51 protein-coding genes, 2 pseudogenes and 1 riboswitch (2 of these 54 running past the window's edge) are annotated in these 57,671 nt (G+C 61.5%); of the genes and pseudogenes, 31 read left to right on the top strand and 22 right to left on the bottom strand.

Features of this window, described 5'->3' with window-relative positions:
- The 3 genes from AYM40_RS33515 to AYM40_RS33505 all read left to right on the top strand — a co-directional run.
- On the top strand, positions 1-1,136 hold the 3' portion of the coding sequence (locus AYM40_RS33515; RefSeq protein WP_063500238.1) for an adenylate/guanylate cyclase domain-containing protein. Its footprint begins 2,323 nt before the window's first position; the window shows 1,136 of its 3,459 coding nt (coding positions 2,324-3,459); the start codon falls outside the window, past its left edge; its stop codon occupies positions 1,134-1,136.
- A 15-nt stretch (positions 1,137-1,151) separates the two neighbouring features.
- Positions 1,152-2,201 (top strand): patatin-like phospholipase family protein, encoded by a 1,050-nt coding sequence (locus tag AYM40_RS33510; protein WP_063500237.1) that lies wholly within the window; start codon positions 1,152-1,154, stop codon positions 2,199-2,201.
- 91 nt (positions 2,202-2,292) lie between these two features.
- Positions 2,293-2,907 (top strand): hypothetical protein, encoded by a 615-nt coding sequence (locus tag AYM40_RS33505; protein ID WP_063500236.1) that lies wholly within the window; start codon positions 2,293-2,295, stop codon positions 2,905-2,907.
- A gap of 263 nt (positions 2,908-3,170) precedes the next feature.
- Here AYM40_RS33505 and AYM40_RS33500 read toward each other — a convergent pair whose 3' ends face one another.
- From AYM40_RS33500 to mug, 5 genes are all read right to left on the bottom strand, one after another.
- A complete protein-coding gene (locus AYM40_RS33500; RefSeq protein ID WP_082855449.1) occupies positions 3,171-4,796 on the bottom strand; it encodes an efflux transporter outer membrane subunit in 1,626 nt (541 codons plus the stop codon).
- A gap of 2 nt (positions 4,797-4,798) precedes the next feature.
- A complete protein-coding gene (locus AYM40_RS33495; protein ID WP_063500235.1) occupies positions 4,799-8,110 on the bottom strand; it encodes an efflux RND transporter permease subunit in 3,312 nt (1,103 codons plus the stop codon).
- The gene (locus AYM40_RS33490) at positions 8,107-11,238 is read right to left on the bottom strand and encodes an efflux RND transporter permease subunit (RefSeq protein WP_063500234.1); all 3,132 of its coding nucleotides are present in this window, start codon (positions 11,236-11,238) and stop codon (positions 8,107-8,109) included. Before AYM40_RS33490 ends, AYM40_RS33495 begins: the two co-directional genes overlap by 4 nt.
- Before the next feature lie 15 nt (positions 11,239-11,253).
- Positions 11,254-12,501 carry an efflux RND transporter periplasmic adaptor subunit gene (locus AYM40_RS33485; protein WP_063500879.1) on the bottom strand — a complete coding sequence of 416 codons (1,248 nt, stop codon included), beginning with the start codon at positions 12,499-12,501 and terminating at the stop codon, positions 11,254-11,256.
- Between the two features lie 394 nt (positions 12,502-12,895).
- On the bottom strand, positions 12,896-13,453 hold the full coding sequence (gene mug, locus AYM40_RS33480) for a G/U mismatch-specific DNA glycosylase (RefSeq protein WP_063500233.1): 558 nt from the start codon (positions 13,451-13,453) through the stop codon (positions 12,896-12,898).
- A gap of 29 nt (positions 13,454-13,482) precedes the next feature.
- Here mug and AYM40_RS43555 point away from each other — a divergent pair, with 29 nt between their 5' ends.
- The gene (locus AYM40_RS43555; RefSeq protein WP_082855448.1) at positions 13,483-13,758 is read left to right on the top strand and encodes a helix-turn-helix domain-containing protein; all 276 of its coding nucleotides are present in this window, start codon (positions 13,483-13,485) and stop codon (positions 13,756-13,758) included.
- 16 nt (positions 13,759-13,774) lie between these two features.
- On the opposite strand, the gene AYM40_RS39500 is transcribed toward AYM40_RS43555, so the two are convergent.
- Positions 13,775-14,464, bottom strand: a complete 690-nt coding sequence (locus tag AYM40_RS39500; protein ID WP_082855447.1) for an oxidoreductase — start codon at positions 14,462-14,464, stop codon at positions 13,775-13,777.
- 405 nt (positions 14,465-14,869) lie between these two features.
- On the opposite strand from AYM40_RS39500, the pseudogene AYM40_RS33470 reads away from it, so the two are divergent.
- Positions 14,870-15,475 (top strand): annotated as a pseudogene (locus tag AYM40_RS33470) (DUF2242 domain-containing protein); the annotation flags it as partial.
- A 676-nt stretch (positions 15,476-16,151) separates the two neighbouring features.
- Here the strand turns inward: AYM40_RS33470 and AYM40_RS33465 are convergent.
- On the bottom strand, positions 16,152-16,418 hold the full coding sequence (locus AYM40_RS33465; protein WP_063500231.1) for a hypothetical protein: 267 nt from the start codon (positions 16,416-16,418) through the stop codon (positions 16,152-16,154).
- 195 nt (positions 16,419-16,613) lie between these two features.
- On the opposite strand from AYM40_RS33465, the gene AYM40_RS33460 reads away from it, so the two are divergent.
- The 7 genes from AYM40_RS33460 to AYM40_RS33430 all read left to right on the top strand — a co-directional run bounded on the left by AYM40_RS33460 (position 16,614) and on the right by AYM40_RS33430 (position 22,744).
- Positions 16,614-16,835: a hypothetical protein gene (locus AYM40_RS33460; protein WP_063500230.1), complete on the top strand. Its 222-nt coding sequence runs from the start codon at positions 16,614-16,616 to the stop codon at positions 16,833-16,835.
- Positions 16,836-16,861: 26 nt separating this feature from the next.
- Positions 16,862-17,800 carry a LysR substrate-binding domain-containing protein gene (locus tag AYM40_RS33455; protein WP_063500229.1) on the top strand — a complete coding sequence of 313 codons (939 nt, stop codon included), beginning with the start codon at positions 16,862-16,864 and terminating at the stop codon, positions 17,798-17,800.
- Positions 17,801-18,178: 378 nt separating this feature from the next.
- Positions 18,179-18,832, top strand: coding sequence for a hydrolase (locus AYM40_RS33450; RefSeq protein WP_063500878.1), 654 nt, complete (start codon positions 18,179-18,181; stop codon positions 18,830-18,832).
- Between the two features lie 314 nt (positions 18,833-19,146).
- Positions 19,147-19,434 carry a DUF1427 family protein gene (locus tag AYM40_RS39495; protein ID WP_082855445.1) on the top strand — a complete coding sequence of 96 codons (288 nt, stop codon included), beginning with the start codon at positions 19,147-19,149 and terminating at the stop codon, positions 19,432-19,434.
- Positions 19,431-21,323: an amidohydrolase gene (locus tag AYM40_RS33440; RefSeq protein WP_063500228.1), complete on the top strand. Its 1,893-nt coding sequence runs from the start codon at positions 19,431-19,433 to the stop codon at positions 21,321-21,323. Before AYM40_RS39495 ends, AYM40_RS33440 begins: the two co-directional genes overlap by 4 nt.
- 1 nt (position 21,324) lies before the next feature.
- Positions 21,325-21,768, top strand: coding sequence for a DoxX family protein (locus tag AYM40_RS33435; RefSeq protein WP_236721026.1), 444 nt, complete (start codon positions 21,325-21,327; stop codon positions 21,766-21,768).
- A 55-nt stretch (positions 21,769-21,823) separates the two neighbouring features.
- A complete protein-coding gene (locus AYM40_RS33430) occupies positions 21,824-22,744 on the top strand; it encodes a hypothetical protein (RefSeq protein WP_063500877.1) in 921 nt (306 codons plus the stop codon).
- A 99-nt stretch (positions 22,745-22,843) separates the two neighbouring features.
- On the opposite strand, the gene AYM40_RS33425 is transcribed toward AYM40_RS33430, so the two are convergent.
- A complete protein-coding gene (locus AYM40_RS33425; protein WP_063500226.1) occupies positions 22,844-23,779 on the bottom strand; it encodes a pseudouridine-5'-phosphate glycosidase in 936 nt (311 codons plus the stop codon).
- A 217-nt stretch (positions 23,780-23,996) separates the two neighbouring features.
- Positions 23,997-25,649, bottom strand: coding sequence for an FAD-dependent oxidoreductase (locus tag AYM40_RS33420; protein ID WP_063500876.1), 1,653 nt, complete (start codon positions 25,647-25,649; stop codon positions 23,997-23,999).
- Between the two features lie 505 nt (positions 25,650-26,154).
- Here AYM40_RS33420 and AYM40_RS39490 point away from each other — a divergent pair.
- Positions 26,155-26,337, top strand: a complete 183-nt coding sequence (locus AYM40_RS39490; RefSeq protein ID WP_082855444.1) for a hypothetical protein — start codon at positions 26,155-26,157, stop codon at positions 26,335-26,337.
- A 359-nt stretch (positions 26,338-26,696) separates the two neighbouring features.
- Complete coding sequence (locus AYM40_RS33415; protein WP_063500225.1) at positions 26,697-26,948, top strand: hypothetical protein; 252 nt, start codon at positions 26,697-26,699, stop codon at positions 26,946-26,948.
- A 245-nt stretch (positions 26,949-27,193) separates the two neighbouring features.
- On the opposite strand, the gene AYM40_RS33410 is transcribed toward AYM40_RS33415, so the two are convergent.
- Together AYM40_RS33410 and AYM40_RS33405 are read right to left on the bottom strand one after the other, a co-directional pair.
- A complete protein-coding gene (locus tag AYM40_RS33410; protein ID WP_063500875.1) occupies positions 27,194-27,442 on the bottom strand; it encodes a hypothetical protein in 249 nt (82 codons plus the stop codon).
- A gap of 289 nt (positions 27,443-27,731) precedes the next feature.
- Entirely contained in the window at positions 27,732-28,049 is a 318-nt protein-coding gene (locus AYM40_RS33405) for a DUF4148 domain-containing protein (RefSeq protein ID WP_063500874.1), read from the bottom strand.
- A 347-nt stretch (positions 28,050-28,396) separates the two neighbouring features.
- Between AYM40_RS33405 and AYM40_RS33400 the strand changes: the two genes are divergently transcribed.
- Positions 28,397-29,437, top strand: a complete 1,041-nt coding sequence (locus tag AYM40_RS33400; RefSeq protein WP_063500224.1) for a S66 family peptidase — start codon at positions 28,397-28,399, stop codon at positions 29,435-29,437.
- A gap of 458 nt (positions 29,438-29,895) precedes the next feature.
- Here AYM40_RS33400 and AYM40_RS33395 read toward each other — a convergent pair whose 3' ends face one another.
- Positions 29,896-30,252, bottom strand: coding sequence for an STAS/SEC14 domain-containing protein (locus AYM40_RS33395; RefSeq protein WP_063500223.1), 357 nt, complete (start codon positions 30,250-30,252; stop codon positions 29,896-29,898).
- Positions 30,253-30,437: 185 nt separating this feature from the next.
- On the opposite strand from AYM40_RS33395, the gene AYM40_RS33390 reads away from it, so the two are divergent.
- Together AYM40_RS33390 and AYM40_RS33385 are read left to right on the top strand one after the other, a co-directional pair.
- Entirely contained in the window at positions 30,438-31,271 is an 834-nt protein-coding gene (locus tag AYM40_RS33390) for a hypothetical protein (RefSeq protein ID WP_236721025.1), read from the top strand.
- 468 nt (positions 31,272-31,739) lie between these two features.
- Entirely contained in the window at positions 31,740-32,201 is a 462-nt protein-coding gene (locus AYM40_RS33385; protein WP_082855441.1) for a cache domain-containing protein, read from the top strand.
- A 440-nt stretch (positions 32,202-32,641) separates the two neighbouring features.
- Here AYM40_RS33385 and AYM40_RS33380 read toward each other — a convergent pair whose 3' ends face one another.
- Positions 32,642-32,953 carry a DUF4148 domain-containing protein gene (locus AYM40_RS33380; RefSeq protein ID WP_063500221.1) on the bottom strand — a complete coding sequence of 104 codons (312 nt, stop codon included), beginning with the start codon at positions 32,951-32,953 and terminating at the stop codon, positions 32,642-32,644.
- Between the two features lie 185 nt (positions 32,954-33,138).
- On the opposite strand from AYM40_RS33380, the pseudogene AYM40_RS40950 reads away from it, so the two are divergent.
- A pseudogene (locus AYM40_RS40950) lies at positions 33,139-33,270 on the top strand (sugar ABC transporter permease); the annotation flags it as partial.
- 85 nt (positions 33,271-33,355) lie between these two features.
- On the opposite strand, the gene AYM40_RS33375 reads toward AYM40_RS40950, so the two are convergent.
- Positions 33,356-34,777 (bottom strand): aldehyde dehydrogenase family protein, encoded by a 1,422-nt coding sequence (locus AYM40_RS33375; protein ID WP_063500220.1) that lies wholly within the window; start codon positions 34,775-34,777, stop codon positions 33,356-33,358.
- 102 nt (positions 34,778-34,879) lie between these two features.
- Here AYM40_RS33375 and AYM40_RS33370 point away from each other — a divergent pair, with 102 nt between their 5' ends.
- From AYM40_RS33370 to AYM40_RS33360, 3 genes are all read left to right on the top strand, one after another.
- Complete coding sequence (locus AYM40_RS33370) at positions 34,880-35,767, top strand: LysR family transcriptional regulator (protein ID WP_063500219.1); 888 nt, start codon at positions 34,880-34,882, stop codon at positions 35,765-35,767.
- Between the two features lie 396 nt (positions 35,768-36,163).
- Positions 36,164-38,434: a xanthine dehydrogenase family protein molybdopterin-binding subunit gene (locus tag AYM40_RS33365; protein WP_063500218.1), complete on the top strand. Its 2,271-nt coding sequence runs from the start codon at positions 36,164-36,166 to the stop codon at positions 38,432-38,434.
- A 25-nt stretch (positions 38,435-38,459) separates the two neighbouring features.
- On the top strand, positions 38,460-38,921 hold the full coding sequence (locus AYM40_RS33360) for a (2Fe-2S)-binding protein (protein WP_063500217.1): 462 nt from the start codon (positions 38,460-38,462) through the stop codon (positions 38,919-38,921).
- 92 nt (positions 38,922-39,013) lie between these two features.
- Here AYM40_RS33360 and AYM40_RS33355 read toward each other — a convergent pair whose 3' ends face one another.
- From AYM40_RS33355 to AYM40_RS33330, 6 genes are all read right to left on the bottom strand, one after another.
- On the bottom strand, positions 39,014-40,549 hold the full coding sequence (locus AYM40_RS33355; RefSeq protein ID WP_063500216.1) for an efflux transporter outer membrane subunit: 1,536 nt from the start codon (positions 40,547-40,549) through the stop codon (positions 39,014-39,016).
- The gene (locus tag AYM40_RS33350; RefSeq protein WP_063500215.1) at positions 40,546-41,595 is read right to left on the bottom strand and encodes an efflux RND transporter periplasmic adaptor subunit; all 1,050 of its coding nucleotides are present in this window, start codon (positions 41,593-41,595) and stop codon (positions 40,546-40,548) included. Before AYM40_RS33350 ends, AYM40_RS33355 begins: the two co-directional genes overlap by 4 nt.
- On the bottom strand, positions 41,592-41,801 hold the full coding sequence (locus AYM40_RS33345) for a DUF1656 domain-containing protein (protein ID WP_007176114.1): 210 nt from the start codon (positions 41,799-41,801) through the stop codon (positions 41,592-41,594). Before AYM40_RS33345 ends, AYM40_RS33350 begins: the two co-directional genes overlap by 4 nt.
- A 45-nt stretch (positions 41,802-41,846) precedes the next feature.
- A complete protein-coding gene (locus AYM40_RS33340) occupies positions 41,847-43,949 on the bottom strand; it encodes an FUSC family protein (RefSeq protein WP_063500214.1) in 2,103 nt (700 codons plus the stop codon).
- A gap of 6 nt (positions 43,950-43,955) precedes the next feature.
- Positions 43,956-44,417, bottom strand: a complete 462-nt coding sequence (locus AYM40_RS33335; protein WP_063500213.1) for a MarR family winged helix-turn-helix transcriptional regulator — start codon at positions 44,415-44,417, stop codon at positions 43,956-43,958.
- Between the two features lie 222 nt (positions 44,418-44,639).
- On the bottom strand, positions 44,640-45,314 hold the full coding sequence (locus tag AYM40_RS33330; RefSeq protein ID WP_063500212.1) for a histidine phosphatase family protein: 675 nt from the start codon (positions 45,312-45,314) through the stop codon (positions 44,640-44,642).
- A gap of 54 nt (positions 45,315-45,368) precedes the next feature.
- Positions 45,369-45,508: riboswitch (cobalamin riboswitch) on the top strand.
- A 42-nt stretch (positions 45,509-45,550) separates the two neighbouring features.
- Between AYM40_RS33330 and AYM40_RS33325 the strand changes: the two genes are divergently transcribed.
- From AYM40_RS33325 to AYM40_RS33290, 7 genes are all read left to right on the top strand, one after another.
- Complete coding sequence (locus AYM40_RS33325; RefSeq protein ID WP_063500211.1) at positions 45,551-45,772, top strand: CbtB domain-containing protein; 222 nt, start codon at positions 45,551-45,553, stop codon at positions 45,770-45,772.
- 11 nt (positions 45,773-45,783) lie between these two features.
- Positions 45,784-46,530, top strand: a complete 747-nt coding sequence (locus AYM40_RS33320; protein ID WP_063500210.1) for a CbtA family protein — start codon at positions 45,784-45,786, stop codon at positions 46,528-46,530.
- Positions 46,531-47,111: 581 nt separating this feature from the next.
- Positions 47,112-47,783: a DUF6531 domain-containing protein gene (locus AYM40_RS42995; RefSeq protein WP_236721024.1), complete on the top strand. Its 672-nt coding sequence runs from the start codon at positions 47,112-47,114 to the stop codon at positions 47,781-47,783.
- Between the two features lie 195 nt (positions 47,784-47,978).
- Positions 47,979-48,983: an RHS repeat protein gene (locus AYM40_RS42990; protein ID WP_063500208.1), complete on the top strand. Its 1,005-nt coding sequence runs from the start codon at positions 47,979-47,981 to the stop codon at positions 48,981-48,983.
- Between the two features lie 522 nt (positions 48,984-49,505).
- Complete coding sequence (locus AYM40_RS33300; RefSeq protein ID WP_063500206.1) at positions 49,506-49,781, top strand: hypothetical protein; 276 nt, start codon at positions 49,506-49,508, stop codon at positions 49,779-49,781.
- A 288-nt stretch (positions 49,782-50,069) separates the two neighbouring features.
- Positions 50,070-50,342 carry a hypothetical protein gene (locus AYM40_RS33295; RefSeq protein ID WP_063500205.1) on the top strand — a complete coding sequence of 91 codons (273 nt, stop codon included), beginning with the start codon at positions 50,070-50,072 and terminating at the stop codon, positions 50,340-50,342.
- A gap of 285 nt (positions 50,343-50,627) precedes the next feature.
- A complete protein-coding gene (locus AYM40_RS33290) occupies positions 50,628-50,888 on the top strand; it encodes a hypothetical protein (protein ID WP_063500204.1) in 261 nt (86 codons plus the stop codon).
- Positions 50,889-51,079: 191 nt separating this feature from the next.
- On the opposite strand, the gene AYM40_RS33285 is transcribed toward AYM40_RS33290, so the two are convergent.
- Positions 51,080-52,999 carry an FUSC family protein gene (locus AYM40_RS33285; RefSeq protein WP_063500203.1) on the bottom strand — a complete coding sequence of 640 codons (1,920 nt, stop codon included), beginning with the start codon at positions 52,997-52,999 and terminating at the stop codon, positions 51,080-51,082.
- A gap of 361 nt (positions 53,000-53,360) precedes the next feature.
- Positions 53,361-54,197: a 2OG-Fe(II) oxygenase gene (locus AYM40_RS33280; RefSeq protein ID WP_082855440.1), complete on the bottom strand. Its 837-nt coding sequence runs from the start codon at positions 54,195-54,197 to the stop codon at positions 53,361-53,363.
- A 277-nt stretch (positions 54,198-54,474) separates the two neighbouring features.
- Here AYM40_RS33280 and AYM40_RS33275 point away from each other — a divergent pair, with 277 nt between their 5' ends.
- The 3 genes from AYM40_RS33275 to AYM40_RS33265 all read left to right on the top strand — a co-directional run.
- Complete coding sequence (locus AYM40_RS33275) at positions 54,475-55,317, top strand: FAS1-like dehydratase domain-containing protein (protein ID WP_063500202.1); 843 nt, start codon at positions 54,475-54,477, stop codon at positions 55,315-55,317.
- Between the two features lie 376 nt (positions 55,318-55,693).
- On the top strand, positions 55,694-57,193 hold the full coding sequence (locus AYM40_RS33270; protein ID WP_063500201.1) for an aldehyde dehydrogenase family protein: 1,500 nt from the start codon (positions 55,694-55,696) through the stop codon (positions 57,191-57,193).
- A gap of 148 nt (positions 57,194-57,341) precedes the next feature.
- Positions 57,342-57,671 carry the start of an NAD(P)/FAD-dependent oxidoreductase gene (locus AYM40_RS33265; RefSeq protein ID WP_063500200.1) on the top strand. The gene runs 843 nt beyond the window's last position, so only the first 330 of its 1,173 coding nucleotides appear in the window; it begins with the start codon at positions 57,342-57,344; the stop codon falls past the right edge of the window.

The following is a 57,671-nucleotide window of genomic DNA, read 5'->3' as shown; positions in this document are numbered from 1 at the left end:
GCTATGGCGCGCCGGAGGTCGTGGCAGCGTATACGCGCGCGCTGGCGTTGTGCGAACGGATTGGCGAGACATCGAAGATCTTCCCGGTGCAACTGGGACTGAGGACGTATTACCAGCTGCGCGCGGAGTACCGCACCGCGCGCGAGCTGGGCGAACGGCTGCTGCGCATGGCACGGCAGGTCGGGAAGCCGGCCTTGCTTGTGGAGGCGCATCTTGCGCTCTCGGCGAGCCTGTTCTCCGCGGGCGATCTCGAAGCTTGCCGTGTCCACCAGGAACAAGCGCTGGTTTTTTATCTCCAGGAAATGCGCGAGGAACCGGTCTACAGCCACGTGATCGATCCGGGCGTGCGCGCCCTGAGCTTCCTCGCCTGGACCTTGTGGCATCAGGGATACCCCGATCAATCGAGTAAGCGGAACCGGGAAGGGCTTGCACTGGCCCGGAAATATACCGGCGGCTCAAGCCTCGCGCTGACGTTGGCCTATACGGCGCAACTACATCAGCTTCGGCGCGATGCGACGCTGACCCGCAAGTACGCGGAGGCCGTCATCTCGCTCGCGGCCGAGCAGGGGATGCCGTTCTGGCTCGCGTGGGGAACGATTCTGCGCGGCTGGGTGCTGAACCAGCAGGGCAGCATCCAGGAGGGGATTGCGCAAATACGCGAGGGCTTGGCCGGCTACCGCGCGACCGGGGCCGAAATGGGGTACTCGTACTTTTTGGTGCTGCTGGCCGACAGCTACCGGCAAGCGGGAGAGACCGACGCGGGCCTGGGCGCGATCGACGAGGCGATGGCCATGGAGAGTCGCTCAGGCGAGCACTGCTACGAGGCGGAGTTACATCGGATCAAGGGGCATCTGCTGCTCGGCGCGTCGAGCGATCGCATCGGCGATGCCGCCCGTGCGGAACAAGCCGAGGCCTGCTTTCATCAGGCGATCGCAGTGGCCCGCGGTCAGGGCGCCAGGTCGTTTGAATTGCGGGCTGTATCGAGCCTCGCCCGTCTGTGGCAATGCCAGGGCAAAACGGCCAACGCACGGCAGGCGTTGTCCGAGGTGTACGGCAGCCTGGCAGAAGGCTTCGACACAGCCGACATGCGAGAGGCGAAGGCGTTGCTCGATGCGTTGGCATCGCGCGAGGCGTGACCGAGGAGACGGGAAATGACGACGAAGAATACAAGACTACGCGGCGATGACGAGCACAAACCGGTCGCGCTGGCTTTGCAGGGGGGCGGGATGCACGGTGCGTTCACGTGGGGCGTGCTCGACCGCTTGCTCGAGGACGGCAGGCTGGCGATTGAAGGGGTGAGTGCGACCAGCGCCGGCTCGATGAATGCCGCGGTGCTCGCATACGGGCTGCTGAAAGGGGGCGAGGACGGCGCACGGCAGGCGCTGCACGACTTCTGGCATGCCGTGGCGCAATCCGCCGAGCGTTACAACCCGTTGCGCTGGGTGCCATGGCTGAAAGGGACGCACAGCTTCGGGTTCGATCATTCGCCGTTATATGCGTTCGCCGACATGGCGCTGCGCATCTTCTCGCCCTACCAGTTCAATCCGAACAATCTGAATCCGCTGCGCGAGGTGCTCGACAGTCAGGTCGACTTCACCGCGTTGCGAAAACAATGTCCCATCCATCTGTATCTGTGTGCGACTAACGTCGAGACGGGGAAAATACGCCTCTTCACGGGCGAGGACATCTGCGCGGATGCTGTGCTTGCGTCTGCGTGCGTGCCGACGCTGTTCCAGGCGATCACCATCGATGGCGAACACTACTGGGACGGCGGGTACATGGGAAACCCGGCCATCTACCCGTTGATTTACCACTGCAAGACGCGCGACGTCGTGATCGTCCACATCAACCCGCTGGTTCGCCGGGGCGTGCCGGTTATGGCTGCGGACATCCTTAACCGCGTCAGCGAAATCAGCTTCAACTCGTCGCTGATGCGTGAGATGCGCGCGATCGCCTTCGTCACCGATCTGATCCAGCAAGGCAAAGTCGATCGCGACGAGATGAAGGAAATGCTGATCCATTCCATTCGATCCGACGAGGCGATGTGCGCGCTCAGCGTGTCCAGCAAGTACAACGCGGATTGGGATTTCCTTTGCGGACTGCGCGATAACGGGCGGCGCGAGGCCGATGCCTGGCTCATGCATCACTACCAGAACATCGGGCAACGTTCGAGTATCGACATTCGCGAGGAGTTTCTTTGAGCATCGCGCCTGGATTGGCGCAAAGCAACGACGTCATGATGGATACGGCGCCGAACGGTCACACATCCGTGCAGGGTGGAAAGGGGCGGGGATGAGCCAGACGCAAGCGCGCTTCATCGCATTGTGGTCACGCAGCGGCGGCTTGCGCGCCGAGGCCGCCTATGCCGACCTGGCGCGGCTTTATGCCGAACCGGCGCGTCATTACCACACGCTGCGCCATATCCGCCGCTGCATGCACTATCTCGACCAGGCGCGTAGCGCGATTCCTCATGCCGATGCCGTGGAACTTGCACTGTGGTGCCACGACGTGGTCTACGTTCCCGGCGCGCGGGACAATGAGCAACGCAGCGCGGACTGGTTCCGGCAATGGGCAGATGACCGTATCGCTGCGGGCGAGCGCATCTGCGAAATGATCCTGGCGACCCGGCATACGCGTGTGCCGGCTGGATTGGACGATCGCTTCGCCTGCGATATCGATCTTGCGGTGCTGGGTGGTCGACGGGACCGTTTTCGCGAGGACGGGATGCGCCTGCGGGCGGAACGTCCCGACCTTGACGACCGCGCCTACGACATGCGCGAACGGACGTTTCTGGGCAACCTGCTGGCACGTCCGCGCATCTATCACACCGATTTTTTTCATACCCGCTGCGAAACGCGCGCGCGGGGCAATCTGACGTGGCGGCTCGGCCTGCCGGTGCCGCAATGACCATGAGAGAGCGGACGCTCCTCACAAACCGTCCTGGTCGAGGTGGTCGAGGTGGTCGTGCGCTCGGGAGGCAACGAACGTCGTTTGTCGGCAAGCGGTCAGGATATCTACGCAATCAGCGCCCATGGTGGTTGAAGCGGCCATACGTGTCGTCAGTGGGCAGGTCCACGGGGCGGGTGTCTTCAGCGCCGGCGAGGCCTTCGGCGCACGTGATTTCCTGGAGTCGCTCTGTCCGGAACGTCTAGCATTGGAGATGCCGTGAATCACTGCACCTTCGCGTCAACAGTCCCCGCAGCCGCGTTCCCCGTCTGCGCAGGCGCTGTTTGCTGCCTCTCCGGATGCCGCGGATCATGCAGCGCGTCCGCCGACCAGCCACCGCCCAGATCGCCGAATAGCGACGCCGCGTCCAGCAGGCGCGTCTCCTGAACATTCAGCGCGGTCTGCTGAGTGCTCAACTGTGTGGCCTGCGCGGTGGCCACCGTCGTGTAGTCCACCGTACCGGCTTGATACTCGTTGAAAGCGATCTCGGCGCCACGGGTTGCGTCTCGCACGGCCGTGTCCAGGACGACCGATTGCTCGGCCAGGATTCGCAACCCGCTCAAGTCGTCTTCAACGTTCTGGAACGCTGCCAGCACCGTGCCCCGGTAGTTGGCGACGGCCGCGTCGTAGGCGGCTTTCGCCGCGTCGACGTCGGCGCTGCGCAAGCCGCCGTCGAAAAGCGTTTCGGTGGCGCTGCCGCCCAGCGACCAGACGTAGTTGGCCACGTTCAGCAAACCGGACAACGGCGACTGCGTGAAGCCGGCCAGCCCGGAGAGGGAAACCGCCGGGTAATAAGCCGACACCGCCACGCCGATCGCCGCGTTTTGCGCAGCCATTTTGCGTTCTGCGGCGGCGATGTCGGGCCGGCGTTCGAGCAGCGTCGATGGCACGCCGACGGGCACGCTCGGCAGCGTCGGCATCGCGGTGCTGTGCGTAATCGACAGCTCTTCCGGATTCTTGCCCACCAACACGGCGATCGCGTGCGCGTCGTGAGCGCGCGCCACGCCGAGCGCGATCAGATTGGACTGCGCCGTCTCGAGCTGGGTGCGGGCAGTGATCACGTCGGACGGCGGGATGGTGCCCGCCTGATCCTGGTCGGACACGACGTCCAGATAGTGCTGGTAGGCCACGACCGTCCTTTGCAGGAGGTCGATATTGGCGTCGCTGGTGCGCAGTTCGATGATCGCCGTGGCCAGCGCCACCTGCTCGGAGAGCGTTGCATTGGCGAGCGTCGCTTCGCTCGATTGCGCCGTCGCGGCGTTTTCTTCGATCGTGCGCCGCACCAGGCCCCACAGGTCAGGCGCCCAGCTGATGTCGCCTTCCAGCGAGCCCGAGTTGACCACTCTGGCCGCATTGCCGCTCGCGGCACGCGCCCTGGTGGCCGAACCGGTTGCGCCGATGGTCGGAAACAGGCTGGCATGCGCCGCCCGCACTTCCGCGAGCGCTTCCTGATAGTTTGCGTAGCTCGCGCGCACGGTCTGGTTCGACACCGACACCAGCGGTTCGAGCTGGTCGATCAGCGGATCGTTGAATGCCGTCCACCAGTCGCCTTTCGGTTTCTCCGCCGCGGGCTCGGCTTGCGTCCAGCCCGGCAACTCCGAGTAGGTGGCAGGCACGTTGACTTGCGGCCGGTGGTAGTTCGGGCCGACCGTGCAGCCGCTAGCCAGCAGGGCTAGCGTCGCGACGACCAGCTGTCGAAGCGGGCCAGGGCGGCCAGGGCGGCCAACGCGGTTAAGTGGGCCACTGAGCGGGCCTCTGAGTGGGCCACTGAGCGGGCCACTGAGTGGGCCACTAAGCGGGCCGCCAGGTGGCTCACTTAGCGTCCCAAAGCGGTTACGGGAAATCTTCATCGTCATGCCCTCGTATCCGGTTGTCCGGGTCGCTGCGCGTCGCGATTCCATGGCAGGTTTGCAGACCATCTAACCAGCTTGAAACGCAAGCGGTCGAGGTAGAGGTAGATCACCGGCGTTGTGTACAAGGTAAAGACCTGACTCAGGATCAGGCCGCCCATCACCGTGATACCGAGCGGTTGGCGCAGCGACGCGCCCTGGCCAATGCCGATGGCCAGCGGCACCGCGCCGAGCACGGCGGCGAATGTGGTCATCATGATCGGCCGCAGACGGACCACGGCGGCCGAGTGAATCGCATCCTTCGCCGGCATGCCTTCGCTGCGCTGCAAGTGGATCGCGACGTCGACCATCATGATGCCGTTCTTCTTGACGATACCGATCAGCAGGATGATGCCGATCAACGCGATCACCGAGAACGGTGTGCCGAAAATCAGCAATGCCAGCGTCGCACCGATGCCCGCGGACGGCAGCGTCGACAGGATGGTCAGCGGGTGGATCGAGCTTTCGTACAACACGCCGAGCACGATATACACCACGCCGAGCGCCGCCAGGATCAGCAGCGGCACCGTACCCATGGACTGCGAGTAGGCCGCCGCGGCGCCGGCAAACGATCCGTGGATGCTGGCGGGCATGCCGATCTCGCGGATCGTGTTGTTGATCGCCACGCCCACCTTGCTCAACGAACCGCCCGCTGGCAGGTTGAACGAAATCGTCGCGGCCACGAGGCCGCTCTGGTGGTTCACCTGCGTTGACGTATGGCTGTTCGAGAACGAAGCCAGCGCCGCCAGCGGCACCATGGTTTCCGCCGACGTGCTGTCCGCACTGCCGGTCGAACTGCCGCCCTTGCTATTGGCAATGCTGTTGGTGGTCGCGTTGGCTTGGGCGTTCGAGTTGAGTGCGTTCGTGGTCGCACTTGCTTCGGTCGCCACGGTCACGCCCGACACCGTGGCACCCGGCATCTGCGTGGCCGCCGTGCCGGTAGCGTTGCCCGACGCCCTGCTCAGGTAAATCTGTTTGAGCGTTAGCGGGTATTGCCAATAATCCGGCGCCACCTCCATCACCACGAAATACTGATTGAGCGGGTTGTAGATGGTCGACACCGTGCGTTGGCCGAACGCGTCATACAGCACGTTGTCGACCTGGTTCGGCGCAAAGCCGTAGCGCGCCGCCGTCGAGCGATTGATGGTGACGTAGGTCTGGAGACCGTTTTGCTGCAAGTCCGAGTTCACGTCGAGCAACTGCGCGTGCTCCTTGCCGAGCGCGGCGACGAGTAGCGGTGTCCACTTGAACAGCGCGGCGGAATCGTCGCTGGTGAGCGTGTACTGATACTCGGCAGCGGATTGCCGTCCGCCGATTCGCAGATCCTGCTGTGCCTGGATAAAGAGCCGGGCGCCCGAGACCGCATTGAGCTTGGGCCGCAGGCGGTTCACGACGTCGGTGGCCGTGGCGTGGCGTTGCGCCAGCGGCTTGAGTTCGATAAACACGTTGGCGGTATTGAGCGCGCGGCCGCCCGTAAAGCCCGCTACCGAGGCCACTGCCGGATCCTTCTGCACGATCTCCTGCAATTGCGTGAGCTTCTTTTGCATCGCCGGAAAGGAGATGCTCTGGTCGGCGATGATCTGTCCAATCAGAATGCCCGTGTCCTGCTCGGGAAAGAAGGTGGCCGGCACCAGCTTGAACAGGAACACGTTGCCCACCAGCAGACCAATCAACAGCAGGATGACCAGTAGCGCGTGGTCCAGTACAGCCGTAAGCGAGTGCGCGTAGGCATTCTTGAAGCGATCGAACTGCTTTTCGACCCACATCGCCCATCGCGCTTTCGAATGCCCTGCGTTGTCGCGGCTCAGCACGTAGGCGCACATGGCCGGCGTGACTGTCAGCGAAATCACCAGCGAGATCAGGATGGCGATGGACAGCGTGACCGCGAACTCATGGAACAGCAGGCCGACCACACCCGGCATCAGCATGATCGGGAGAAACACCGCGATCAGCGACAGGCTCATCGAGATCACTGTGAACCCCACCTCGCCGCTGCCTTTCAAGGCGGCCTCTTTCGGACTGAGCCCCAACTCCATATGACGCACGATGTTTTCCAGCACCACCACCGCGTCGTCGACCACGAAGCCGGTACCGATGGTGAGCGCCATCAGCGAAAGGTTGTCGATGCTGTAGCCGAGCAGGTACATCGGCCCGAAGGTGCCCACGATCGAGAGCGGCAGCGCGACGGCCGGCACCAGCGTGGCGCGCGGCGACTGCAGGAAAATGAACACGACGCCCACCACCAGCAGCACGGCGATGAACAGCGTGCGCTCGGTGTCGCCCACCGACGCTCTGACCGACTCCGAGCGGTCGATCGCGATGCCCACATGCACGCTGCTCGGCAGTGTCGCCTCGATTGACGGCAGGACCTGGCGGATCTGCGCGACGGTGCTCACGATATTGCTGCCGGGCATCGGATACACGATAACTAGGATGGCGGACTTGCCGTTGAAGAGGCCGGCATTGCGGATGTTTTCGTTCGAATCCTTGACCTCGGCCACGTCGCGCAACTGGACCGGCGCGCCGTTGCGGTAGGCGACCACCAGGTCGCGATACGGCGCGGCATGCGTGATCTGGTCGTTGGACGTGACCACGTAGCGCTGGTCGCCCTCGTCGAGATGGCCCTTCGCGCTGTCGGCGTTGGCGGCGCTGATCGCCGCGCGCACGTCTTCCAGACCGATGCCGTAGCTGTTCAGCTTACCCGGCTGCAATTCCACACGTACCGAAGGCAATGCGCCGCCGCCAAGCGTGATCTGGCCCACCCCCTGGACTTGCGAGAGTTGCTGCTGGATCACCGAGTCCGCGGAGTCGTAGAGCTGTGCCTTGGTGAGCGTGTCCGACGTCAGCGAGAGCACCATGATCGGCGCATCCGCCGGGTTGTACTGGCGATAGCTCGGGTTGCTGCGCAGCGTGGTCGGCAAGTCGGCTCGCGCTGCCTGGATGGCTGCTTCGACGTCGCGCGCGGCGCCGTTGATGTCGCGCTTCAGGCCGAACTCGACCACGATCACTGACGAGCCGACGGAGCTGATCGAAGTCAGTTCTTCAACGTCGGCAATGGTGGCGAGCCGCCGCTCGAGCGGCTCGGCCACCGTGGTCCCCATGATGTCCGGGCTCGCGCCGGCCATGTTCGCCTGCACCACGATGACCGGAAAGGCGATGTTCGGCAACGGCGCAACCGGCAGCCGGAAGTAGGCGAGCGCCCCGGAGATCAGGATCGCGACGGCCAGAAGCGTGGTCGCGACAGGCCGCCGGATGAATAGCGCCGAGATGTTCACGGCGTTTCCTCCGCACCGCCAGGAGGCGAACTCTCCGGTTTATTGCGGTTGCGCCAGCGTCTCGTACGCTCGGCCATTCTGTCGAAGAACAGATAGATCACGGGCGTGGTGAAGAGCGTCAGCACCTGGCTCAGCGTCAGACCGCCGATGATCGCGAGACCCAGCGGCCGGCGCAATTCCGAACCCGTGCCGCTGCCGAGCAGCATCGGCAGCGCGCCGAGCATGGCGGCGAGGGTGGTCATCAGGATCGGGCGGAAACGCAAGAGCGACGCTTCGAAGATCGCCTCGCGCGGCGGCTTGCCGTGATTGCGCTCGGCGTCCAGCGCGAAGTCCACCATCATGATGGCGTTCTTCTTGACGATACCGATGAGCAGCACGATACCGATAATGCCGATCACATCCAGGTCGCTGCCGGCGATCATCAGCGCGAGCAGCGCACCGATACCCGCCGAGGGCAGGGTGGAGAGAATCGTTACCGGGTGGATGAAACTCTCATAGAGCACGCCGAGCACGATATACACCGCCACCAGCGCCGCGATCAGCAGATAGACTTCGCTCGACAGCGAATCTTCGAATGCCTGGGCCGCGCCCTGCAGCGACGAGGTGATCGACGGCGGCAGATTCACCGACTGTTCGGCCTGATGGATGGCTTTGACCGCCGTGCTCAGCGACGCATCCTTCGCGAGATTGAACGAGATGGTGACCGATGGGAACTGCGCGAGATGGCTGATCACGAGCGGCGACTTCGTGATCTGGATCTTCGCGATGCCCGATAGCGGCACCTGGCCCGTGCTGCTGGTCTGACTCGGCAGATACAGATTGCCGATCGACTGCACATTCGGCAACGCTTCCGGTTTGGCGACGAGAATCACGCGGTACTGGTTCGACTGCTCGAAGATGGTCGAGACAATGCGCTGGCCGAGCGCGTCGTACAGCGCGTTGTCGATCGTCGCGGGCGTAATGCCGAAGCGCGCCGCCAGTTGCCGGTTAACCTCGACGTTCACGCTGAGGCCGTCGGTATTCATGTCGCTTTGCACGTCGGCAAGCGACGGAATCTGCTTCAGCTTCGCTACCAGTTCCGGCACGTACTTCTGGAACGCCTGCTGGCTCGGTCCGCGCAGCACGAAGCTGTACTGATTCGGCGAGACTGTCGTGTCGAGCGTCAGATCCTGCTCGGGCTGCATATAGAGCCTGACGCCCGGCACATTGGCGACTTCCTGTTGCAGACGCCGGGCAACCTCTTGCGCCGTGTCGGAACGCTTGTCGCGGTCGCGAAGATTGATCAGGAAGCGGCCATTGTTCAGCGTCGAGTTCGTGCCGTCGATACCCACGTAGGAGGTCAGCGAGGTGACATCGGGGTCTTTCAGGATCGCATCGGCGAGCGCGCCCTGGCGATTCACCATCGCGGCGTACGACACCGAGTTGTCGGCTACGCTAATCCCCTCGATCACGCCGACGTCCTGCACCGGAAAGAGGCCCTTCGGAATCACCACGTACAGGATGCCGGTCAGCACGACCGTGCCGACGGCCACCACGAGCGTCAGCACCTGGTGATCCAGCACCCAGCGCAGGCCGCGCTCATAGGCGGCGAGCGTTTTGTCGAACAGGCCCTCGCTGATCCGCTCGAAGCGACTCGGATGACGGTCGGCCTGCGCGCGCAACATGCGCGCACAGAGCATCGGCACCACGGTCAGCGACACGATTGCGGAGATCACGATGGTGACGGCAAGCGTCACCGCGAATTCGCTGAACAGACGGCCGATCACGCCGCCCATGAAGAGCAGCGGAATCAGCACGGCAATCAGCGAGATGGTCAGCGACAGAATCGTGAAGCCGATCTGGCCCGCGCCTTCCAGCGCGGCTTCGAGCGGTGTTTTGCCTTCCTCCAGATAGCGCACGATGTTCTCGATCATCACGATCGAGTCGTCGACCACGAAGCCGGTGGCGATGATGAGCGCCATCAGCGAGAGGTTGTCGATCGAGTAGTTCAACTGGTACATCACAGCCAGGGTGCCGATCAGCGACACCGGCACCGAGATGCTCGGAATGAGCGTGGCGGGTACGTTGCGCAGGAATACGAAGATCACTGCGACCACCAGCACGATGGCGAGAATCAGTTCGAACGCCGCGTCTGAGACCGACGAGCGGATCACGCCCGTGGTGTCCGACACCACCGTCACTTTCATGCCGGCCGGCAGCGTGGATTCGAGCTGCGGCAGTTGCTTCATGATCTGGTTGACGGTCGCGATCACGTTCGCGCCCGGTTGCCGCTGCACGTTGAGCACGATGGCCGGTGAGCCGTTGTACCAGGCGCCGCGCTCGACGTCCTGAGCAGCCTGACTGACCCGCGCGACGTCGCGCATGAACACCGGGGCGCCGTTCTGGTAGGCGATCACCGTGTCCAGATAGTCCTTCGGATCGGTGATCTGATCGTTGCCGTTGATCGTGTAATCGAGGTCTGGGCCGTCGAAATTGCCCTTCGGCTGACTGACGTTGACATAGCTGAGCAGCGTGCGCAGATCGTCGATGTTCAGGCCGTAGGCGGCCAGCTTGTGCGGGTCCGCTTCGACGCGAATGGCCGGCACATTGCCGCCGCTCGTCGTGACCACGCCCACGCCCGACACTTCGGAAATCTTGGTGCCGAGGCGGTTGTTGGCGATGTCCTCAAGCTGGGTCAGCGACATCGATTTCGACGTGACCGCGAGCGTCAGGATCGGCTGGTCGGCCGGATTGACCTTTGCATACGTCGGCGGCGCCGGCAGGCCGGACGGCAGGTAGCTGTTGGAGGCGTTGATGGCCTGCTGGACGTTCTGCTCGGCGATGTCGAGGTTCAGCGACAGATCGAACTGCAGCGTGATGACCGACGCGCCGTCCGAGCTATACGACGTCATCTGTTGCAAGCCGGGGATCTCGCCCAACTGCACTTCGAGCGGCGCCGTGACCGTGGTGGCCATCACGTCCGGGCTCGCGCCCGGATAGAACGTCTGCACCTGGATGGTCGGATAGTCGACGCTGGGCAGCGATGAAACCGGCAGCACGCGCATGGCGACGAGGCCAATCAGCACGAGGGCGATCATCAGCAGCACCGTGGCTACTGGTCGAAGAATAAACAGACGGGAAATATTCATCGGCGCGTGAGCCTGCTACGACGAAGCAGCATTGGCCGGCGCCGCCGCGGACGCTGCAGCGGGTTTGGAGGCGGCAGGCTCCACGGCGGCGCCGCTGGCCGCCGGATTGGCCGCTGCGGGCTTCGGCCTGGCCGCCTCGATTTTGGCGCCGTCGTTCAGGCGGTCTGTGCCATCCGTGACCACCTGGTTGCCTTGGGAGAGGCCGGACAGGATGACCGTGTTCTTGCCGTCGCTCGGGCCGAGCTTGACCTTGTGCACGGAGACCGTATTGTCCGCGTTGACCAGATAGACGAAGTCGCCCGGCGCGCCGGTTTGCACGGCGGGGGTTGGCACCAGCACGGCATTCTGCAGCGTGTCGACCAGCAACTTGACGTTGACGAACTCGTTGGGGAACAGCGCTTCGTCCTCGTTGGCGAATGTGGCGCGTAAGGTGACGGTGCCGGTCGCCGTGGCCATCTGGTTGCTGACGGCGTAAAGCGTTCCTGTGGCAACCTCGCGCGCGTTGTCGCTGGTATACGCGGTGACCGGCAAGGTCGCGCCGCCATTCAGGCGCTGCACGATGGAGGCCAGCGCGTCCTGCGGCACCGTGAACTGCACGGTGGTCGGCTTGATGGTGGTGATGACGACGATCCCCGTCGACGATGAGGCCGTCACGTAGTTGCCCGGGTCGACCAGGCGCAGGCCGACTTTGCCGGAGACCGGCGCGGTGATGCGGCAATAGGTCAGGTCGAGGTCGAACTGGGCGATGTTGGCGAGATCGGACTGGACCGCCGCCTCGTCTTGCTGCACGAGGAATTGCTGATCCGCGAAGGTCTGCTGGGCGATCGACTTGCGCTCGTTCAACTGCGTGTAGCGGGCAAGATCGGCACGTGCCTGGGCAAGCGACGCCCGGTCTTTGGCGAGCGTCGCCTGAGCCTGTTGCTTGCTGATCTGATACTGGCGCGGATCGATTTGGGCGAGGAACTGGCCTTTCTGTACTTCCTCGCCTTCGTGATAGCCGACGGCCGTGAGGTAGCCGCTTAGCTGCGGCAGCACGGTCACGGTGGCGGTCGGCGTGACCGTGCCGAGTTCGCTCAACGTCACTGGCATCGAACCGAGCGTGACGCGCGCCACGGTGACGACGATGGGTGCGGCCTCGCGTGTGGGTTTCTTCTGGGTCAACAGGTGGACAACGACAAGCGCGATCAGCGCCAGCACGATAACTGCAAACAGAATGAGCCCGCGTCGGGAGCGCTTGGGTTGCCTGGACACGGCGTCGCTCATAGGTTTCTCCGAAAACAGATACTGCCGTTGATGATCGGACGGGGCGTCGCCGGCTGCCGCGAGGGCCCCGCTGACAGACCGTGCGTTGCTCATACTCGCCTTGGTGGAAGCCGGTGGTCAACGAGCGGGGCGAGGCATGGCATCAATGTACCCGGGGCGCGCAAGGCTTGCGTTACCAGAATGAAACATGTCGGGGTCCGAACGGCTCCGTCGGGTTTCTTTCCGCCCACAGCCTGCGCCAACGGACGGTTGAGCGTGGAGGGCGTTGGGCAGCGGTCACGGTGAGCGGGGATGCGCACTGAAAGCTTATTGAAATTATTCGAGCCTCGTAACCTCCCATTTCACATCGCGTCCGACATTAAGGGTATGAAGGATTATGGGCCATCCGGCAAACTCACCGACGTGGAATATCGCGAAGGGCCGAATCAGCCGGCGCGACTGCAAGACGAAGTTCCCGGTAGGCGGTCACCAGCGCGTCGAGGCTGAATGTCCGGTTCAGGCCGCTTGGATTTGGCAACACCCATGCACGGGCGCCGCCGAACGCTGTTGGTTGTGGGCCCCAGTGGATGTCGCGATTGCCCGACATGGCGGAGAGCGCCATCTTTCCAAGGAAGGCAACACATTGCGGCGCATATCGTTCAACCTTTCGCTCGAATTCCGTTGCGGCCGCTTTGAACTCCGATTGCGACAGTTCGTCTGCTCGTGCGGTTGGACGCGAGATCACGGTTGTCAGGCCACAACCATATTGCAGAAGAGTGCGATCGTCCTCAGGACAAATCTGTTCGGGAGTAAAACCCGCCAGATGAACGGTCCGCCAGAACCGATTGCCTCTCCCGGCAAAATGGCGGCCAGTCGACGCCGCAAGGACGCCTGGATTTATGCCGCAAAATACCACTGATAAACCGGGTTCAAGGATATCGGGAAGACCTTGAAGTGAATCGGAGTGGGTCACGGAGTGGATAAGCCTTCATTGGGAGGGGCATGGACAAGATTACCGCAATGAAGGTGTATGTGAAGGTGGTCGAAACGACCAGCTTCACGAGAGCCGCCGAAGTTCTGCATACCTCAGCAGTCTATGTGACCCGTATGGTTCAGGCTCGCGAACTTCGTCGTAGGTCGCCTGCCAGAAGAGACCCTTGTTTGAATAGGAAAGTTTGCTGCCGTCCGACCGGCCTTGGGAACTCCCGAGTCGGCTCGAACTGCCGAGTTGACCAGGCGCGCTTCCATCCCTTAGACCGGAAGTCGATCGCCGGGTAGCGTGGAAAAGACGCGACTATGAATTTTTTCCGTCACCCAGGAGAATTTTGTGGATATTAGCCGGATATACCCAGTCGCGAGCTTGGCGCTCGATGAGATCCATAAATGCTGGGGGACCACTGCAGTAGATCTGCGTGTTCGCATGTGCTGGGCTCATCGCGTGAGAAGTTGCCTGCTCCAATCGGTCTGCATCGAGGCCAAAATGGTGATGGACCCTGCCTTCGCTTTTAAGCGCGTCAAGTTCTTGCCGAAAGACTGCACGTTCAGGCGATCGAGCGAAGTTGTGCAGCTCGAATTTTCGACCTGCCAGTGCAAGCCGTTTCGCGATTCCCGCGATCGATGCAGCGCCAACACCGCCAGCAAAAAGTATCGATTGTGTGCGACCGTCTAAAATAACTGTAGGACTCCGTGGTGTTACGATAAGCGCCTCGTCTCCTTGATTCAACGAGATGCCTGCTGTTTCTGTGTCCGTTTCGCCATCATCCTGTCTCACAGCGATTACATAAGCACGCGGCCGGGACGTAAAACAGCACAGGGGATATATTCTCTCCTTGCCGATGACGTTGTCGAGAAAAAGTGTGACGCAAGATCCATCGTCAAACGACGGAAGCCCCGATCCGGACTTGGTTTGAAGTTCGACGGCATGGTAACTCTCGGCAAGCTGCCATTTCCGTGTAACGATGACTGAGAGGGGGTTGTCGTGCATGTCTTCTCCAATAGGACCTTCGTCTTCCTGAATCGGGAGTTCGTCGGTGTATGGATTGCATGAGATGGCCAGTCCAGGAAACTGTTGGAAGGGCGGCTGAATGTCAGATTCAGGTTAGGGCGGAAGAGATCCACCAGCAAGGCGTTCAACGCGAATACCACGTATATAGCTCGGCTGATAGAGGGTGGCCGGTGGTGCGTTGATGCATGTCCCTGCAAGTCCAGGACTTGGGCTCGCGGCAACGTCGAAGGTTGTTGTAGGGAAAGAAAATTATAATAGGCGCGCCCGTCCACTTTCGGATCGCCCGCATGATGTGTCCCTCTCATGCCGCGCAAGAGCATTGGGCGTCCTGACCTTTTTGTGTCAGACCCCTTCACTGCTCGAGCCGATCCACCCTATTCAGCCATGCATACTCAGTTCCGCTTTACCTCCGCGGCTTTCGCGCTTGCGCTAGTGAGCGCACTGTCTGCGTGCTCGACGCCGAAGCCGCTCTATCAGCAAGAACAGTTCACCACAGGCGACAGCCCCTATGCGCACAAGTTCACCGCGAAGGCGGAGCCCGCTTGCGAAGCCGCCCGCCGTGCGTTGCTCAGCCAAGGATATATCGCCAGTTCAACGAGGTCTGATTCGGTAGATGGCTCGAAAAATTTCCAGCCTACCAGCGATTCGCACGCGGTGATCGAAATCCATGTGGTCTGCACAACCGACGACCCCAAAAGCAACAGCAGCACTGCGTACGTGAACGCGGTGCAGGATCGCTATGCGCTGAAGAAGAGCAACACCTCGGCGAGCGTCGGTCTGAGCGTGTTCGGATCGCTGTCGCTGCCGATCGGCTCGAGTGATGACTCGATGGTGAAGGTTGCGAGCGAGACGATTCCCGCCGGCGTTTTCTATCAGCGTTTCTTCGCGCTAGTCGAGCATTACCTGAAGGTCGACTCTGCCCAGCCGGCCTCCGTTGACGCCGCTGCGGCGCCGAAGGAGACGCTGCCGTCGATGAACGACGCCGTGCCGCCGATCGGGGCAGCCCAGGCAGGCAGTGATTCGGAGAAGGCGACGAGCACCAAGTAAGCGTCGCCGGTATCCTTCCGAGCCGGGGCAGGCGGGTTTTCTTGCGGCCGGCGTCCACCAAAGTATGCGTCTTGAACGCAGTGACAGTCAGTTCGACACCCACCTCATTGCCAGTAAGACGCTCGCAAATGAAATCGGGGTTCTCGCAAGATGACACGACCATAAGCGGCTGGCACCGGCGCACGGACAGGGTGACCCACGTATGAACATATGCAGCTCATGGCGACTTTACAAGTCCACCGTGACTTTGCATGCGGATGTGAATTGCGGTCTTGAAGACCCCTCGGACCTCATTGCCGATCTGGAAGAGGGATTCGAGCGATTTCGCTCAATGGCGTGAGATTGCGAGCGGATTTCGGTCACGACAGGCTCAGGCAATGAAATGTAGTCCAGAGTCTCCGCGGCCTGACTGCCATACCGGTGTGACGCAATTTGCGCGGACCCGTCGCGTCGGAAGGGCCGGGTTTAGTATGGAGAAATCGACCTTCGACTTCACGTTCCGAATGACTGCTGAAGCCTGCGACTACCCGTGCCGCCGCCCCGGTGGCGCCGCGATCGGCCTGGGCGGCAGCGCTCGCGCGCGCCGGCCGGGCCGACAACGACCGGGAAACGTTGGGGCCTAACGTGCACCAAAGTAAATCGGCTTCATACCGTCATTGGGGTCGGGGCGAACCGACGCACGGATCGCATGTCCCATCGAATGGATCGAATGATCCAGTGCGCGAAGCGGATGATGTGAACCCGACGCCGATGTGTCATCGGCCACACCACCGTAGCCTGACACAGCGGGGTTGTTCATGGGGGCGCTGTCGTCCGACTGAGCAAACGAAACGGTCGGGACGGCGAGTACCGCGGCAACTGCAATGGCTTGAATGAGCGATTTCATAATGAAACTCCAGTCTTGGATTTGCTACGAACTGTTGTCCGTAGCAGGTGATACCAAGTGTAGGAAAGCGATCGCTCATCATTAAGCACCTTGTTCACAAGGGTGCATTCCAATTTCAGGTGTAAACCCAATAGGTCCCAGATCCCAATCTGAGGCTGGCATGGTCCGGCATTACGCGGGTCATTCCTGCGGGGAATGACTGTTATCGATAGCGCCCATCTTCTTCTCGAGCGCCTTGCGCTTCACAATCTGCTCGCCACGATGCGCGGCCACGATCAGTACAACACCACGCCCTGCTCGCGCCCGGACCGCTATCGCGGCGTGTCTCGTTCGTTTTCTACGTTCGGTAGCCGGCGTCGGCGTCGCGCACCTGGCCAATACTCGCAAGCAGTGGACGGCGGCGCTCTGCTGGACTGACAACGGACCTTCGACTCGAGAGCCACATGAAAGCAATTGAATTGCGTCAACTGCGCTACTTCTCGATTCTTGCGCGGGAACTCCATTTCGGCCGGGCGGCCGACCTCGCGTCGATAACGCAATCTGCGCTTAGCCAGCAGATCGCGAAACTCGAAGAACTGGTGGGCGCGCAATTACTGAACCGCGACCGGCGCGGCGTGACGCTGACCGCTTCGGGCGAGGCTCTGCGGAACAGCGCCGACGCCATCTTCGCTCAGGTTGAGCGCGCGTTGCGTGAGGCGCAGGATGCCGCGGGCCATAGAGAATCCAGGATCTCGATCGGTCTGGTCGAGTACGCGAATCTGCCATTTATTCCGCCTGCGCTCATTCGGCTGCAGGCACTATATCCGGACGTCACGATAGAGCGCCACGAGATGAACCCGGCGCAGCAGATCACCGCGCTGACCAAAAAACATATCGACGTCGGCTTCGGCGCATTGGTCGACGCTGCACCAGGCAACGACGACGTACTGGTTCAGCCGCTGTTCGAAGCACCCTGGGTCTTGTTGATGCGCAGCGATCACCGGCTGGCAAACGTCGACCGCCTGAACCTTTGCGATCTTGCGCAGGAGCGACTGATCGGCTCGGCACGTGCAGTCAACCCGCCGCTTTATGACTCGATCGTTGCTCACTGCCAGCAAGCTGGCTTCACGCCGAACTTCATCTATGAAACGGCGCAGGCACAAGTTGGCGTCACGCTCATCGAACAGGGGCTCGGCGCAATGATCGGCACTACATATCTATTCTCGTCGCTTCCAGAAACTTTGCACTACCGGCAGATCAACGGCCTCGAGCCCGTAACGGTCCAGATGTTGTCGCGCACAAACGAACGCAGTTCGCTGATACGTGACTTTCTCGATCTGGCGGCTGAAGAAGCGCGTTGCGCGCAAACCCGCGCTACGGCGCCTCGCACCTCCGGTCGATAGGCAGCGCTTAGGTCCATTCGATCGCAGCGCGTTTGCAAAGCGCCGGGCTCTGAACCTCCAGCCGGGCGCATCTCGCGATAAGCATGCGGTTCGCTTCACGTGTCGGATCGATTAGCGCCAGTAATCGGCCTTACAAGTATTTCGAATTGGCTAATACCGATGCTGTCATCCAAACTTCTCCTCAACGCATGAGCGGCTTGATGAATAGGCGGACCACCGTCGAGTTCATCCACCGGCATGCGTTCATGCACCGTCTGTTTCATGCGTATCGTGAGAATTCGGAAGTGGATGTGACATCACGCGAACGCATGCTAGAGATTGCAAAAAAACGCGCAACCGATGTATTTCGCGCATTCCCAATCGACTGGAGTATTGAAGATGACTCAAGCACAAGCGAAGCCCGGAAAGACCCTTTTGTCCCCGAACGATCACACGCTGATCATGATCGACCATCAGTCGCAGATGGCATTCGCGACGAAGTCGATCGATGCGGTTCTTCTGCGCAACAATGTCGCCTTGGTCGCGAAGGCGGCCCGCGAGTTTGGCGTGTCGACGATTCTGACTACCGTCGCCGAAAAGGCCTTCTCCGGTCCGATTTTCGAAGAAATCAGCTCGACCTTTCCTGGCCAGGAGACGATCGATCGGACTTCTATGAATACCTGGGAGGACCCTCGCATCACAGCTCGCGTCAACGAAATCGGCAAATCACGCATCGTGATGGCGGGTCTCTGGACCAGCGTCTGCGTTGTCGGGCCGGCGCTTTCGGCGCTTGATCAGGGCTTCGAGGTGTACGTGATCGCTGATGCGAGCGGCGATGTTTCGGACGAAGCGCATCAGCGCGCGCTAGATCGCCTCGTCCAACAGGGTGCACGCCCGATGACGTCGCTGCAGTATTTGCTCGAACTGCAACGCGATTGGGCTCGGACCGAAACCTACAATGAAACAGTTAAAACCTCGGTAGCGCATGGCGGCGGTTACGGACTAGGTCTGGTCTATGCGAAGACGATGTTCGGCGGTTCCGAAGGACACTGAACAAGATTTTTCATGCCCGCTCGGCCCGGGTCGATTATCGCCGCTGGTCGAACCGGCGGCGATAATCGAAGTGCAGGTTGACCGGTGACAGCGATTGGCAAAGCGGCGATTATTATATATTTAGGATGGCGATAAAGTTGTCATATTATCCGCGCCGCGTGACTAAATCAGTCATCCGATTTTTTGTCTGTGAATAGTCGTAGGTTGCCAGGGTCTTTGATTGGCGATGCAGCCAGTCGATCTCGCCGCTTTGCGTAATTAACTCGAGCGACTGGCGCGCTTCAATCCGATACTTCGACGTCAGGGCAGGACCAATGAAACTCTATCTGTTATCGCTAGGCGCCGGCATCCTGGTCGGCATTATCTATAGCCTGATCAATGTACGTTCGCCGGCACCTCCGCTTATCGCATTGCTCGGTCTGCTGGGCATGCTGATCGGCGAGCAGGCGATTCCTTGCGCGAAGCAGTTGTTGGGTTATTCGACGCCGCCGGCCCTATCGCATCGGACGAGCGGAACCGGTCGTCTTTCCAGCACCCGGTCGGGTCATGCCGTGTTGCAGGCAGACCGGGGGCGTGTTGGCAACGAGGAGGAACACTCATGAGCATTACCATTACTCAACCGGACCTGATTCTCTACAACGGCCGGGTTACGACGCTGGATCGTTCGAACCCCACCGCAACGGCTGTTGCGATCAAGGATGGCAAGTTTGCTGCGGTGGGCAGCGACATCGAGGTCCTGCCGCTCGCACGGTCATCAACCCGGGTGATCGACCTGAAGGGGCGCAGAGTACTGCCCGGACTGATCGACAACCACATTCACATCATTCGCGGCGGACTGAACTTCAACATGGAGCTGCGTTGGGATGGCGTGCGCTCCCTTGCCACCGCGATGGACATGCTGCGCGAGCAGGTTGCCGTCACTCCGGCGCCGCAATGGGTGCGCGTGGTGGGGGGATTCACCGAGCATCAATTCGACGAGAAACGCTTGCCCACGATCGAAGAGCTGAATGCGGTTGCGCCCGATACACCCGTGTTCATTCTGCATTTGTACGATCGCGCGCTACTGAATGCGGCGGCTCTGCGCGTGGCCGGCTACACGAAGGACACGCCGGAGCCTCCGGGAGGACAGATCGTGCGAGACAGCGCCGGCAATCCGACCGGCCTGCTGCTCGCGCAGCCGAATGCATCGATCCTGTACGCGACGCTGGCAAAGGGTCCGAAGTTGCCGTTCGACTATCAGGTGAATTCGACACGCCACTTCATGCGCGAACTTAACCGGTTGGGCGTGACCGGTGCGATCGACGCGGGCGGCGGCTCCCAGAACTATCCGGACGATTACGAGGTGATCCAGAAACTGTCCGACGAGGGCCAGCTGACAATCCGTCTCGCCTACAACCTGTTCACGCAGAAGCCGAAGGCGGAGAAGGAAGACTTCCTGAACTGGACGAAGACGTCGAAGTACAAGCAGGGTGACGATTACTTCCGCCACAACGGCGCAGGCGAGATGCTGGTGTTCTCGGCGGCGGACTTCGAGGACTTCCGTGTCGCGCGTCCGGAGATGCCCCCGCAGATGGAGGGAGAGCTGGAAGAAGTCGTGCGCGTACTGGCGGAGAACCGTTGGCCGTGGCGTATGCATGCGACCTATGACGAAACCATAAGCCGCGCGCTCGACGTGTTCGAGAAGGTCAACAGGGACGTGCCGCTTGCCGGTATCAACTGGTTCTTCGATCACGCCGAGACGATTTCCGAGAAGTCGATGGACCGAGTCGCTGCGCTGGGTGGTGGCGTCGCGGTGCAGCACCGGATGGCGTACCAGGGAGAGTACTTTGTCGAGCGTTACGGTGCGAAGGCAGCCGAGGCCACGCCGCCGGTTGCGAAGATGCTGGAGAAGGGAATCCGGACTTCGTCCGGTACAGACGCAACACGGGTCGCGTCGTACAACCCTTGGGTATCGCTGTCATGGCTGGTGACGGGAAAAACGGTGGGTGGTCTGCGGATCTATCCGCAGCGGAACTGCCTTGATCGCGAAACAGCTCTCCGCATGTGGACCGAAAATGTGACCTGGTTCTCGAACGAGGAGGGCAAGAAAGGCCGCATCGAGGCAGGTCAGTTTGCAGACCTGATCGTCCCGGACCGCGACTTCTTTGCGTGCGCCGAGGAAGAGATTGCCGATACCACGTCGCTGCTGACCGTGGTGGGTGGCAAGGTGGTGTACGGCACGGGCGAATTCGCGTCGTTCGACGACAGCGCACCGCCGCCCGCGATGCCGGACTGGTCGCCGGTGCGTCGCTTTGGTGGCTTCGCCGGGTGGAAGAACGCGAGCGGCAACGGCGAAGCGGCGCTGCAGCAGGTCGCAGCGGCGTCGTGTGGTTGTGCGACGGCATGCGGTGTGCACGGTCACGCGCATGCCCGCGCGTGGACGGCCAATGCGCCGACCTCGGACCTGCATGGCTTCTGGGGCGCGCTCGGCTGCTCCTGCTGGGCGGTCTGACGTGAGGACCGGCGCGCTACAGGGAAATCCGTCGTGGGTGGCCGCGTTGCTGGCACGGTCGTGGGCGCTGCCGCTGGCGCGGCTCGCCCTCGTGTCTGCGTATCTGATCGGGGGCATCGACAAGCTCGCGCATTTCCATGACGCCATTCTGGAGCAGGAGCATTTCGGCCTGCATCCAGGGGCGCTGTGGGCGACGCTGGCGATTGTCGTCGAACTGGGCGGCTCTTTCTGCGTGGTTTTCAACCGGCTTGTCTGGCTCGGCGCAGGCGGGCTGTCCGCACTGACCGCCGTTGCCATGCTGGTCGCCAACAATTTCTGGAGTCTGACTGGCAATGCACGTTTCATCGCATTGAACGGTTTTTTTGAGCACCTCGGGCTGATTGCCGCCTTTATCGCCGTGACGTATCTGGCCAGCGGCGCACACCAGTCCCATGACAAGGCATAGCTGAACCCAAAGAGGAACCTTCACCATCATGCATAACAGAGTACTTTTCAACTTCATGCGTAAATTCCGTTCCCTCGCTGTAACCGCGCTGGTCGCGGGCACGCTCGCCGTAGCCTCGTCGCTCGCGCTAGCCACGCCCCCGGTGCTAGCCAGGCCCGTGTTGGTGCCTTCGTTGGCCGTAGGGCCGCAGTACGACACGACACACGTCTACGTCGCGCCCGAGGACTTCGACAGGTTCACCGACAGCTTTGTGGCGACGTTTGGCGGCCATAAGTCGCAGCAAGGCGTCTTCCAGGTGACGCCGACGCCGAGCCAGACGATATCGCAGCTCGTGTTCACGCCGGTCGGCACGTTGTCCGTATTTGGTTTCAAGAAGCCGGTCCCGTACCCGTTCGGCAGTGAGCGCACCGGCTATCTCGTGACCGACATGGATGCGGCGGTGAAGTCGGCGAGGGCGCGTGGCGCGGATGTATACGTGGAGACGTTCCCGGATCCGATCGGGCGTGATGCGCTGATTTCGTGGCCGGGTGGTGTGCACATGCAGCTGTACTGGCACACACAGGCGCCGCACTACGATCCGCTGGAGACGGTGCCGGAAAATCGCGTGTATGTGTCGCCGGAGCGCGCGAAAGCGCTCATCCACGATTTCGTCGTGTTCTCGCACGGCAAGGTCGTGTCCGATGACCGCAAGGCGCCGGGCATCGAGATTGGGCGGCCGGACGACACGTATCGTCGCGTCCGGATCGAATCGGGCTTCGGCAAGATCACCGTCCTCGTGACCGACGGCCATCTGCCTTACCCGTTCGGGCGCGAGTTGACCGGCTACGAGGTGACGGATCTCGCCGAGACGCTGAAGAAAGCGCAGGCTGCCGGCGCGACCGTGCTCGTGCAGCCGTTCACCTCGGATGGCCGCGACGCCGCGCTGGTGCAGTTCCCGGGCGGTTACATCGCCGAGATTCACGCGGCCGCGCACTGAGCCAGGTCGAATGTACCGGCCGTCCCCGCCTGGGAAGGAGGCGGGGACGGTCTGGTTTTCTTTGATTGGCCGCCACGTCGCCGTTGGGAGGCCTCCGGGTCAGATGATTCCGGTGTGTGCCAACGCAAGCGCGAGCCTTGCCCCCACCTCGGCATTGTGTTTCACGAGCGCGATGTTGGTCGTCAGGCTGCGTCCACTCGTCAGTGCCTTGATGCGAGCCAGCAGGAAGGGTGTCACGGCCTTACCGGTGATTCCTTTAGCCGCGGCCTTGGCAAGCGCTTGCTGAGTCAGTGCGTCGATCTCTTCGAACCTCATCGCTGCCGCTTCCGGCACTGGAGTGCTCAATACCACACCGCCCACGAGGCCCAGGTCCCACTTGGTGCGGATGAAGCGTGCCTGTTGCGCTGCGTCGTCGAGCCTGAAGTCCGCGCGAAAACCACTGTCGCGCGTGTAAAACGCAGCGAAATTGTCTTGCTCGCAACTGAGCACCGGTACGCCGTGCGTTTCCAGGTATTCCAACGTGAGCCCGATGTCCAGGATGGACTTCGCACCGGCGCAGACCACCGCCACCGAGGTCTTCGCCAGTTCCTGCAGGTCGGCCGAAATGTCGAAGGTTTCCGGCGCGCCCCGGTGCACGCCGCCAATGCCTCCGGTTACGAAGACCTCGATGCCGGCCAGGGCGGCACATATCATCGTGCCGGCCACTGTCGTCGCGCCAAGCCCGCCGCCGGCCAGCACTGCCGGCAAGTCGCGGCGGCTGACCTTGTGTACCTGGTCCGAGCGGCCGAGCAATTCCAGTTCGTCGTCCGAAAGGCCGATGCGGATTCGCCCGCCGATCAGTGCGATAGTCGCGGGCTCGGCGCCCAGTTCACGGATCAAGGCCTCCACTTCGCGCGCGGTGCGAACGTTCTCCGGATAGGGCATGCCGTGAGCGATGATGGTCGATTCCAACGCCACGAGCGGGCGGCCGGCGGCCCGTGCAGCGGCCACAGGTGCGCTGCAGGTCAACCACGAGTGTGCAAGATCCGCAACCATGTCGATGTTCCCGGCGATGTGATTCGCTTAAGTATGCAACACAAGGCTGGTCCACGGGTCGCGCGCTGCAGCGCGAGGGCGCCTATCATTAAGGTGCCGTCGAGGGGATGTTGAGCGCCGGCCAGTCGACCCGGTGCAGACTCATCGAAGCGGACGTTCAAAATCCATCGAAAACCACTACGACAAGCACACATTCGCCTCACTGTTGCACTCCATGCTATCTGGCGTCGTGCTGCAGATATTTGTGGGCGAACGCGATCGCCATGCTGCCTTCACCGACCGCTGAAGCGACCCGCTTGACCGGGCTCAATCTAACATCCCCACAGGCAAACACGCCGGGAACACTCGATTCGAGGAGGTAGGGATCCCGGCTATGGGACCAGCGTCCCGCCTTGACGACGTCGTCGCCGGTGAGAACATATCCGCGCACATCGCGTGCGATTTCCGTCGGCAACCACTCGGTCTCTGCGTCGGCGCCAATGAACACGAACAATCCACCACAGTCGTGCCGACTCACCTCTGCGCTCAGCCCATCACGTATGTCGATCGCTGTCAGATGGGTATCGCCGTATGCGCCGACAACTTCCGATCGCAGTTGCACCGCTACGTTCGACTTTCCGCGAAGCTGCTCGACCAGATAGCGAGACATGCTCTTCTCAAGCGAATCGCCTCGCAAGACGAGCGTAATCATGCGTGCATGATTGGCAAAGTACAAAGCGGCCTGGCCGGCCGAGTTTCCACCGCCGATCAGATAGACGTCGAGTCCGTGAGTAGCGTTCCCTTCGCTGCGCGACGCGCCGTAGTAAATTCCTTTACCGATAAACCGGTCGAAGCCGTCGATCGCGAGGCGGCGCCACGTGACGCCAGTCGCAAGAATGAGCGTTCGCGCACGGATGACGTCGCCTCCGTCGAGGTGAACGTTACGCCCATCGACATCGATTCGGGTAACAGACCGTGTCACCAGAATCTCTGCACCCAGCCGCCTTGCCTGCTGCAGTGCACGGCTCGCGAGTTCGTCGCCCGACACACCATTGGGAAAGCCGAGGTAATTCTCAATGCGCGAGGAAGTCCCGGCCTGCCCGCCTGGCGCTTCTCGCTCCACTACCACAGTGCGCAAGCCTTCCGACGCGCCATACACTGCCGCAGCGAGACCGGCCGGGCCGCCACCAATGATCATCGTGTCGTATTCGGCAAGGCGGGGCTGCGTCTGCAGACCCAGCAACCCGGCGAGTTCGCGTGTCGCAGGTCGGCAAAGCACCGTCCCGTCGACCAGCCGCAACGCCGGGCAATCCTCTTCTGACGGACAGGTTCCAGGCCAGCGCGCCGACAGTTCGGACGCATCGGGCGTCATCCAGTCGCAACTGATCTGGTTGCGGGCCAGGAACTGGCGCAACGCTGTACAAGCGGTGTCCCAGCGATTGCCAACCATGGTCACGCGGGGTTTGGGCGGCTCGGCGGAGAGGCCCTGCAGTCCGCCGATGCGCTCGCGCGCGAGGGCGCCCATCTTCAACGCAATTTCCGGCGATGCGGCAGCGAGTGTGTAGTAATGCTGAGCGTCCACGCGCATGACACGCGATGGCTCCGCAGCCCGATAGGCGCCCGGAAACGGGGAACTCAGCGCGAGCGGCACTTCGCCAAAGATGGTTCCAGGCAGACGCCATCCCAGCGTGCGCTCGATACCATCGAACGTCTTGATGACTTCCATCTTGCCGGCCAGAACGGCGTACAGCGCGCGCTCTCCACCTTCGTGGACTGCGAATTCACCCGCGCACAGATCGAGGTCTGCGCACGTGTGCGCGAGATGCTCCAGTTCGTTGTCGGGGAGTGTTGAGAACAGTGGAATCGCCCGGATGTCGTCGATTGTCAGCATGGCTTTGTCCATACAGGCAAGTGAGGTGAAGCTCAGTCCAGGAGCTTTCGGGTCGTCTGTCTGACAAAAGGACATGCGCAAGCATAGCGCTCAGCCACCCAAGGTTCGAATGCGAGGCGGGCACAACGCCGTTAGTCTTACCTCGTCGAGCGCACTGATACTGCTCGAACGGTTATGCGAACGAATACCACGACCGCACTACAAACAGCAGGCAGACGTAACCAGTATATGACCTCCGGATGCGAATTGTTTATCCGCGGGAGCCAGTTCCGTGGTCTACGCGCGGCGCTAGCGCCAGGCGATCCTCCGGGGTTGCCGAGGTTGGAGCGTTCCAGTAGGTCCGTTTTGCGCCTCACGACACGAATGACGGCTCCTGGCCGATAGCACCGGTTCGATGAACGCTCCACAGTGATCAAATGTCTGTGCCCGACCGGTTACGTTCGGACACACTTCGTTGCGAATCAGAATACGTCCGCCATCTACAATCCGCGCACGGAGAAGAAACATGATCAGACTTTTGTGTGTCGTTGCGCTTGCGGCTAGCCTGTCAGGCTGCATTGTCGCTCCACCGTACGGCTATGCGCCTGCGCCGGCCTATGGATATGCTTATGCGCCAGCGTACTACGCAGCGCCTTCCCTTGATGTCGGCATCGGTTTCGGCGGTTACGGGCACGGCTGGCGAAGATAACCTTGTTGCGGCACCGGCACCGGCACCGGCACCGGCACCGGCACCGGCACCGGCACCGGCACCGGCACCGGCACCGGCACCGTTGACGAACGTGTCGCTCGAGCCGAATACAGGCACGGCAGTCTTTAAGACGGTTCCAATCCATTGCCCTGACCGGGGCACCTACTGTTGAGAACCGAAAGATCGGCGCTGCAATGAACAGTTCGGTCGCAAGTGGTATTCAATCACTTGCGAGCGGGGGGCTTCTCACATGTTGCTTGCCGTTGCGGCAGCGGCCGCTCTACAACTGGGAACTGCGCCTGGACTTTCCCTCTATCGGCCTGCATGATGCCGTTGCGCACACCTGGAGAATCAGATTGATGAAGAAGACGAGAATGTCGATCATTCTGTTCGTGCTGGCCGTGCTCAGCCCGCTGGCGCATGCGAGCCTGGCTACAGGTGCCCACGAGTTCAAGAGTGATGTCAAGACGGCGGGAAAGAAGAGCGGACATGCTGTGCGCGATGCCGCGCACGCAGTCGGCTACGGTACGAAGAAGGCTGGCCATGCCGTTGCCGATGCAACAAGACACGGCTATCACGCGACGAAAAAGTTCGTGACAGGGCACGGATAAGGGGCGCTTTTGCGGCAACTGAGGCGGCGACTGCGGATCCAGGGCGCACAGCCGGCGGCTCCTGTCATGGACGATCGCACTCTTAGCTGAGTCGATATCAACTGCGACAGCGCGGTCGTTCTGCCGCCAATCTGTGATGCCCAGACAGGCACCGGGCGATTCGGATCGAATGAAGTAATTCTATTCGGACTGCAAAAATTGTAGTCCATTTGTCCTTTGCCGCTTGTTCGAGCTTGTAATACGGCTCAAGCGGCACGCTGATCACCAGTCATTGAAGGGCGCGCGATCCGGGGCGGAAATACGCACCAGCAGCCGTCGTCGTGCCGAAAGAAAAAGATTGCGTGCGAGCCGCTCGGAGCTGATGCCTCAACGTGCACGTAGCGCCTCCTATCTTCGCGTATATGCCCAAACTGAATGACGCGAATTTGAGTGTGCGGGGCCGGCGCAAGCCACTTTTCCACCAGGTAGTGCAAGGACTTCTCGGCGGTGTTCATGATCATCTCCTTCGATCGCCCACCGCTCAGCCGGCCAGAGACTCAAGTGCTACGACCTGAGCATATGCGACGGGGATGATTACAGCGTAGACTCGGCTGTATATTTGCGATAGTTAATGTTTTTAACTATTATGATAAGTTATTGCTTATACATCGTTTCTCTTGGGCGATCGTGACACCGTGCACCGGGCAGGCCGCTTAACCTTTGGAAACGAAACTGCGCTTACGCGGTCGCTCCCTTAATAGGTCGAAAGAAGCGGCCGGCAATGGCTTGTGAGACACGTGAGCATCAGTGCCCGAAGTAGATCGAGTGAGTCATTCCGGTTGCCGTCGGTGCACCCGCCTGCGATGAGCCATCCGACACTCCGCCTACACCCGTGCTCACCGGCGCCGCGACATCCTGCGCTTGAACACGCGCCTCCGCCGCCTGAATATCTGCCGGGTAGTGCACATCTTTGGCCGCCGGGCGGTACCCGGCTTGTTCTACTCGAATCAGATCCGCGCGTACTTCGGCACGCGTCAACGGACCAGTAGCGTCCTGCGCGAAAGAAGCAACTGGGGTGGCAAGTACGCCAGCAATCAGCGCTGCATAGATAAGGGTCTTCATAATGAAATACCTTCTGAACTTGAGTTTGGTCAGCTTCACGCCACCGTGACTGAAGCCTCCGGTTTCACTACTTCGTCGAAACAGGAGTGAGTGATCCTTATTCTGTACAGCGAAGATTGATGCACGCTGACGCTCACATTACATTGATGCCATGTTCGCTTCGCTTTCAGGAGTGACGGGGCCGCCTCGGTCGCTTTGTGTCTTTCGCATCCCTGCTGCAATCAGAGATCGATCGAGGTCCGCGTCGGACAGGGTTCGGCCAGTTTGGGACATTCGACATAGGCTTTTGAATCGTCGAAAATTCAGCCAGATCCAACAGAGGATGCCCTGATAACTAGGTAAAAACGATGAATATTCGCTTCCCTAAACCACTTGCCCATGGCGATCTCATCGCGATAACTGCACCCTCATCTGGGGTGCCTGCGCCTTTGTACCCACGCCTCGACCGGGCAATCGACGCGTTACGCAAGCGGGGTTATCGGGTGCTCGAGGGTGAATGTCTTCGCCAGCAATACAAGTCTGCCAGCGCTGCGCGCGAACAACGTGCTTCGGAGTTGATGCGATTTCTCACGGAACCCGGAATTGCAGCGGTGATGCCGCCGTGGGGTGGCGAACTCGCAATGGAATTGCTCCCGCTTCTCGACTTCCGTGCGCTGGCGGACGTCCCGGCCAAATGGTTCTCTGGCTTTTCCGACCTTAGTACACTGCATCTCCCGCTCACTACCATTGCAGGCTGGGCGACGTTGCATGGCCCCAATCTGATGCAGCTTGGGGGTGCAGATACCGATGCAGTTACGGCCGCGATCTGGGACGTCCTTACCGTACAGCCCGACACCCCTTTTTCCCAGGGAGCTTTGCAACGTCACCAAAGCAAGGGTGTTGATCGGCCCGCTGGATCCGGCGCCATACCTTTGTTCGACGAAAAGACAACCTGGAAGCGATTGGATCGCAGCAAGTCTGATATCGAGCTCTCCGGGCGACTCATTGGGGGGTGCCTGGACACCATTTCGAGACTCGTCGGCACATCGTTTGGCAACGTGCCAGGCTTTGTCGAGTCATCTTTGGCCGACGGGACGCTCCTCTATCTGGAAAACGCGGAGATGAAGCCCTGCGAGCTGGTTCGCTCTCTCCTCAACCTGCGCTTGAGTGGGTGGTTCGAGGGGCTGTCAGGAGTATTGATAGGACGGAGTGCAGCACCGGATAGCGTCCAGTCCGATGAACTGAGCTATATCGATGCGTTGCGATCGGTTCTTGGCGACATTCAGTGCCCCGTTATGTATGACATGGATATTGGGCATGTCCCTCCGCAGCTGTCGCTCGTCAACGGCGCGTTGGCTCAAGTCAAGCTACGTGATGGATGCGGAACCATAGTTCAACGGCTAGCTTAACCAGGCCACTAGGCCGATCTCTTCGCCCGAAGTGGGACCGAGTGCGTTAAGGGTTATTCGATGCCTGCCAACACGCGCAGAGGCACCGTCACATTCCTGTGGCCGATGGCAGGCATCGAATAACCCTTAACGCGTGCCACCGATCGACGTCGGGCAGCGACCGGCCATGAAGCGTCATTCGCGAGCAACTTCGCTCGGACATTCAGGCGTCGGTTCCACTCAGGAACCGGCCATTCAATTCGGAATGTTGAAGCGTCGCTTGTCGGCCAGTCCGATCATTCGAGCCTTCCAGTATTTGGCCAATTTTGAATGACCGGTCTCGGAAAAATCGAACAGGCGCTAACGCCCCCTGAGCCGCCAGTGCAAGCAAGAGCGCGAATGCCCATGGCATCTTGATTGCGCAGGTCAATCGCACCCCGACGTGCAGCCGGACTGCTACGAAATTCGCCAGGCGGCGCTCAGGTGTTGATCCAGACGCGCGCCTGCTCCAGCTCGTTGAGGTGGAACGCCTTGACTTCGGCCTTCGTAAAGAAACGCGCCAGATGCATCGAGGCACGGATCCAGCCGGTATCGGCCACCACGGCGGCGCGCGTGACCTTGCGGGCCACGGAAACGCCGAGCGTTATATCGGTCCACAGCGCCTTCGGCTCGATGCCGGTGAAATGCTCGATGCGTTCGAGCACGCGGGCCTTGCCGTTCAGTTCGAGATCACCACGCATGCGTTCAATGGCTTCGCGCAAGTCGTGGTCGGTGATTTTGCCCTCGACTGAAATTTCGATGACAGGGGAATCGGGCTCGGTGTGATACAGGATCATGGCAAGACCGCCTGACCAGGGAGACGTTACACGCTCAGGCGCGGCGCGGATGAGCCTGGCGTTCGATAATTTCTTCACGATACCCCTTTTCACACGGCTCGGTTAGCCAGGTTTAGCGCCGCTTAGAGTACGTTGACGGCCTCGGCCCGTTACCATCTTCCCGCCCGTGCGACACGTGTCGCGGCATGGCCGGCCGCGCGGTTTATCGCTCGCCCATTCCTGCTCGTCAGGTCCACCATTGCCATCATTTGTCTGATGAAAGCTGTGATCAGTCGTTTATCATGGTCGGCTCACGTCGTTTGCAGGAACCGTCAGTAAGTATGATGAATACCCGAAAGATTTTGATGATTATTGGAGGGCTCCTGCTCGGAGCAGTAGGGACCATGTACTTGATGCTCCTTCAGGCGGACCGCCGCTCAATGGCAGAAGTCACGGCCGCCATGCATGAGTCCGCACAGCCTCCCGTCGTCGATTCGCGCGTCGGCGATCACGCGACGGAAGGCAGCATTGACCAATCGAAGCCGTCCGGCGGAATCACGAAAAGCACTGCCATCGCGCAGGAGCCGGCGGTTCCCGCTGCGGGTCCTGCTCTGGCAGTAGCACCTGCGCCCATGACGGCCGCGTCCGCATCCAGTCCGGCCGCCTCACAAGTCACCGGGCAACCGAAACCGGAGGCACAACCGAAGCAGGTGCCGTCGACAGCAGTCGCGACGGTGACCGTGCAGGACTCGGGTGCGCCGAAGGTGGTTCCGGCGCAGCGCGCCCTGCGTGGACGAGACGATCTGGACCATCGCGCGATAACGACTCGAGGCGCGACACCGGAAACGGACGAACTGGTCAGGGAATCGGCGAAGCTCGATCCATCGTTGCCTCCGCCGGATATGTCGGCCGCTCGCGCCGCCATGGACCAAAGTAGCTCCAAGCCAGGCACGGGCTCGAACCCGGTCGCGGCCGCGATGACGGATCAGCTCGTCAGGGAATCGGCGAAGCTCGACCCTTCGCTGCCGCCGCCCAAGTAACCGGCTTCTCCGGCAGCGCGTGCGGCGGCATGAACTCTCCCGGCACTTGAGCACGGCGCTCCAGCGCTTGGTGTAAGGCGCCCGAAGCAAGCGAATTGGCCGTCGCCATCTACAGTTGAGCACTGTGGAATGACCGCTATCAGAGAAGTTGGCCGCCTCCTCAGGGGCGCATGCTGGCGATCGCCGTCGGGCGGTGACCGGCCGGCCAATTGTTGCCGTTCGCAAAAGATATAAAGCCGCCATTCCAACGGCCGATTCACCTCGATAGCGGTCCTTTCGGTCAAGCCCAGGATCGACGCGATGGGCCAAATCCGGAAATGGCCACCCCACCTCTTTTTATCAGCTCGTCGGCGGGCACGAGTAGACTGGTCAATTGGGGCAATGTTTGCATATGATGCCTTGATGCCTTGATGCCTGCGCACGGTGCATGACAATTGCAAATTGCTCGAAGAGCAGGGAGGAATGTCCATGTTTCGTAAACTCGTGATTGGCGCGCTAGGCGCCATGGCTGCCTTGTTCTCGACTACGGCATTCGCGCAAGGTACTGCGGCGGACGCTAAGGCCATGCTTGGAAAGACGGTTGCGGCCATCAAAGCCGAAAAGGCCAAGACGCTCGACCAGATCAACAAGGGCGAAAACGGCTTCCTTGTTGGCGACCTCTATCCGTTCTGCTTCAATCTCAGCGATGGACTCCTCGTCGCGGTCGGCAATCCCAACGTTAAGGGGTTGCTCGGCAAGGATGCGAGGACATTCAAGGACCCTACGGGCGACGTGTATGGCCCAAGGCTCTATGATGCGGCAAAAGAGGGCCAGGTTAATGAGGTCAGCTACATGTCTCCCAAGGCCGGCGCTGACAAGACGTGGGTGCCGAAGGCGAGCTTCGTTACCGCGGTCGCCGGCCTGGGATGCGGCGTCGGTTACTACAAGTAGTCCGACCAAACCAACCGTCAGTAGTCCGACCAAACAAACCGTCATATGGGCGCCGAACTGCCGAACTGCCGAACTGCCGAACTGCCGAACTGCCGAACTGCCGAACTGCCGAACTGCCGAACTCCGACGCCCACACCATGCTATTTTCTCGCGTGACCGGTCAGTTCTGATCCCCTTCACTTCGCATGTGCGGTTTGCCATCGAGGCTGGTCAGTTTTGATATCCGCCTCGGGTCATTCGCGTCGATATTGTCACGTCTGCTACCTTGTCTGCTATCCACAAGAACCGGTGCACGTGGCAAGCCTGCGCGGATGACCGGATCTCTCTGTTAGCTGCCCTTGGATGCTCGGCCACGCGATCGGTGCGAATGGGTCGACTACGGTCTGACGAGCGATGCGCGGCTTACGCAACGATAGACAACGGCGGACAACAGCAACGTTTTACTGACCGTCCATCGGCACGGGCTGAACCGCGGGCGCAGCGGGTGCGGCAGTGCCGGTTTGCGACGATCCGTTTGCTGAAGAACCGTAACCGGTGGTGTCATGCTGTGCGGCTACGCGTGCTTCGGCTGCCTGAATGTCAGCGGGGTAGGCAGAGTCATTCGAAGTGGCGGGGTTGTAGCCGGCCTGTTCAATCTGGATCAGTTGCGCCTTGACCTCGGCGCGGGTAAGCGGTTGCTCCGATTGAGCGAACGAAGCCACCGGGGCCGCAAGAACAACAACCAGTGCGACTACTTTGATCAGCGATTTCATGATGCTTCCCTCCGAGGATGTTTTATCGGGCGCCACAACGTGGGTTCGGCGGCCTATGGAGGGATTCTAGGAAGCGGGTGATCCAGGGCAAACCGCTAAACGGATAATTCAGTCTTGCAGCAAATGATAAGTCGGCGTTATGTAATGCTCTTCGTAAGATATGAAGATTTTCTTCAGACGCCAGAATGGTAATGGCGAGCCTGGACAACGGCATGTCGATGCTCGACGTCGACGCGTACTGGCAGATGATCGTGAAGGGCAGCATTCTCGTGCTGGCTGTATGGATCGATGTGGTGTCGGGGTCGAACCGGCGGTAAGGCATGTGGTGGTGCGTCATGCGAATGCTGACGCACCGCCGGCTGAGCGATCAGACGTGCCCGCAAATCCATTAAGCACCTGTTGTCAGTTCACGCCGAGCAACGACTTCGGCTCCATGAAGGCTTCCAGCCCGAACGTGCCATATTCCCGCCCGATGCCCGATTGCTTGAAGCCGCCGAATGGTGCTGCCGGTTCGTGTGCCAACGTGTTGATCAGTACGCGTCCTGCGTCGATGCGAGTGGCGACTGCGCGAGCCCGCGCCGCATCGGCTGAGAGTACGTAGGCTTGCAGCCCGTAGCTTGTGTCGTTGGCGATCGCGATCGCTTCCTCGGTATCGCGATACGCAATGATCGACAGCACCGGCCCAAAAATCTCCTCGCGGGCAATCGTCATGTCGTTGCTGACGCCGCTAAATACGGTGGGCCGCACGAACCAACCATGCTCCAGTCCTTCCGGTCGGCCCTCGCCACCGGCAATCAATCGCGCACCTTCGTCGATGCCGATGCGGATGTAGCATTGCACGCGCTCCCACTGCTTACGGCTGACCATCGGGCCGATCTGCGTAGCCGGATCGCGCGGATCGCCGGCTTGCATGCGGGCGACTTCAAAGCGCACGCGCTCCTCGAACTCCGCCGCGCGGCTTTGCGGCACAAGAATCCGCGTGCCGGCGATACACGCCTGACCGCTGTTCATGAATCCTGCCTGGAGCGCTAACGGCACCGCTTCCGCGAAATCGGCGTCGTCGAGTATGACCATCGGCGATTTGCCGCCCAACTCTAACGTGACGCGTTTCAATGTCTCGGCGCCGGTGCGCAGGATCGTCTTGCCGACCGGCGTCGATCCGGTGAAGGAAATCTTCGCCACGTCCGGATGCGCGCTGATTTCCGCACCCACAGTGTCGCCCCGGCCCGTGACGATATTGAACACGCCCGCGGGCAAGCCGGCTTCGTGCAGCACCGCGGTGATGATGCGTGTCTGAATCGCGCTCATCTCGCTCGGTTTAATGACGGCTGTGCAGCCCGCTGCAATCGCCGCTGCCAGCTTCCCGCAGATAAAGCCGCCATTGCTGTTCCACGGCGTAATCAGTCCGGCGACGCCGAGCGGCTGCATGACGACCTCTGCCGTGCCGGCGTGGCGCGTGAACTCATAGGTCCGCAAGACCTTGGTGACTTCCGCCAGCACGTCGGCTGCATATTTCGCCATCCAGCGCGCGCGTGAGACCGGTGCACCGTATTCCTCGACGATCGCTTCGAAAAGTTCGTCTTCTCGCGCTTGAACCGCAGCGTGCATGCGTTCGAGCAGCGCGATCCGTTCTTTCTTGCTGGTGCGGGAAAACGCCGGCAAGGCGCGTTTGGCGGCTGCGACGGCGCGGCGAGCATCTTCCGCGTCGGCCAGACGCACTCTGCCGATCACCGTTTCCTTAGCCGGGTTGAACAGGTCGAACCATTCTTCGCCGTGCGGCGTGACGAACGCGCCGTCGATATAAATCTTGTCGATGTGCTGCATGAAAGCTCCTACCCGGGAAGTCGTGTTGGCTCAACGATAGGCCCAATGGATTAAGCCGACTAGCCATATAATCAAGGATGATTCGTTGAGCAGGATAGGATAATGAAGACGCCGGGTTTGAGCGAACTGGAAGGCGTGCTCGCGGTGGCGCGCCATCGCAGCTTCCGCGCGGCGGCGACGGAACTTGGCGTGTCGACATCGGCGCTCAGCCATGCGATTGCAGCGTTGGAGGCGCGCATCGGCGTGCGGCTTTTTAATCGGACGACGCGCAGCGTGTCGTTATCCGAAGCGGGCGCGCAATTCGTCGACAGCGTGGCGCCGGCGTTGTCCACCATTCGCGAGGCCATCGAGCAGGCCGGCAGCTATCGCGACACCCCCGCGGGCACGCTGCGTATCAACACGTCGGTGGGCGCGGCGCGGCAGGTGATGCCTTTGCTGCTGGAATACCTGCGGCGCCATCCGGAGATGAAGCTGGATCTTGTCACCGAGGGGCGCATGATCGACATCGTGGTTGAAGGCTTTGACGCCGGCATTCGGTTGGCCGAGATTGTGCCGCAGGACATGATCGCCGTGCCGTTCAACCGGCCGCAGCGTTTTGCGGTCGTTGGGAGTCCGGCTTATTTCGCCGAATATCCGAAACCGCGCACGCCGGATGATCTGCGTGCACACCGCTGTATCCGGCTGCGCATGCCGAGCGGGCGTATTTATCACTGGGAGTTCGAGCGCCGCGGCCAGGCGATCAGCGTGGATGTGCAGGGCATGTTGACGCTCGATGAACCGTTGCTGGTGATGGAGGCGGCCCGCGAGGGCTTCGGACTGGCGTATATGACCGAATGGAATGTGGCGGCGGATCTGGAAGCGGGCACGCTGCAGCGTGTGCTGGAAGATTGGACGCCGGCGTTCGACGGGCTGTGTCTTTACTATCCTGGGCGACGTCATGTGCCGGCGGGGTTGCGGGCTTTGATCGAGATGATTCGGGAGGGCGGGTGATTTGGGGTGCGTTTAGCACTCGGGCATATCATGGAACCGATACGGCCTTGGCGGACAAGGCCGCGTTCCAGCTCTAAGGTTTCGATGCGCATGAGGTAATCAGCGACTTGCGCAGTTAGCAAAAATCCGCCACCTCCTCGCATCTTTCTCCGTTCAAGCCAGTTGCACTGCAGCGTGCCGTCACGCGACGAATAACATTTAATGAACTGACGCACGGCAAGCGCCGGCCCCTTTTGCTAAGGGCATCCGCCAGCGCCGCACGGATCGGCTGAAATCCCTGGCTTTCAGTCCCCCACCCACTCTTCCGTCTTATTACTGTTCCGCAGAAACAAACCTCCGCGCCAGCCCGCGCCGTTACAGCTTTCCCGCCACCGTGCAAGCTGATCGAGTCACACGATGTTTAAGCGCAGAACCTTCCTGCTAGGCGGCGCCGGCGCGCTCGGCGTGCTGCTGGTCGGCTGGTCGGTGCTGCCGCCGGGGCAGCGCCTGACCTCCTCCACGCCGCTGCCAGGGGACGGCAACCAGGTCACGCTCAACGGCTGGGTCAAAATCGCCGCGGACAACAGCGTCACGATCATGATGTGCAAAGCGGAAATGGGGCAGGGTATCCACACCGGCCTCGCGATGCTGCTGGCCGAAGAACTGGATGCCGACTGGTCGCAGGTTCGTGTCGAAAACTCGCCGATCGACAAGATTTACAACAGCGTGCAGAACATCGTCGACGATCTGCCGTTTCGCCCGGACGACGACAGCACGGTCAAGCACGCCACGGTCTGGATGACCCGCAAGCTGGTGCGCGACGCCGGCACGATGATGACGGGCGGGTCATCGAGCATCAACGATCTCTGGACGCCGATGCGTGAAGCCGGCGCCTCGGCGCGTGCGATGCTGATCGGCGCGGCGGCCGCACAATGGAATGTGCCACGCGGTGAATGCCGCACAGAGGGCGGCTTCGTATTGCACGCATCAGGCCACAAGGCGAGCTTCGGCGAACTGTGCACGATGGCCGCACAGCAGCCGCTGCCACGCAAGGTCGCGCTGAAAGATCCTGCGGACTTCAAACTGATCGGCAAACCGATGCGCCGCATCGAAGCCGCGTCGAAAATCAACGGCACGGCGCGCTTCGGCATTGACGCGCTGCCCGATGGTCTCATCTACGCGAGCGTGGTGATGTGCCCCACGCTGGGTGGCACGGTGGCGCATTTCGACGCTTCGCCGGCCAAGACCATGCCGGGTTTCATCAAGGCCTTCGCGTTGGCGGCATACGCCGGCGGCAGTGGCGGCGTCGCGGTCATCGCGGACAACGCATTTCGCGCGATGAACGCGGTTAACGCCGTCAACGTGGTGTGGAATGATGGCCCCGCAGCCACGCTGTCGAGCGCGGCTGTGGACACTCGGCTTGCGCAAGCGCTGGACGACAGCGACGGCCTCGCCTATTACCATCGCGGCGACGTCGACGCCGCATTGAGCGGCGCGGCGCGAACCATCATCGCCGAGTACCACGCACCGTACCTCGCGCATGGCGCGGTCGAACCGGTGAATTGCACGGTGCAGGTCGCCGACGGCGCGGCCACCGTCTGGGTCTCGACGCAAATGCCGGCCCTCGCGCGGCAGCACGTCGCGAAAGTGCTGGACCTCGACGCCGACAAGGTCGACGTGCAAGCACAACTGCTCGGCGGTGCTTTCGGGCGCCGTCTCGAACTCGATTTCATCGCGCAGGCCGCGGCGATTGCGCGCGAGGGCGGCGGCCATCCGGTGCAAACAATCTGGTCGCGTGCGCAGGACTTCACTCACGATTTCTATCGTCCGGCGTGCGTGTCGCGACTCAAGGCCGGTTTCGACAAAGACGGCAAGCTGGTCGCGTGGCATGCCACGTCCGCGAGTCAGGCGATCGTGCCGGAAGCCCTCGCGCGTTATTACGGCGTGCCGCGCATCCCGATCGACAAGACCACTTGCGAGGGCGCGTTCGATCAGCCCTACGAATGGCCCACCGCGCGCGTGGCGCACAAGATCGTCGAATTGCCGGTGCCGGTTGGATTCTGGCGATCGGTCGGCCATTCGCATCAGGCGTTTTTCACGGAGGGTTTTACCGACGAACTCGCCGCAGCCACCGGTCAGGACCCGATTGCGTTTCGCGCGTCGCTGCTCGCGCAGCATCCGCGCCATCTGGCGGTGTTAAGGCGCGTTGCAGCCTTATCGGATTGGGGACATCCACTGACGCATGCCGCCGATGGCACCAAGCGGGCACGCGGCATCGCGTTGCACGAAGCGTTCGGCAGTGTCGTCGCGCAGGTGGTAGAGGTATCGGTCGGCCCGAATAAGCAGATTCGCGTGCACCGGGTGGTCTGCGTGATCGACTGCGGACTGCCGGTGAATCCAAACCTGATTCGTCAGCAGATGGAGAGCGGCATCGTGTTCGGCTTGTCGACTGCGTTGCAAGACGCCATCACGATCGAGGGTGGGCAGGTGACGCAGAAGAACTTCGTCGATTTCCCAGTCGTGCGGATGAACGATTGTCCGGTGATCGAAACCGACATCATGCCGAGCCAGATGCACCCGCAGGGCGTCGGCGAACTGGGCGTGCCGCCGGTCGCGCCGGCGGTGGCCAACGCGGTGTTCGCACTGACCGGCCAGCGCTTGCGCGCGTTGCCGTTGAGGCTCGCGTGAAACGCATCGGATTGATGGAGAAAACATGGGATCGCTAAACATCAACGGCCGGGCGGTGGCGGTGCAAGCCGAGCCGGACATGCCGCTTCTGTGGGTGCTGCGCTGCGACCTCGGCATGACCGGCACCAAGTTCGGCTGCGGTGTGGGCATTTGCGGCGCGTGCACGATTCATCTGGATGGCAAAGCTGGCCTTGCCTGCCAGACACCTATGTCGAGCTTGCACGCGCAGAAGATCACGACCATCGAAGGCGTGCAGGGCGCCGAAGCGCAGGCGCTGAAGGCGGCGTGGATCGATATCGACGTGGTGCAGTGCGGCTACTGCCAAAGCGCGCAGTTGATGGCGGCCTGCGCGCTGCTCAAGCAGAAACCCAATCCGACTGACGCGGACATCGACGCGGCGATGTCCAACATCGTGTGCCGTTGCGGCACGTATCCGAGGGTGCGGGCCGCGATCCACCAGGCGGCCGCGAAGCGGCGGCCCGCTTAGGGCCACCCGAGCCGTATGCGCGTACACGCGTACGCGTATACCCGCGCGAGCCGCTCAAGCTCAATTCGCCAGCATCTCCATGACCGCGTCAATCAGGGCGCTTTGGTGGTCGCCGTTGGCATGGCCTTAGCCGGTGCCGCAGCAGCCGGAGTTGCAGCGTTAGACACCGCTGCCCCAGGCGCCGTCTGCGGATCGGTCTCCCACCCACCGCCGAGGGCGAGGAACAGGTTGACCTGATCGATCGCCACCTGACCTTCCGCGGCCGCGACTTGAGACTTCGTCGAAGTCAGCGTGCGCGTCGCATCCAGATCCGAAATGAACGACTCGCGTCCGGCGCGATACAGCCGATGCGTTTCATCCGCCGACTGGGCGGCCGACTTCAACGCGGCACGCAACGCATCGGCGCGCGAGTAGTCGGACGCATAGGTCGCGAGGTTGGTTTCGGTTTCGCGCAACGCGGTCAGCACCACGCCGTCGAACTTCGCCAGCGCGACGTCACTCGACGCTTCCGCCTCGCGCACACGCCCTCGTGCGCCATTCGTAGGGAAGGTCCAGCTGATCAGCGGACCGAAGGCCCAGCGCGCCGTCGGCGACGTGCCGAGGTCTTCCAGAATCCCGGTCAAACCCGCCGATGCCCCGATGCTCACGGTCGGATACAACGCACCCGTCGCAACCCCGATGCGCGCTGTCGAAGCCGCCAGCTGTCGCTCGGCCTCGCGCACGTCCGGGCGGCGCTTGAGCAGCGCGGCGCCGTCGCCGACCGGAATCGGCTGACGGATTTGCGGCAGCGTGCTGCAGGCCAGCACGGCCGGCGGCAATTCGGACGGCGCGCGTGCGAGCAGCGCCGCGAGCCGGTATTGCGCAATCTGGCGGCGTGCCGTGTAGCGCGGAATATCCGCCGCCAAGGTATCGACCTGGGTTTGGCCACGCGTCACATCGGTCTGATTGCCGCGGCCCGCGTCGCGCAGCCGGCGCGACACGTCCACGCGCTCCTTCTGCAATGCCAGCGACTGTTGCGCGATCCGGAGTTCTTCGGCGGCCGAGCATTGCTCGACGTAAGAGCGCACCACATCCGCGACCACCGTGATTCGCGCGAGATCGCCGGCCGCCTGCACGGATTCCGTATCCGCCGACGCCGCTTCGACGCCACGCCGCAGCTTGCCGAACAGATCGATTTCGTACGAGATGCTGATGCCGATGTCGCCTTCATTAACGACCGGCAGCTTCTGGGTAAGCAGATATTGCTCGGCCGATTCCTGCGCGCGTTCGAGCAGCACCGAACTCTTGCCGGAGAAGCCGCCCTGCGCCTGCGCAACACCTAGCGCTTCACGCGAACGCGCGAGGTTCGCCGCGGCGACGCGCAAGTCGGTATTCGATTGCAGCGCTTCGTCGACGAGGCTGTTCAGCACCGGATCGTCGTAGAGCTTCCACCAGACCGCAGGCACGTTCTGCCGCGTGGTCAGCCTGGCGTCGGCGCCTTCGATCGGCGCATTGGCGAGCGGTGCGTTGATCAGCGCCTGCTTCGGCAGCGAATAATTGGGGCCGACGTTCATGCAGCCGTTGAGCGCGAGGGCTAACGGCAAAAGCGGCAGCAGCGGCAATAAGGGCAGGGCGCGCGACAGCTTCATTGCGATGCGCCCGACATGACGGCAGCCGATGCCGGCTGCGTAGTGGAAGCAGCGGCGGCAGCCGGAGCGGCGGACGTAGACGAAGTCGAGGACATTGCCGGAGCCGAAGACATAGCCGGAGCCGCCGATGCATCCACCGAACCCGAAGCTGCCGCAGCCGGATGCTTCTTGCCGGTCGGCGACAGATCGCGCACCGACACCGTCGCCGTGCGTCCCGCGATCATGCGGAAATCAGCGGGGACTTCGTCGAGCGCAACGCGCACGGGAATCCGTTGCGCGAGCCGCACCCAGCTGAACGCCGGGTTCACGTTCGGCAGCAGATTCGACCCTTGCGTGCGGTCGCGATCTTCAATCCCCGCGACGATGCTTTGCACGTGACCGCGCAGCACCTTGGGCTCACCCATGACCTGGATATCGACCTGCTGGCCGATGTCGATGCCGCGCATCTTGGTTTCTTCGAAGTAACCGTCGACGCGGAACGAATGCATATCCACCACCGCCAGCACCGCCCGGCCCGCGGAGACGAACTCGCCGGTCCGCGGCGCACGGTCGTTCAGATAACCGTCGACCGGACTCACGATGGTGGTGCGTTGCAGATTGAGCTTGGCCGTATCGATCGCGACATTCGCATCGGCGAGCGCAGCTTCCGCCGTTTCGACACGCGAGCGGCTTTCTTCGGAGACTTCCGCCGCGACGAGGTTGCCGAGCTGGCGATTACGCGCATCTTCGCGGCGCGCCTGATCGAGGGTGGCGCGGCGTTGCTGCGCGGTGGCCTGCGCCTGGCGCAGTGCGAGCGCATAGCGTGCCTGATCGATCACGAACAGCACTTGGCCTTGCTTGACCTGCTGGTTGTCGTTCACCTCGACGGACGAGATCAGTCCCGAGATATCCGGCGCGACCTGGATCACATCGGCGCGCACGTGGCCGTCGCGGGTCCACGGTGCGAACATGTAGTAGGCGACCAGTTTCCACAGCACGAAGGCTGCAACCACGACGACGATCAGGGTCAGCAGAATTTGACCGACGGAGAACCAGGTTTTTTTCACGTTATTAGTCTGTGCGAAACGACGACGACAAGGCCCAGCACCAGCACATAGATGCCGAGATCGAAGATGGAGCGATGCCAGACGAAGCGGTAAAAGCCGACGCGCGCGAGCACCGTACGGATGGCCAGGTTGATCAGATAGGCGATCAACATCAGCACGAGCACGGCCGGCACGAACACGCCGAAGATATCGATTTCACCGATCATCGCGGGAACTGGCAAGGGGATGGATGGGGTTGCGGGACGGGCGCATCAGGCTGCAGCCTCCGGTTCGGGCGGTGTGGGTGTGATTAGCGTGGCCGGAAACAGCGAAAGACGCAAGCCGACCAGCGCGTGCAACGCGTCGCGCAAATGGCGGGCCGAGCTTTGCGAGGTCGCGCTCGGCGCATTGGCATTGGCGAGCCCTTGTGCCGTGACGCGCGCCACGGCTGCATCGATCGACGACATCAGGCTCTCGGGCACCGGTTGGCGCGCGCGCCGGTCGACGCACGTTTCGAAGTATTGGCGCACGTCTTCGAGGACATGATCGATCGCGGCCGGCGCTTCGCCGCCGAGCTTGTGGGTCAGGCGCCGCAGATCGAGCGCGTTGAAGGCGATGCGCAGATCGCGGAAGCTTTCGATCGACGGATGGCGATGGTCGTCCGTAGCGGCAAGCCGCGGGATCAGCTGCATCAGGCGGTCGAGCATGCGCGCGGCGAGATTGCGCGGGTCTTCGATTCTTCGCGTGGACGCGGTCAGCACCACGTCGGCCCAACTCGAGCGCAACAGCCGCGAGGCCGCGAGTTCAGCGCCGAACGGGCGCGTCGCGCGGGTCCACAGATAGGCATACAGCAAGCCTGCGAGGCCCGCGAGATTGCTGTTCAGGAAGATCAGGAAGTCGGCCGAGTAGGCATCCTGAATGCTGATGAAGGTGGCGGTATTGACGGCTACCAGCACCGTAACCATGTTAAACGCCGGACGCGGGATCAGCGTGCCGACGAGAATGAACGGCGCGGCGAACAGGATGACCAGCATCGGAAAATCATGCACATGCGGCAGTACGGCGAACAGGTAAATGCCGGCGGCCACCACGGCGATTGCCGTCGCGACGAAGAACCTGAACACCATGGGCGCGGGTTCGTCGAGCGCGGCGAAGAAGCAGCAGGCAATCGCCGCCAGCGTCACTGCATTGGCGCCGTCCGCCCAGCCGGAGCTGATCCACAGACTGCACGCGATGACCACCGCGGCGCCTGCCGAAACCGTCGAAAACAGCATGATGCCGCGGTCGAAAAACCGCTCGGTGCCGCCCAGCCGCCAATGGCGAAAACGTGGCCGCCACGAGCCTTCTTCGCGCGTGATGATGATGCGCAGCGAACGGCAGTCCTGCCAGACGTCGATCACCTGTTTCAGGCGCCACAGCGCGTTCGAAAGCAGCACGCCGTCCCAGTCCGCCAGCGCGGGCGGCGGCGGCTGCATCGCGGCGATGCGCTCGCGCAATGCGTTGGCGGCCGGGTCGGCGTGATAGCCGCCGCTGGCCGCGGGAAGCGGCGCGTTGAACCACGTGATGACGTCGTTGAGCAGCGCTTCGAGACCCTCCGGCCAGCTCTGGCGGCCGCTGTTGTAGAGGGCGATCAGCGGATCGGCCAGCGCCGACATCATCGGCAGCAGCAACTGCATGCGCCCGCGCAACTCGTGAGTACGAGTCAGGATGTCTGGCCGGGTATGGTCGTAGGCAAGCTGGCTCAGCAGCAGTTCCAGCCCGTTGATCGTGGACGCGATGCGCTGGCGAGCCCCCGAGATTGCCGAGCCCGCAATGCGCCCGGACAGCGTTTCGGTCGCATAGAACGCCGCGTCGCGAAACCACGCGTCGGTCCGCTCGATGATGGTGGGCGCGAGCCGGCTAGGAAACAGCGAACTGCCGACGATGCTTGCGCAAACGATGCCGAGCGTGATCTCTTCGGTGCGGCTGATCGCCAGATCGAATACGCCGCCTGGATTCGTCACCGAAGGCAGGGCGATGATCGGCATGGTGTAGGCCGCCAGCATGAACACATAGCTGCGCGCGGTGCGGTCGGCTACCGCCAGATACAGCAGCGTACCGGTCCACAACGCGACGATCACGCTGAACAGATACGGCGATTCGACGAAGGGCGGCACCAGCAGCACCGCGGCCGACGCGCCGAGCGCGGTGCCGAGCGCACGATAAAGCGCCTTGGAGCGGGTCGCGCCGACAAACGGATTCGACACGATGTAGACGGTGGCCATGGCCCAGTAGGGCCGCGGCAACTCGAGCGAGAGACCGATGTAGAGCGCGATCATCGCCGCGGCAAACGTCTTGACGGAGAACAGCCAGTCGCGGATGGACGGATAGACCATAAACCCTTACTCGGGATCCCCGGCGTTGTGCGGCGCCGCTGCGTCGGTCGTGAAAGCGGCCAGCACCCGCAAGGTCGCTTCGAGATCGCTGCGCGAGATGCCTTTCAAAGCTTGCGCCCGCAACGTATTGAGTTCTTCTTCCATTTTCGCGGTGACGGCGCGGCCTTCGTCGGTGAGCGCCACGGTCTTGGCGCGCCGGTCTTCCGGATCTTCGTCGCGGCGCATCAGGCCGGCCGCGCACAGTTGATCGAGCAGCCGCACGAGCGAGGGCCCTTCAATGCCGATGTGATCGGCCAGCGTGACCTGCCGCACTGCTTCGCCGAGCCGGCTGGCGGTCAGTAGCGGCGTAGCGCACGCTTCGGAAACGTTAAATGCCGCGAGCACGCCATGGCTCGTGCGCCGCCATTTTCTGGCAGCGACGACCAGCGTGCTGCTGACGGTGCGGCGCAAGGCATCGAGATTCGACATGGCCGATATTGTATTTCTAAAATATTCGTTAGCAAACTATTGAATTGGGATTGTTGTGAAGACGTACTCGGCAACAGCCTGCGGCCGCAATGTGACAACATTGGCTTCGAATACGGCGTGACGGTGCGGCATCTACCACAAGGGTATCGACCGGTTTGAGCCCGGCGATGGTGCGGTGCGCGATGTTTGCGTCGGTGCTCGGCAACGGATTCGCGTAGTTCGTTAATGTGACGCCGCCGGCCACCATGTCCAGCCGCGTCGCGAGCGGCGCAATTCGATCATCGAGAGCGGCGCGATTTCGATGCGCGAAAACATGTCCGGCGACGCCCTGAGCGCATAAACGATTGCGGCTTTGATCACTGGCGCGTGCGTGATGGCGACCACGTTTTGCATATTGCGCGGTACACCGCTCGTTTTTGCACTTGACGCACGGTTTTTTGCCCCGGTCGTTCCATCGCTTGATGCACTGTCCGTTGCGCGAGACACCCCGTTGCTCAACGCATCGTCCAGCGCATCGAGCCACTGTCCTACCCGTTTCACGAGTTGACCGAACGACTCGCCGCCATGCGCGGCAACGTCGGGATCGTGCGTCCATGCGGCGAGGTCTTGCGGCGCTTCGACGGCGAGATCGGCAAGGCGGCGTCCATGCCATCGACCGTAGTTCATATCCGCCAGTCCCTCGTGGACCGTTGCAGCGAGGCCCAAGGCCGACGCCGTATCACGCGCGCAGACGGCAGGGCTGACGAAAACCGCCGCGTCGTCCGGAATCGACAGACGCGCACACGCGACGCCTGCTTCGGCGAGGCCGCGTGCGTCGAGCGGATCGTCGGCGGGAAAGCAGCCCGTGCGCATCGCCGCAGTCGACGCGTGGCCGATCAGTAACAGCCGTATGTCCATTCAGTTGATTTCCATAAAGGCCAGACTAAAGACGGACCCTGCGACTATGCTTTGCCTTGCCGGGAGGCAAAGTTTAGCGCGTAGAATAGCGTCACTGCGAAGCACGGAAGCCGGTGAGAGCCCGGCGCGGTCGCGCCACTGTAATCGGCATTCACGAGCCGAAAGCCAGACCTGAGCTTCGCAGCATCCCTTTTCAATCGACTATCGGGGCGCGTTACCCCCAGGAGATGTCCAATATGACCAACGCTGTTTTCGATCCCGCGACACAGCCTGTCGCACAACCCACGCCGATTCCGCTGCGTGAACTGCTGCCTTGGGTCGTGTTCGGCGGCTTGCTACTGTTGCTCGCGATTTATTTCGTTGGTGCGGAAGAAGGTGCCACGTCCCTGGTGCCTGGCATGTATGTGCATGAATTCGTGCACGACGGCCGCCATCTGCTCGGCTTTCCCTGCCACTAACGGAGTCGACCATGGTGGGTAAATTGTTGGTACGCGGGATGCTTGCAGGCATCGCCGCGGGATTGCTCACGTTCGGCTTCGCCAGATTGGTGGGCGAGCCGCAGGTCGACCAGGCGATTTCCTTTGAGGAAAAGGCCGACGCCGCCAAAGGCGAAGCGCCTGAACCCGAACTGGTGAGCCGCGGCACGCAAGCGGGTCTGGGATTACTGACGGGCGTGGTGACGTATGGCGCGGCGTTCGGTGGGCTGTTCTCGCTGGTGTTCGCGTTTGCGTACGGCCGCGTCGGCGCATTGAGTGCGCGCGCGTTGTCCGCATGGTTGGCGCTTGGCGCGTTTATCGCGCTGGTGATCGTTCCGAACATCAAATATCCGGCGAATCCCCCCTCGGTGGGCAACCCCGAGACGATCGGGGTGCGCACCGGTTTGTTCTTCCTGATGATTGCAATCTCGCTGGCCGCGATGGTGTTCTCGCTGAAGGTGCGGCGCCGCGCGGCGCTGAAGCTGGGCGCGTGGAATGGCTCGATCGTCGCCGGTGTGGTGTTTGTCGTGATCATTGCTGCCGTGCAACTGTCGATGCCGGCGATCAACGAAGTGCCGGCGGCCTTCCCGGCGGTGCTGTTGTGGAAGTTCCGCGTCGCGGCGATCGGGATGCAGGTGATCATGTGGACGACCATTGGGCTGCTGTTCGGCGCCATGGTTGAGCGGAGCAAACTGCTGGCTCCCGCGACCCGCGGCGCGGCGAAGTCCGCTTACCGTTGATGTGAGAGGCGCGGCCGAGAGGGCCGCGGCGGGGCCGCTTGGTTTTTAACGCAAAAGGCACGGCCGCGAAAGCGGCCGTGCCGACGTGCAACGCAAGAGAAGCCAAATACATCAAGTACTTGGCGCGTTTGCCAGAATGTTATCCACAGGCTTGCGAACAAAAACTGGGGATAACTTTGTGACAGCCGTGTGGACGGCTGGCCAGTGAAGTTCCAGGCCGTTCTTCACAGGTCTGATTCTTTGAAATCACACTTTGTACCGCGACTAGTTTCGTAGCGCTTACTTGCGCTACCCATCTCCCTTTCGGGCGGCGTGCTACGCGGCCCGTCTCTTCCCTTCCAGTCGGCCCTGATTTAAGTAGCAGCGCCCAATCACTTTTACGTACGGATATCCTGCGCCTGGCGTTCTGGGTTTTTCACTGCGACGCAGTTGACGACTGACGGGCTGTTGCGTAGGTTGGCTGAGGGCAACGTTGCACGGGAATAAGAGAAATGCAATTTTAGGAATTGTCGGATAGCCGGTGTGGAATGCTCCTTATAGGGTGCTTGGGATTCAAACAAGTACAACCAATAAGGATGACTATGAAAAATAAGAGAATTAAAGTGGGACCTGCGGGCATGGCGGCCCGTCTGCTTGCCGCATTCATGCTGCTTATGGTCGCGTTTAGCGCCAACGCCGCAGAGTACATGTATTGCATGAAGACATATGAGCTATCTCGTGGGATTCCCGGGACCCCGTCATGTGTTGACGTGACCAGAGCAAGCGCACCTTTGACAATTGGCGCCGACGATCCATACAACCCACTCAATTACGGCAACTGCTATATCGAGATGAGTTGGCTAGCTGACTATTGCGGTGGCGTGCCGGTTCCGCCTCAGTCCGACGGTTCCTGCCCGGTGGCGGACCCTGTGTCACCAGCAAAGGGCGTCGTTATGCTTTCCGAAACTGACTTTGCCAGCGGCGACACGCTTCCGCTGGTCCTTCAACGTACATATCTTTCGAGGCCCTATGACACCACGCAGGCAGCGATGGGTAAAAATTGGGTCAACAACTGGCAGCGAAGACTCGATCTGCTTGGAGCGAACGCGAGTGTCCCACACATTGTGGCGTACCGCGGTGACCAGCAGCCTCTGACTTTCAAGTGGATCGGCGGAGCGTGGGCCGTGCCAGGTACTCCCGGTCTTTCCCTGACGAAAGCCGGCGACGGATACTTCTACCTGAAGGACGAACTGCTTGGTACGACGGAAGCCTAGTCGGATACCACTGGCAAGTTCTATTCCGAAACAACCCGCACGGGTGTTATCCGCAAGGTCATATACGACGGCAAGCAGCGGCCGTCAATTGTCGCCTGGTGGCCAGCCGATAATGTAATACAGGCAACAGCGACTTCAATTAGGTTGGAATACGACAGTAGCGACCGTATCGTTACCCTGGTAGATCCTTTGGGAATGCCCACGGACTATGCTTACGACGGAAAGGGCAATCTTGCTTCGGTAACTGCGCCATATGGCCACGTTCGTCAGTATCTGTACGAGGACACCCGCTTTCCAAACGCATTGACCGGTGTGAAGGACGAGTCCGGTTCGCGGGTTGCAACGTGGACCTACGATTCCAGCGGGCGTGCGATCTCGGTCACTCATCCCGACACTACACGGAATGTGTCGCTTAGCTATCTTTCCGGCACGACGACGCTCAGCGACATGTCCGGCACCAGCACATACTCATTTGATGTCGGAGACACGTTGCGACCTCGGTCAATTACTACGCCGGCCGGGGCGGTGTCGAGGACGTGGGATGCGGCAGGGAATCTTAAGCAGAGGCAGACGCCCGATGGCGGTGTCCAGTACACCTGGGACAGCGCCAACCGGCCAACGAAGGCAATTGCGACAGTTGCCGGAAACAAGACCGTAACGACGATTGAGTACAGCGATGATAGTTCGTTGCGCCCGCATCTGGTCGCTACACCGGGCCAAGTCCGTGCGTTCGTGTATGACTCGCGAGGCAACGTCACGGGCTACGCGGAGCGGGAAACAACCGACCTGACCGGCGAACAGGGGCTGCAGGCGGTCGGGACGGGTAGTCAAATGACGGTCGGCGCACGTTACGACGGAGCAGGCCGTCTTCTGTCCGCCACTGTCGTCCAGGACGGCAAGAAGATCGAAGACTGGACTTATACCTACGACTTCCGCGGCAACATCGCAACGACGCAGGATGCCGTGTCGGGTTGGGCGATGCGAACGCTCGAGCGTAATGCAGCGAACCGTGCAACACAAATAGCAGGTAACAGTGGTCAGGCAAGCATCGCTTACGATGAGCGTGGTCGCGTAAAGTACTTTCCAGTACAACGAACCGGCAAGTTCGGTAAATGGCGGACTCTCGCGCGTACTGGCGGTCGACTATCAGTATGCGGCGAATGGCACGGTGTCGTCACATTCAGCGAAGGTCGCAACTAACGGCACGTGGTGGCAGCCGATCAGCGATGCTGAGCTAGGCGTGTGGCTGACCAATTGGGAGTTGGGCAATGATCCGGTTGCGCCACCTCCTATGCTCACGGGAGTCAAGTCTGATGCCGGGGCCTTCGTTCCGGACATGTGCGTTGAATGTTATGTGGCGTGGAAAGCGAAGTTGACGGCGACGCTTTATGGTAGTGAACTGAGCGATACACTTCCGAAGTGGGGCGAGACAACGGAGCTGATGCTGAGCGATCAGTCGCAGATTCCGTATCCTGCTCTCGTATCGGACCTGACCGGCTCTGGGAAAAGGTCAATGCTTTACGGTGCTATCTTCGGGGCGGGAAGCGGTGGCAGTGGGATGGTTAAGTGCGGTGGCAGGGGCGCTCGCGAGGCTGAATGCTACGCTCTATACGAGAACGATAGGGACGCGTGCGCTCTGATGGCCGGGCCGAGGGGTAAGCGAAACTGGAGGCTGTGTCTAGCGAACGCGTTTGACAGATATCAACAATGCAGGGGGTATTGATGGTTAATCATCCGCCGTATTCTTTGGTTTTAACCTACACCGAAGATCCTCAGCAATTGATCATGCAGGCTGTAGATTCAGCCAGGCTGGCTCCGCTCGTGGGCGGAATTATGGAAGTGCCGTTTTTTCTGGACGGTGACGAGTTTAAGTTTGACGACGAATTGGCGAGACAGCTTGGAGTTGCTGTGCTCAATGTGATTGCAGCGGGCCGGCCTGGCATCAAACAATGCCTGGCGCTTACACAGCATCCAATCGACAGGTCGTCAGACGAGTAATTGGACAGAGGGGTGAATGCCATAACCGACCGATGTTTGGTCATAGTGCCGTGGGGACAGGAACGAGCCCCATGAGGCCCGTGGGAAAGGTGTGACCTTTCCTCTTATCACCACCGTCCGGCGGCGCGGACCGCGCGCCGCCGGAGTTCTCCAGAGCAAATGCTCCATGCAGTATGAAGCTCAAATCGAAATGTGCAATGCGATTGCTTTCCGCAGAGGCCGCGCGCGGGAAACCGCGCTGTTTAAGCAGATGGCGTTCCAAATCTATCGACAGTGTAGAGGGTATTGATGGCTAGCCATCCTCCGTATTCCGTGGTTCTGACCTACAACGAAGATCTGCAACAGCTAGTCGTGCATACCATTGATCCAAAAAAACTGGCCCCGCTGGTGGCTGGGAGAATGGGCGTGGTGATGGCTGACGAACACGATTTCAAACTTGACGACGAATTCGCGCGACAGCTTGGCGTCGGAATGCTCAGTACGATTGCGCTGGGTCAGCCTGACATCAAGCAATACATGACGTTCACTGAAGGGCCGATCGACAAGCCGTCAGGGCAGTAGTTGATTACAGGTTTACTGCCATGACCGACTGATTTTTGGCTATAGCACCGAGGGGACAGGAGCGGGCCTGATAAGGCTCGTGGGAAAAGTGCGAACTTGTCCCCTTATCACCACTGTCCGGCGGCGCGGGCCGCGCCGCCGGAGATTTCAGAGCGAATGCTTCGCGCAGTATGAAGCTCAAATCGAAATGTGCAATGCGATTTCTTTCCGCAGAGGCCGCGCGTGGGAAGCCGCGCTGTTTAAGCAGATGGCGTTCCAAATCTATCAACAGTGCAGAGGGTATTGATGACTATTGATCCACCGCGTTCCGTGGTTTTGAACTACGACCAAGACAGTCAGACGTTGAATGTGCAGTTAGTAGGCCCTGCCAAGCTGGCCTCGTTCCTGGCTGGAAAATTCACAGTGCCGATCCTGCTAGACGAATTCGATTTCAGGCTTGACGACGCATTCGCACGGCGGCTTGGAGCCGCGATGCTCAGTCTGATTGCACTGGGTCAGCCGGACATCAAGCGATACATAAGCGTTACGCACGACCCAATCGACTAGTCACCAGGACAGCAATTGGCTGCGCCACGCGCGCTGACAAGTGCAGCTTGCAGGAACGTATTCGCATCAAAGGCTTGGCGCTGTTGTGCGGCGGTTATCCACAGGCTTGCGAACATTTTCTGTGGACAAGTTCACAACAGCAGCAATCTCCCCAGCGCCGTAGGCAAACAAAACCGAAAACCCACCGCCGCCTACGCGCTCCTGCCCCGAAGCGCCCAATTGAACACGCTCCGCGTTTGGGCAACCGGCTGTGTCAACCGATCAAACAACTGCGCGACGGCGCCATCTAACTGAGCGAGTGCCGGTGTCTTTGCTGGATCGATATCAACGGCAGTGGTCGCCGACACGCGCTTATCCAACTCGCCACGCGCAGAACCCGCCGCGCCACCGTTATACCGCGCGATCAACGAATCCAACCGCGCAACGATCGATTCCACATGCACAGCGCCGACATCCGCCGCATTGAGCGCCACATCTTCCGACGACGCCCCGCGCAGCGAAGAATCACTCAACACCCGCGCCCAGTGCAGACAACAAAGCAGCGAACCAGTGGCAAGTTCGACGCCGGGATTCCACACCACCACACGCTGCGTCTGCAACGGTTTCAACGCGATCCGCAAATCATGCCAGGTGCGATCGAGCCTGCGCATGGCCGGCGTCGTCTCGGGCGTCTGAGCAGCGGAGCCTGCTAGCCTTACCACCTCGCGCAGTGCACCAAGCACAGCCCCGAGTCTCGTCTCGACATGCCGGGTCGCCGCAAGCGGCATCATCAAAATCGCGACCGCAAACGACACGAGACAACCGACCAGCACTTCTTCGATCCGCAACTCAACCAGCGGTCCCATCGCGAAGCCCAACTCGCCGTACACGAGCCCGACGAGCACGGTAATAAAAAACACCCCCGGCGCATACGCACTCAGGATGTAGTAAGCCCAACCGAACACGCACAGCACCATCGCAGCCACCAGCAGCACGGGCGAGTCGTGGAGCGGCGCGACCAGCAACACACTGACTAACGTGCCAGCCAGCGTCCCGGCGAGGCGCTGAGCGCCGCGATAAACCGTGTCAGCGCGTGAGCGCGTGCCAAGAAAAACCACGAACGTCGTGATGACCGCCCAGAACCAGCGCTCAGGAGACAGCGAGTGGCCGATCAGCATGGCGAGAAAAGCGGCCGTTGTGGCGCGCGTAGCGGGCAGCCAGCAGAGCTTGGTGCGCAAATCGGCAAACCAATGCGCCGCGGACCGGGCGCCTACACCGCCAACCGACAAAGTCGAAGCGCGGCGCCGCGCATGGCTCCGATGCGCAATCTCCTTCAGCCGCACGATCGCGTGACGCAGCGCGTCCACATTCGCCTGCGCGTTGCCATGTGCACGCGCCGAAGCAAACGCACGCTGCCCCGCCGCGACTTCCACTTCGACAATCCGCTCACGAATCGTCTCGGCATCGGGCGGATTCAGCAACGCCAACTGTTCTTCAAGCGAGAGCGCGGCTTCGTTCAGCGCCGACAGATGCACCGTGCTCGGCGCCGCGAGCATACGCGATGCGCGCAACGTCACCGTATGAATGGCAAGCCGGAAGTTCGCAGCGGCCCGCATCGGGACGATCACTCGGCCGACCAGCGCGACCATCGTCGGACCGAATGCGGACAGCAAGAGCGATTGCACAAGATGCAAGGACGAAGGATGCAGGTACAGCCCAAGGTAGAAGCACACCACGCCCAACATCGCGCAGCCCAGCGCGCGTGGACCGCACGCCTGGACCAGCATGCCGACAAACATCACGACCAGGAAGCCGGCATCGCCAGCGAGCGGAAAGCGGCTCAGCACGCCCGCCGCTGCAAAGCACACGCAGGCGCAGAGATAGAGACAAAACAATGTGCCGAACCACGCCGGCCGTCGCGCGTCGCGCACGAACAAAGGCGCAACCATCGCAAAGAGGATGCCGGGTGCGGCGAGGGTAATCGGTTGGTGACGAAAGACGGTCCACGCGATGCTGGCAATGCCGGTTAGCAGGCAGGCAAGCGCAACGCGTAGCGCGGTATGGAGACGCACGAGTCCCGGGTCCGCAACCAGCAGGCGGTCGGCGACGCGTGAAAACGCGGCAGCAATCATGATCGATGATATCCAGGCTAAATGGCCGCCACCGGCTTTTGGCCGATTGCAGCAGGGCGGGCATGCGAGCCCGCCACCTTCGTATCGTCGAATGAGGCTGCCGTGCCGGGATCACCGGCTGGAAACCCCGTCCGACGACGGGCATTAACACTCGAACAGGCACGCGGAATACGCTGCAAAGGGTGGCGCAGCGCGTCCGGTGAGCACGGGTTTTCCCGGATCATACCGGGTCAAAATTACGGTTGTCGAATTTTTGCGGTGGCGCAGCAGCGCTGCGCCGGTAAGGATGAAGGCCGCGCGGAACGGGTGTGTGGCCTGGCGGCGCGTCCCTCGAGACCGGTGCGTGCCGCGTTGAACTCAATCAAGTCGCGTCGTGGAAAATCACCCCGAGCGTATGCCGGTGGCCCGACCGCAGGCGGCTCACGCCGTGCCGCAGATTCACGCGGTACACGCCGCGCGTGCCCTGCACCGGCCGGTGATGAACCGCAAACACGACCGCGTCGCCCTTGCCGAGTGGCACGACTTCCGTGCGCGACTGCATCCGCGGACGCTGCTCCGTCATCACGAACTCCCCGCCCGTGAAATCCTCGCCGGGCTTGGACAGCAGAATCGCGACCTGAAGCGGGAAGATGTGCTCGCCGTACAGATCCTGATGCAGGCAGTTGTAGTCGTCGGTGGCGTATTGAAGCATCAGGGGCGTCGGGCGGATCTGGCCGGCGGCGTGGCAGCGCTCGATGAATTCGTCGTGCGCGGCCGGATAGCGCACATCGATATTCATCACCTCGTTCCAGCGATTTGCGACCGGCGCGAGGCGCGGATAGAACGCGGCACGCAACTCCGCCACCTGATACGGCAGCGGATAAGCAAAGTACTTGTATTCACCACGGCCGAAACCATGCCGCGCCATCACGACGCGGCTGCGATATAAGTCGTCGCGTGGATAGAGTGCGGTCAGCGCGTCGCATTCCTGCGCACTGAGCAGATTGCGCAGCGTCGCGCAACCATATCCGTTCAGCTCTTCTTCGACATCGAACCAGTCGATCGCGTCGACACGCTGCGTAAGCGAGCCGGCGACGCTGCCGGAGCCGGGCTCCGGTGCGGCCGAGTGGTTCAGTTTGGGCGCGAAGCCCAGCTCTAGCTCTAGCTCCAACTCCGGCGATTGCGGCTGCGGCTGCGGGTCCTTCGCGACCGTATTCATGAGGATTCTCCGTAACGCGATTCATCGAATGATGATTGAGTGTAAGCACGCGCCTAAGGCCACGCACTCCGATTTTTGCTCTCCAATTCCAGCATCGGGATCGATATCGAGTCGCCGTGGCCGTCACCATCGCCGCTTCAATCGCGCCATACAGGCATCCGTGGCGTCTTAAGCAAATGCAAAGGCCCGATTCGAAAATGCCAACTTCGCGAAACCTGCCGCAAGGTTCATAGTAAGACCCTCTTTAGCCTCATCGGCGCATTCGGAGACTTTGCCCATGTCTGCCTCCGCAGAGAAACTCGACGACTGGCTTTACAAGGAAGCGGTGACCGAAGACGACATCGCCGCTTTTCCGCTGATTGCAATGGCCGCGACCTTGGACCGCGAAGAAACCGGCGATACGGTGCCGCCGCTCTGGCACTGGCTGTACTTTCTGCCGGTCTCGCCACTGTCCGAGACCGGTCCTGATGGTCATCCGACGCGTGGCGGCTTTCTGCCGCCGGTGCCGCTACCGCGCCGCATGTGGGCCGGCGGCCGCTTGACGTTCCATGCGCCGCTCAAAATCGGCGAGCACGCGAAACGCACGTCGACCATCGCCAATATCGAAGACAAGACAGGCCGTTCGGGCCGTCTCGTTTTCGTGACGGTGCAGCACACGATTGAAGCCGCTGGTGAACTGAAGCTCGAAGAAGAGCACGACATTGTCTATCGCGACGCGCCGCAAGAGGGCGCCCGGCCGCCGCAAGCGGCGCTCGCACCGGAGAGCGAAACGTGGCGCCGCACCGTCGATGCGGACGCCGTGATGTTGTTCCGCTACTCCGCGCTGACCTTCAACAGCCATCGCATCCATTACGACTATCCGTACGTGACCGAGGTGGAAGGCTATCCCGGCCTGATCGTGCACGGTCCGCTGATCGCGACGCTTCTGGTCGATCTGGTGCGCCGCGAACAACCGGAGGCGACACTGCAAAGCTTCGCGTTCAAGGCGCTGCGACCCACTTTCGCGGGGCAGCCCTTCACGGTATGCGGCAAACCGTCCGCCGACGGCAAGACCATCGACCTGTGGGCCAAAGACCACGAAGGCTATCTGACCATGCGCGCAACGGCCGCGCTCGAGTAAGAGACTGAAGCCAATGCCAATGGGCGCCGCTTGAGCGCGCTGCTGCCGCCATTAAGACGCGCGACGGACAACAGACACGGAAACGGGAAACGGTGACGTTTGACGGGGAGATGCTGGATGCGGCGGTAATTTTGAGGGCGTCGAGAATATTTCCAATAAGAAACGAACCGCCGCCTGGCGATGCCTCAGCAACCTACCGCAAATCGCGCGAATCACCCAATACAGGCCGGCCCCTCGCAGCCTTCAATCAAGCGCAGCGAGCCCACCCGCACGCCCAGGCGCGCCGCTCCGGGCAAATACCCTTGCCGCCGTAAAATCCCGCGTGTATAGTTTCCGAACTTACTCTTGTTTCGCATCGGAAATTAAAGGGATTCTCATGAACGCTTCCACCATCCTCGCCGACCTCGGCATCGCCCACGCGGCGCAAGCCGGCGACATCGCGGTTCATTCGCCGATTACCGGCGAACTCATCGGCCGTGTGGCCAGCAACACGGTGGCGGAAGTCGACGCGGCCCTCGCCAATGCAAAAGAGGCGTACACGGCCTGGCGCAACGTCCCGGCGCCGCGCCGTGGCGAGTTGGTGCGCCTGCTCGGCAACCGTCTGCGTGAAAAGAAGCACGCCCTCGGCAGCATCATCACGCTCGAAACCGGCAAGATCCTGCAGGAAGGGTTGGGCGAAGTGCAGGAAATGATCGACATCTGCGACTTCGCGGTCGGTCTGTCGCGTCAGTTGTACGGTCTGACGATCGCCTCGGAACGCCCGGGCCATCGTATGGCTGAAACATGGCATCCCATGGGTACGTGCGTCGTTATCTCGGCCTTCAATTTCCCGGCAGCGGTGTGGTCGTGGAATGCGGCGCTGGCGCTGGTGTGCGGCAACGCGGTGATCTGGAAGCCGTCGGAAAAGACGCCGTTGACCGCGCTTGCCGTCAACCAGATTCTCAGCGAGGCATTGAAGGAATTCGGCGACGCACCGGCCGGCCTGACCGCGCTGATCAACGGCGGTCGCGACGTCGGCGCGAAGCTGGTGGCCGACCCGCGCGCGTCGATCGTCAGCGCGACGGGCAGCACGGAAATGGGCCGCACGGTCGGCGTTGAAGTGGCGAAGCGCTTCGGCCGCTCGCTGCTCGAACTCGGCGGCAACAACGCGGGTATCGTCGCGCAAACGGCGGATCACGAGCTCGCGATGCGCGGCATTCTGTTCTCGGCGGTGGGCACGGCGGGACAGCGGTGCACGTCGCTGCGGCGTCTGTTCGTGCACGAGAGTGTGTACGACAAGACCATTGAACGTCTGAAGCAGCTGTACAGCAAGGTGCCGATCGGCAATCCGCTCGAAAAGGGTACGCTGATGGGGCCGCTCATCGACAGGCAATCGTACGCTCGCATGCAGGAAGCGCTGCAGCAGGCTACGGCCGAAGGCGGCAAGGTGTTCGGCGGCGAGCGCGTCGAGGTGAAGGGCCATGAAGGCGGTTACTACGTGCGTCCGGCCATCGTCGAAATGCCGTCGCAAACGGCGGTGGTGTTGAAGGAAACCTTCGCTCCGATTCTCTACGTGCTCCGCTATTCGGATTTCGCGGATGCGGTCGAGGCGAACAACGCGGCGGTGCACGGTTTGTCGTCGTGCGTGTTCACGACCGATCTGCGCGAAGCCGAACGCTTCCTGTCCGACTCGGGCAGCGATTGCGGTATCGCTAACGTGAATATTGGACCGAGCGGCGCGGAAATCGGCGGCGCGTTCGGTGGCGAGAAGGAAACCGGTGGCGGTCGTGAGTCGGGTTCGGATGCGTGGAAGGCCTACATGCGCCGCGCCACCAACACGGTCAACTATTCGTCGGCGTTGCCGCTCGCTCAGGGTATCGACTTCAATATCGGCTGATCCGCTCAGTAGCAATAGAGCAATAGAGCAATAGAGCATCCAGCAGAAAGCAGCGGCGCATCCACGCGCCGCTGTTCACAACTTCTTTCAGCAATCCGTTTGCGCCGCCCGCTGTGTCCGAGCGGCCACGCTACTCGTGGAGTAAGACGTGAGTTCCAAAGTCGTGATCGTCGGCGGTGGGGTGATCGGCAGCTCGATTGCGTATTTCCTGCGGCTGTCCGATCCGACGGTCAGCGTCACGGTGATCGAACGCGATCCGACGTATGCGCGTTCGTCGTCGGCATTGTCGGCGGCATCCATTCGCCAGCAATTCTCTACACCGCTTTCCATTCAGATGTCGCTATTCGGCATCGAGTTTCTGCGCTCGATCGGCGAGCGGCTCGAGATCGACGGCGCGAAACCGTCGATCGATCTGCACGAAGGTGGCTATCTGTTTCTCGCTACGGCCGCCGGTGAGACGACGCTGCGTGAGAATCAC

It is taken from the genome of Paraburkholderia phytofirmans OLGA172, assembly GCF_001634365.1.
Taxonomy (GTDB): Bacteria; Pseudomonadota; Gammaproteobacteria; order Burkholderiales; family Burkholderiaceae; genus Paraburkholderia.
This window is presented reverse-complemented; position numbering and strand designations above follow the sequence as displayed.

Bases quoted from the DNA above. Each gene is read 5' to 3' on its own strand.
- AYM40_RS33415 (WP_063500225.1), top strand. From the start codon at position 26,697: ATGAAGAAGACGAGAATGTCGATCATTCTGTTCGTGCTGGCCGTGCTC.
- AYM40_RS39495 (WP_082855445.1), top strand. From the start codon at position 19,147: ATGAAACTCTATCTGTTATCGCTAGGCGCCGGCATCCTGGTCGGCATT.
- AYM40_RS33370 (WP_063500219.1), top strand. From the start codon at position 34,880: ATGAAGACGCCGGGTTTGAGCGAACTGGAAGGCGTGCTCGCGGTGGCG.
- AYM40_RS33390 (WP_236721025.1), top strand. From the start codon at position 30,438: ATGGCCGGCCGCGCGGTTTATCGCTCGCCCATTCCTGCTCGTCAGGTC.
- AYM40_RS33325 (WP_063500211.1), top strand. From the start codon at position 45,551: ATGACCAACGCTGTTTTCGATCCCGCGACACAGCCTGTCGCACAACCC.
- AYM40_RS33395 (WP_063500223.1), bottom strand. From the start codon at position 30,252: ATGATCCTGTATCACACCGAGCCCGATTCCCCTGTCATCGAAATTTCA.
- AYM40_RS33490 (WP_063500234.1), bottom strand. From the start codon at position 11,238: ATGAATATTTCCCGTCTGTTTATTCTTCGACCAGTAGCCACGGTGCTG.
- AYM40_RS33295 (WP_063500205.1), top strand. From the start codon at position 50,070: ATGGCTAGCCATCCTCCGTATTCCGTGGTTCTGACCTACAACGAAGAT.
- AYM40_RS42990 (WP_063500208.1), top strand. From the start codon at position 47,979: ATGCCCACGGACTATGCTTACGACGGAAAGGGCAATCTTGCTTCGGTA.
- AYM40_RS39500 (WP_082855447.1), bottom strand. From the start codon at position 14,464: ATGCACGACAACCCCCTCTCAGTCATCGTTACACGGAAATGGCAGCTT.
- AYM40_RS33450 (WP_063500878.1), top strand. From the start codon at position 18,179: ATGACTCAAGCACAAGCGAAGCCCGGAAAGACCCTTTTGTCCCCGAAC.
- AYM40_RS43555 (WP_082855448.1), top strand. From the start codon at position 13,483: ATGGACAAGATTACCGCAATGAAGGTGTATGTGAAGGTGGTCGAAACG.
- AYM40_RS33340 (WP_063500214.1), bottom strand. From the start codon at position 43,949: ATGGTCTATCCGTCCATCCGCGACTGGCTGTTCTCCGTCAAGACGTTT.
- AYM40_RS33410 (WP_063500875.1), bottom strand. From the start codon at position 27,442: ATGAACACCGCCGAGAAGTCCTTGCACTACCTGGTGGAAAAGTGGCTT.
- AYM40_RS33455 (WP_063500229.1), top strand. From the start codon at position 16,862: ATGAAAGCAATTGAATTGCGTCAACTGCGCTACTTCTCGATTCTTGCG.
- AYM40_RS33465 (WP_063500231.1), bottom strand. From the start codon at position 16,418: ATGAAATCGCTCATTCAAGCCATTGCAGTTGCCGCGGTACTCGCCGTC.
- AYM40_RS33425 (WP_063500226.1), bottom strand. From the start codon at position 23,779: ATGGTTGCGGATCTTGCACACTCGTGGTTGACCTGCAGCGCACCTGTG.
- AYM40_RS33430 (WP_063500877.1), top strand. From the start codon at position 21,824: ATGCGTAAATTCCGTTCCCTCGCTGTAACCGCGCTGGTCGCGGGCACG.
- AYM40_RS33420 (WP_063500876.1), bottom strand. From the start codon at position 25,649: ATGCTGACAATCGACGACATCCGGGCGATTCCACTGTTCTCAACACTC.
- AYM40_RS33385 (WP_082855441.1), top strand. From the start codon at position 31,740: ATGTTTCGTAAACTCGTGATTGGCGCGCTAGGCGCCATGGCTGCCTTG.
- AYM40_RS33360 (WP_063500217.1), top strand. From the start codon at position 38,460: ATGGGATCGCTAAACATCAACGGCCGGGCGGTGGCGGTGCAAGCCGAG.
- AYM40_RS33505 (WP_063500236.1), top strand. From the start codon at position 2,293: ATGAGCCAGACGCAAGCGCGCTTCATCGCATTGTGGTCACGCAGCGGC.
- AYM40_RS33375 (WP_063500220.1), bottom strand. From the start codon at position 34,777: ATGCAGCACATCGACAAGATTTATATCGACGGCGCGTTCGTCACGCCG.
- AYM40_RS42995 (WP_236721024.1), top strand. From the start codon at position 47,112: ATGAAAAATAAGAGAATTAAAGTGGGACCTGCGGGCATGGCGGCCCGT.
- AYM40_RS33280 (WP_082855440.1), bottom strand. From the start codon at position 54,197: ATGAATACGGTCGCGAAGGACCCGCAGCCGCAGCCGCAATCGCCGGAG.
- AYM40_RS33270 (WP_063500201.1), top strand. From the start codon at position 55,694: ATGAACGCTTCCACCATCCTCGCCGACCTCGGCATCGCCCACGCGGCG.
- AYM40_RS33275 (WP_063500202.1), top strand. From the start codon at position 54,475: ATGTCTGCCTCCGCAGAGAAACTCGACGACTGGCTTTACAAGGAAGCG.
- AYM40_RS33290 (WP_063500204.1), top strand. From the start codon at position 50,628: ATGACTATTGATCCACCGCGTTCCGTGGTTTTGAACTACGACCAAGAC.
- AYM40_RS33355 (WP_063500216.1), bottom strand. From the start codon at position 40,549: ATGAAGCTGTCGCGCGCCCTGCCCTTATTGCCGCTGCTGCCGCTTTTG.
- AYM40_RS39490 (WP_082855444.1), top strand. From the start codon at position 26,155: ATGATCAGACTTTTGTGTGTCGTTGCGCTTGCGGCTAGCCTGTCAGGC.
- AYM40_RS33285 (WP_063500203.1), bottom strand. From the start codon at position 52,999: ATGATTGCTGCCGCGTTTTCACGCGTCGCCGACCGCCTGCTGGTTGCG.
- AYM40_RS33405 (WP_063500874.1), bottom strand. From the start codon at position 28,049: ATGAAGACCCTTATCTATGCAGCGCTGATTGCTGGCGTACTTGCCACC.
- AYM40_RS33400 (WP_063500224.1), top strand. From the start codon at position 28,397: ATGAATATTCGCTTCCCTAAACCACTTGCCCATGGCGATCTCATCGCG.
- AYM40_RS33345 (WP_007176114.1), bottom strand. From the start codon at position 41,801: ATGATCGGTGAAATCGATATCTTCGGCGTGTTCGTGCCGGCCGTGCTC.
- AYM40_RS33380 (WP_063500221.1), bottom strand. From the start codon at position 32,953: ATGAAATCGCTGATCAAAGTAGTCGCACTGGTTGTTGTTCTTGCGGCC.
- AYM40_RS33330 (WP_063500212.1), bottom strand. From the start codon at position 45,314: ATGGACATACGGCTGTTACTGATCGGCCACGCGTCGACTGCGGCGATG.
- AYM40_RS33485 (WP_063500879.1), bottom strand. From the start codon at position 12,501: ATGAGCGACGCCGTGTCCAGGCAACCCAAGCGCTCCCGACGCGGGCTC.
- AYM40_RS33460 (WP_063500230.1), top strand. From the start codon at position 16,614: ATGACTGTTATCGATAGCGCCCATCTTCTTCTCGAGCGCCTTGCGCTT.
- AYM40_RS33500 (WP_082855449.1), bottom strand. From the start codon at position 4,796: ATGAAGATTTCCCGTAACCGCTTTGGGACGCTAAGTGAGCCACCTGGC.
- AYM40_RS33300 (WP_063500206.1), top strand. From the start codon at position 49,506: ATGGTTAATCATCCGCCGTATTCTTTGGTTTTAACCTACACCGAAGAT.
- AYM40_RS33440 (WP_063500228.1), top strand. From the start codon at position 19,431: ATGAGCATTACCATTACTCAACCGGACCTGATTCTCTACAACGGCCGG.
- AYM40_RS33510 (WP_063500237.1), top strand. From the start codon at position 1,152: ATGACGACGAAGAATACAAGACTACGCGGCGATGACGAGCACAAACCG.
- AYM40_RS33335 (WP_063500213.1), bottom strand. From the start codon at position 44,417: ATGTCGAATCTCGATGCCTTGCGCCGCACCGTCAGCAGCACGCTGGTC.
- AYM40_RS33365 (WP_063500218.1), top strand. From the start codon at position 36,164: ATGTTTAAGCGCAGAACCTTCCTGCTAGGCGGCGCCGGCGCGCTCGGC.
- AYM40_RS33320 (WP_063500210.1), top strand. From the start codon at position 45,784: ATGGTGGGTAAATTGTTGGTACGCGGGATGCTTGCAGGCATCGCCGCG.